Here is a 56379-nt window from a genome sequence, read left to right on the forward strand (position 1 = left end):
TCTAAGCGCATCGGCGCACCAAACGGCAATCACCGATTGATGTCGCTGTGATCGCGACACGCTGCGCGCGAATTTGCGGCAACGTGTCACGAAGGTTTTACATTTCACGCGATGGCAGGAGCAATCAGCTCGTCAATCTTTCGCTTGAGCGCCGCACCATCGGACGAGGCACGGAACGGCGGGCGCACGCGCAGCCAGCCCGCGTCGCCCGTCTGTGCGGCGAGGATCGCCTTCAGCGTCGCGAGGAACGACGGCGTGTTCAGCACGACGTCGGTCGCGGCTTGCATGCGCGCCTCGACGTCCTTGCCGTCAACCATGCCCTTGACCAGCTCGGGCACGACGTTGGCCATGCCGCAGATGGTGCCGGCGCCGCCAATTGCGATCGCGCGGGTGATGTCGGCTTCGTTGCCGACGGTGATGGCGAGCTCCGGCGCGGCAGCACGGAATGCCTTGAACTGCTTGAAGTCGCCGCTGGAGTCCTTCAGGCCCGCAACCACCTTGCCGTAACGCTTGCGCAAGTTTGCCGCGACACTGGTCGGGATCGCGACACCCGAGACCTGCGGGATGTGATAGAGCGAGGCGCGCAGGCGATGATCAGCGACGCCGTCGATGATCGCGGCAAACGCGTCCTCGATCCCCTCGGGCGAGACGCCACGATCGAAATAAGGCGGCAGATACAGCACGTGGCGCAGGCCGAGGCCGAGCACGGCGCGCGTCAGCGCGATGCTGTCGGTGATGGCGGGAAAGCCGCCGCCGATGCCGATACGCTCGGGCGCGACGCCGGCCTTGAGCACGGCCTCGATGGTCGCGACACGCTCAGCGACATTGAAGGAGGTGCCCTCGCCGGTGGTGCCGAACAGCACGATGCCGTCGACGCCCTTGCCGAACAGCTGCCTGGCGTGAGCGACGAGCTTGGCGGCGTCCACGCTGCCATCAATCGCCAGCGGCGTCGCCGACGCCACCCAGAACCCGCGAATTGCCTCCGTCATCTCACCACCCATTGCTGCGGTCCCGGACTAAGCCCCTGATCTCGAACGATCTTGGGAGGCCTTCCGAGCCTTGTTTTTGCTTTACTTTTTATGTTGTACCTTACATACAAGACGAACGCAAATCCTTTCCACCCTCACGGCGCGCATGAGACGCAGCCAGATTCCGAGGAGGTCTCGCATGAACATGGTGAGCCCCATTGAGCGGCCCGATCAGTTGCTTGGCGCATTGCGCGACAAGCTCGGCGCGGCCGCCGTGCTTGTTGGCACCGAGGTGCCCGCGCGCAATTGCAACGACTGGAGCGCGAGCCTGCCGCAAACGCCGCTTGCGGTGATCCGACCGGTCGATGCGCAAGGCGTTGCCGATGCGATTGCGACCTGCCGGCAGGCGCGGCTGCCCTTCGTGCCGCAGGGCGGATTGACCGGGCTGTGCCGCGGCGCATCGCCCGAAGCGGGCTGGGTCGCGATCTCGCTCGAGCGCATGACCGGCATCGAGGAGATCGATCGAGCGTCAATGACGATGACGGTGAAATCCGGCACGCCGCTGGAGACGATCCAGAAGGCCGCGGACGAAGCCGGCTTCTTCTTTCCGCTCGATCTCGGCTCGCGCGGCTCCTGCGCGATCGGCGGCAATCTCTCCACCAATGCCGGCGGCAACCGTGTGATCCGCTACGGCATGACGCGCGAACTGGTGCTCGGCCTGGAGGTGGTGCTGCCCGACGGCACCATCATCACCAGCCTCAACAAGCTGATGAAGAACAACGCGGGCTATGACCTCAAGCATCTCTTCATCGGCTCCGAAGGCACGCTCGGCATCATCACCCGCGTGGTGTTGCGGCTGTTCCCGAAACCGCGCTCGACCATGGCGGCGCTGTGCGCGCTGGAGGACTATGCCGCGGTGATCGCGCTGCTCGATGCCGCGCGAAGCGGGCTCGGGCCGCTGCTGTCGGCATTCGAGGTGATGTGGCCGGACTATTGGGACGTGATCACGACGCGCGCCGGGGTCAAGCCGCCGGTCGCCGCAGGCCACGGTCTCTACGTGCTCGTCGAGGCCCAAGGCACCGACGAGAGCCTGGATGCACCGCGTTTCCAGAACTGGCTCGAAGAGCTGATGGAGCGCGGGCTGCTCGCAGATGCCGCCGTGGCGCAATCGCTGGCGCAGACGCAGGCGTTCTGGCGCGTGCGCGACATCTGCGCCGAGTTCGGCCAGGTGCTGGGCCCGCACATCTCCTACGACATCGGGCTTGCGGTGGCGCGGATGGACAAGTTCGTCACGCGCTGCAAGGCCGCGTTGGCCTCCGGCATCAAGGGGTGCGAGAGCGTCTATTACGGCCATATCGGCGACGGCAATCTGCATCTCGTGTCCTGGGTCACCGGTCTTTCCGTCGAGCAGCAGCCGAAGGAAGAGATGGACGCGATCATCTACGGCCTGGTGCGTGAACTCGGCGGCAGCGTCTCCGCCGAGCACGGCATCGGCACGCTGAAGAAGAAGTGGCTGGGCCATGCCAGGAGCGAAGCCGAGATCGCGTTGATGCGGACGTTGAAGGCCGCGCTCGATCCCGATCACCTGCTCAATCCCGGCAAGGTGATCTGAGACAGCAGATGCGATCGCTCAAGCTCGATACGCCGAAATCGCTGTCGCAGCGGGTGGTGCTGCGGCTGCGCCAGGCCATCATCGACGGCGAGTTCGCACTCGGCGCCGCCATCTCCGAGGAGATGGTGGCGAACTCCTTCGGCGTCAGCCGCACGCCGGTGCGCGAGGCGATGGGCCAGTTGCAGGCGCAGGGCCTGGTCGTGATCCGGCCGCAGGTCGGCAGCTTCGTGTTCACGCCGAGCGCGGAGGACATCACTGCGCTCTGCACCTTCCGGATCGCGCTCGAGCCCAAGGCTGCCGAGCTCGCGTTTCGTCACGATCGCGACGGCGCAATTGCGACGATGAGCAAAGCAATCGCGGCGATGGAGCCGGCGATCGCGGCGAAGGACAACATCGCCTATGGCCGCGCCGATGCGAGCTTTCACGAAGGGTTGTTCGCGCATTGCGGCAACCGCTATCTCATCGAATCCTACCAGCTCGTCTCGGGCCGCGTCGCCGCGCTCCGCACCAATCTGACGTCGCCGATCGACGTGCGCACCCGCTCGTCCTTCGACGAGCATCGCAAGCTGCTCGATTTGTTCGCGCGCGGCGAGTTCGCGGCGTTCGAAGCGCTGATGACGACGCACATCACCAATTCCGGCCTGGTCTACGCCAAGGCCTTGAAAGTCGAGGCCTTGAAAGTCGAGGCGCTGAAGGTGGACTGAGCGCTCCTACCGCGCGTCTCTCGATCCCGGCCTGTCCAGAAAATCCAGCGCGGTGTTGATCTGTTCGAGCTGGTGCTCGATCTTGTCGCGATCGTCGACCGACTGCGCCTTCTCGAGCTGTTCCACAAGCTTCTGCTTCCGCAACAACAAGTTCTCTATGACCGTACTCACAAGTCCCCCATCGCCCCGAAACGAAGCGTCGAGGCAAAATCCGGTTACGGCACTGGCGCCGGGATGGTCGGGCGCGCGCGAGCATGGCTCGCACCGGTCCCTTGATCAGAATGTTCGCGGAGGCGGTTGGTTCCTGCGAATGAACCACAACTCCGATCGATGGAACTATTTGCGCAGGCTCGCCCAGACCCCGCCGAGGATCAGCCCACCGCCGAACAGATGGATCAGTTTTGGCGGCTCACCGAGAATTGCGAACGACAGCAGGGCGCTCGCGATCGGTCCGAGATAAAGCACGAGCGAGGTTCGGACCGAACCGAATTTGCCGCCGAGCCAGGCAAAGCCGGCATAGGCGAGCAGCCCGGGAACGATCCCGGCAAAGACGTAAGCCGACGCCGCTTTCGTGCTGAAGACCTGCGCCGGCGTGGTCCACATCTCGATCAGCGCCTGCGGCAGCGAGAACAGCGCGCCGGCGCCTGCGAACAGGCTCATGCGCGCCAGCAGCGACGCCTTGGGCGCCGCGCGCGATTGCAGCAGCGTGTAGCCGGACCAGCCGAGCATCGCGATCACGACCAGGCCGTCGCCCGCTGCCGTCTCCAGTGCGAACAAGGTCTCCGGATGGCCGCCGGAGATGATGAGCAAGGCGCCGGCGAGCGCAAGCGCTGTGCCGAGCCATTGCAACGGGCCAACCTGCTCGATGCCGAGCACCGCAGAAATCATCAGCACAGTGACCGGCGACAGCGCCATGATCAACGCGATGTGGATCGCCGTCGTCGAGATGCCCGCGGCATAGACCGGGCCGCCGCAGAGAAACATGCCCATGAAGCCGGCGGCGAGGATCGGCCAGATGTTCTTGCCAAGTGGCACGCGGCCGGCGCGGATTTCGGCGAATGCGATCGGCGCGAGCCCGATGGCAACGATGCTCCAGCGGAAGAAGGCGAGCGCGAAGGGCGGGACCGAGCCCGCAAGCCCGCGCGCCAGAATCTGATTTGAGGCCTGCGCGGTCGCCACCAGGATGAAGCCGATCAGCGCAACCGCACCGAGCCAGGCCTCGGTGGACGGCGCCGCGCCGGCGTCATCACCGCCGTCAGAAATTTCCTTGCCCATGGCGCAATCGGATATCCGATGTCGGCCGCGGTGAGAACCCGGAAGAGGGATCGCTCATATGCATATGCGGCACGCGCACCGTTCGGGGCGGCGAGGCGATGCTCGCCATGCGCAAGGCCTGGATCGAGGCGGCCCTGCCGGGCTCGACGGTGACCAATCTCCGCCTCGTCGAGAACGCCGCGCGGATGATCCGCCAGCATGGTGGCGAGCCGGCGGGGGTTCGCGAACGGTTAACGCGCTCCCGCAAGCCGGTTGCCTGGCGGAACCGCAAATCTTCACGCGTCCGTCGGTTGTATTCGTACGCCCGGAGTCCTATGCGTAGGCGCCATGGACACCCAGATCATCACCGCCGAAAAGCCCCTGATGGCGCAGGCGCGCCCGCGCAAGCCGGCGCCGTTCCTCCCGATGAGCCGCGCCGAGATGGATGCGCTCGGCTGGGACGCCTGTGACATCGTGCTGGTGACGGGCGATGCCTATGTCGACCATCCGAGCTTTGGCATGGCCATCATCGGCCGGCTGCTCGAGGCACAGGGCTTTCGGGTCGGTATCATCTCGCAGCCCGACTGGCATTCGGCCGAACCGTTCAAGGCGCTGGGCAAGCCAAAGGTGTTCTTTGGCGTCACCGGCGGCAACATGGATTCGATGGTGAACCGCTACACCGCGGACCGCCGCCTGCGCCATGACGACGCCTATACGGCGGGCGGCGAAGGCGGCAGGCGGCCGGACCGCTGCACCGTCGTCTACGCGCAGCGCTGCCGCGAGGCATTCAAGGACGTACCGATCGTGCTCGGCGGCATCGAGGCGTCGCTGCGCCGGATCGCGCATTACGACTACTGGTCCGACAAGGTACGCCGCTCGGTGCTGGCCGACGCCAAGGCCGACCTGCTGCTCTATGGCAATGCCGAGCGCGCGGTCGTCGAGGTGGCCAACCGTCTTGCCGCCGGCGAAGCGCCGCGCGAGCTCAGCGACATCAGGGGCGTCGCGCTGTTCCGCCGCGTGCCCGAAGGCTATTCCGAGTTGCACGCCGACGATCTCGACTCCGCGGATGAGGGCGCATCGCGGACGAAAGGCGCCACCGTGATCCGGCTGCCGGCGCTGGAGCAGGTCGAGCAGGACAAGGACGCCTATGCCCGCGCGTCACGTGTGCTGCATCGGGAGAGCAATCCCGGCAATGCACGGCCGCTGGTGCAGCGCCACGGCGATCGCGATCTCTGGCTCAACCCGCCGCCGATCCCGCTGACCAGCGACGAGATGGACGCGGTCTACGACCTGCCCTACGCGCGCGCGCCGCATCCGTCCTACGGCGAAGCAAAAATCCCCGCCTGGGACATGATCAAGTTCTCGGTGACGATCATGCGCGGCTGCTTTGGCGGCTGCACCTTCTGCTCGATCACCGAGCACGAAGGCCGCATCATCCAGAACCGCTCCGAAGGCTCGATCCTGCGCGAGATCGAGAAGATCCGCGACAAGACGCCGGGCTTCACCGGCGTGATCTCCGACATCGGCGGCCCCACCGCCAACATGTACCGGATGGCGTGCAAGGATCCGAAGGTCGAGGCGGCGTGCCGGCGGCCGTCCTGCGTCTTCCCGGAGATCTGCCCGAACCTCAACACCTCGCATGACGATCTGATCCGGCTCTACCGCAAGGTGCGCGAGACCAAGGGCATCAAGAAGGTGATGGTCGCCTCCGGCGTGCGCTACGATCTCGCGGTCGAGAGCCCTGAATACATCAAGGAGCTCGTCACCCATCACGTCGGCGGCTATCTGAAGATCGCGCCCGAACATACCGAGCGCGGGCCGCTCGACAAGATGATGAAGCCGGGCATCGGCGCCTACAACCAGTTCAAACGGATGTTCGATGCCGCGGCCGAGCAGGCCGGCAAGAAATACTACCTGATCCCCTATTTCATCGCGGCGCATCCGGGCACGACCGACGAGGACATGATGAACCTCGCGCTCTGGCTCAAGAAGAACCGCTATCGCGCCGACCAAGTGCAGACCTTCCTGCCCTCGCCGATGGCGACTGCGACCGCGATGTACCACACCGGCGTCAATCCGCTGCGCGGCGTGCGCCGCGGCGGCAGCGACAAGGTCGAGACGATCAAGGGCCTGCGTCAACGAAGGCTGCACAAGGCGTTCCTGCGCTACCACGACCCCGACAATTGGCCGGTGCTGCGCGAGGCCTTGATCAAGATGGGCCGCCGTGACCTGATCGGCTCCCGCCCCGACCAGCTCGTCCCCGCACACCAGCCGCCCGGCACCGGCAAGGCCGCGGGCACGAAGCGACCCTTACGCCCCGGCGGCAAGACGCAGAAGTTCACGACCAAGGGTCTGCGGGTGATGAAGTAGCGGCGCGAGCCGGACGCTTTCGGCCCTCCAAAACAAAAGAGTCGAAAACAACCCCATGCACAGTAGACGGCATGAGCGGGATCAATGGCTTAGGCGTTTTGCGAAGACGTTGACCCGTCGGGCAAGAAGCCGTTGCACCGTCGGGCAACACAGGCGCATGATGACATCATCGGACACACATGGCGAAGACGAGCCGCAGTGACAGCGCGCGATTATGGAACGTGCGGTTTTGTGTCTCCTTCAGCTTTTCGACGCGATTTCGCACAGGCACCCCGGCAAGGTCCTTCGCTGAACCTCGAAGCGTGAGATCAAAAAGGCACGCACCGAAACCGGTTGACCTTTGCGCCATCATGTAACATACAAAGTTACATGAAGCGAGACAGTCGATTATCAGGGGTTCTCCACGTCCTGCTGCACATGGCGCAGCAGCCTGGCCCGTTCACGTCCGAAACGCTGGCGAAGGCCATGGACACCAACCCGGTGGTGATCCGCCGCATCATGGCCGGCCTGCGCGACCTCAATTATGTCCGCTCCGAGAAGGGGCACGGCGGCGGCTGGACGCTGGCTTGCGATCTTTCGAAGGTGACGCTGCGCGATGTCTACACCGCGCTCGGCAGCCCCTCGATTCTGGCCATGGGCAACCGGACCGAGGCGCCTGGCTGCCTGGTCGAGCAGGCCGTCAATGCCGCGCTCGATCAGGCGTTTGACGATGCAGAGGCGTTGCTGCTGTCGCGCTTTGGCGAAGTGACGCTGGCGATGCTGAGCGACGATCTGCGCAAGCGCCTGGGTGCGCGAAAGCTTCACGGCATGAGCGCGCATCACGCGTGACCGACTCCCCTCAGCAGGACAACATCGTGACCGACATTCAAAACGCGTTCTCCGATCCGCAGATGGTGGCGAAATACACCGAAGGGCCGCCACGGTTCGTTCCCGGCTACAATTCGATGCTGTCCATGGCGGCGATCCTTTTGGGCGAGCGTGCGCGTGAAGATGCTCGAATACTCGTTCTCGGCGCCGGCGGCGGCCTGGAGCTGAATGCCTTTGCGCAAGCGCAGCCGCGCTGGACCTTCGATGGCGTGGACCCGTCGGCCGCGATGCTGAATCTCGCGAAGCAGACGCTGGGTCCGTTCGCCTCGCGCGCGCATCTGCATCAAGGCTATATCGACGACGCACCGGCGGGACCGTTCGACGGCGCGACATGCCTGCTGACTTTGCACTTCGTCGATATCGAGGAACGGCGTCGCATCGCCTCGGAAATCCACCGCCGCCTCAAGCCTGGTGCGGCATTCGTGGCAGCTCATTTCAGCATTCCTGACGGCGATGATGAGCGGCCGCGCTGGCTCTCGCGCTATTCCGCGTTCCTGGCTGCATCCGGAGTCGGCCCCGACAAGGCGGCGGCCGCACGTCAAGCGGTCGACGGGCAATTGAGCATTCTGTCGCCCGCACGAGATGAAGCGATTTTGCGCGACGCCGGTTTTACCGACCCAACCCTATTCTACGCCGGCTTTACGTTCCGCGGTTGGGTGGCGTACGCCTGAGGCAAATCAGCTGCACCGCTTTGCCGGGAGCTGGCGGTCCGCGCGGCGATTGTCAGCCTGCCGTTTCGCTCTCTGCACAAAGCGGCGCCTCGGCCAAACGGCTCGCTTGCGAAGCAAAGTCCTCGAACGCTGCGACTGCATCACGCATGTTGTGGCAGCCGCAACTGTCGAGCGACGAATGAACGCTGAGGTCGAACAGTTCCATCCAGAAGAGCGGGCTCTCGGGCAAGCCGGCCCCAAGCACTTCGAACATGCTGATCTCGCAATCCCCGACCCGCTCGAGCGCAACCGTCCGGGAGCCATGGGCGATATGAGGAATTCCGAGCAACGTTCCGTAACCTCGTAAAATCTTCACGTTTATGGGCGGCGCGACGCCGTCACTGCTGGACATCAAGGCCATCGCAGCTTTCGGGGAAAGGGGCTGCCCCGACAACGCAAGACCAGTCTGAGGGCAGACAAGCGATTTAAGTCACAAGACCCCCGGTTTCTTGTTATCATGAGCCAATAAGTTGATTTTTCATGCCGTGGTCACGATCGGCGAGCCCAAAGAGCGAGGCCCGCAGCGGCAACGACGAAAGGGTTCGGTGTGCCGGCTGCCCATTCGCCCCATCCTGAAACAATGCCCAGTGCGACCGGCGGAATCGCCCGCCTGGTTTGGGCACGCCTGCAGGACGCCGGCATCGAGGCGGACGGTCTGCTGTCCAGGGTCGGATTGACTCTCAAGCAGATCGAGGATCGCAAGGCGCGCCTGAGCGCCGAGAGCCAGATCAGGTTTCTGGAACTTGGGGCCGAGGCGTTGCAGGACGACAGCCTCGGCTTCCACCTGGCACGAGACTTCGACCTTCGTGAAATTGGCCTGCTCTATTACGTGGCAGCATCCTCTGGGACGATTGCCGAAGCCTTCGCAAAGGCCGAGCGCTATTGCCGTCTCGCCAACGAGGGGATTTCGCTGCGATTCGCCGCGAAAGAGATGACGATCACGCTGAAATATATCGGCGTGGAACGGCGCTCGGATCGGCACCAGATCGAATTCTGGCTGACCTCAATCATTCGCATGAACCGCGCCCTGACCAACCGCCGCCTGATCCCGAGCCAACTCAAAATGGTACATCGCCGTCGAACGACGCCCACAGAGGTCAGGTCGTTCCTGGGGTGCGAGATCGAGTACGGGTCCGATGTCGACGAGATCGCTTTCCCGGTATCCGTGGGGCCGATGCCAATCGAAAGCGCTGACCACTATCTGAACGATCTGCTGGTGACGTATTGCGAGCAGGCGCTCGCACACCGGAAATCCGGCGAAGTCTCGCTCAGATCGAGCGTCGAGAATGCAATCGCCCCATTGCTCCCGCATCGTGAGGCACGGGTCGAAGAGATCGCCCGTCGACTGGGGATGAGTCATCGCACGCTGGTGCGACGCCTCGCTTTGGAGGGACTGACATTCAGTGGCATCCTCGACGAGATGAAGATCGACCTTGCCAAGAGCTATTTGAAGAAAGATGAACTGTCGATTTCACAAACCGCGTGGCTCCTCGGCTACGGGGAAGTGAGCGCATTCACGCACGCCTTCAGGCGGTGGACCGGGGTGACGCCGAGACAATGGCGCGCCGCCGGCGATCCCAAGCACGCCGGTGGCCTCGACGATACGCCGCTTCGTGCAAAGCCCGCACGCGCGAACTCCTCCCGGAGCTGACAGAATACGGAAATGTTCGTCGCTTGTACCCCGCACCCCTCACCGATCCACCGGCACACCCGGCCCGAGATGATACCGGCTTGAGAAGAACACCAGCGGCGTGGTGTCGTGGTAGTCGCAGTTCGAGACTTCGGCGATGATCAGCGTGTGGTCGCCGACGTCGACGTGGCGTGTGACCTCGCAGGCGAACCAGGCCATGCAGCCGGACAGGCGCGGCAGGCCGTCGACGATGTCGTAATGCGGCGTCGCGCCGGTGTTCGGCTGGCTCGCGAAGTGCCGCGACAGGTCCCGGCCGTGCTCGGGCAGGACGTTGACGCAGTAACGTCCGGTCGCCGAGATCGCCCGGTGCATGCGTCCTGGCATGACCGACACAAGCACGGTCGGTGGGGACAGGCTGACGGTGACAAAGCTGTTCGCGGTCATACCGCAGACGCGGCCGTGCTCGTCCAGCGCGGTCAGCACCGCGACGCCGGTCGTGAAGCGCGATGCGGCCTCGCGGAACGAGGCCGGATTGGCGCGCGGCATGTCAGTCCCCACTCGCATCGGTCCTCACGCAATCGCCCTGACCGGCTCAGGCGGCGCCGACATGCGCTCGATCCAGGCCTGGATGCGCTGCGGCGTGCAGATGCGATCCCACTGCCGGTCCGGGTAGTTGAAATTCTCGGTGAACTCGTTGGCCAGCGCCGGGTTCTGGCTCATCGCGCCGATCAGCATGCCCAGCGCTTCCGTCGGTGGCTGCAGCATCACGTTGGTCCAGCGCGAGGCCGCCAGCACGCGATCCTGTCGTTTCAGCTCGACCTTCTCGCACAGGCGCACGTCGAGCGCGTCCGCATTGACGATCTCCTCGCCGAGCACGAAGGCCGCATAGGAGGCGACATTGGCGCCCTGGCCCATCATGGGATCGACGATCGCGTGGACGTCGCCAAGCGCAATCGCGCATTTGCCGTCGTCGAACTCGACCACAGTGTTGCGCACCGTCGGGACCACGCCGCCTTGCAGCAGATCCTGCGGCTGCGCGAGATCGAAGTGCGCGGTGTCGATGCGGTCGTAGGTCGTCGGGTGATGCTTCTCGAGCTTGCCCAGCAGCACCTTCAAGAAATGCTTCGGGTTGTCGTCGTAGCTGAGCGTGGCCAGTTCCTCCATGTCGCCGCCGGGCACGTTTTCCATCAGCAGCGCGTTGGCGATGCCGTTGAACGTAATGGTCGGGATCACGATCATCTCGCCATGGCCGGGAGACACCGAGAGCGTGACGTTCATGGGATCGGGCTGCCGCACGCCGGTGTAAAGCCCGACGCACAGCCGCCGTTGCGGCTGCGAATAGGGCGTATGCTCCGGCCGGTAAGTGAAGAGCTGGCCCAGCGGACCCTTGCCGGTCGAGACGACCAGGAGATCGAAACGGGCGACCAGCGGACGGATGTCGCGCTCCTCGATGCGGCGATATTCGATTCTACCGCCGCGCTTCATGAAGTCCTGCATCAGGGCAGGAAGATAGATCCGGTAGTCGACGGCGCGGCTCGGCTTCGAGAAATCGCCGCGAAAGCTCAGCGGCTGCGGAAAATTGAAGACGTGATCGTGGTAGTAATAATGGTCCTTCGGATCGCTCCAGTGATTGACGCCGAGATAGTCCTCGCGCGCGATCGTCACGTGATGATGCGCGACGGTGTTGAACAGGCGGATGTCGCGATAGTCCTCGGGCGGCCGGTCGGTGATGACAGTGGCGTCCACGCCATGTTTCTGCAGGTAGAGCGCGAGATGCAGGCCGGCGATGCCGGCGCCGACGATTCCGATGTTGCGTGCCACGTGGACTCCTCCCTGTGATCGCTTGTTTTGAGGGAGCCTAGCGACCCGTCGTGTTGCGCACTACGGAATAAGTAGGATATAATTTATTCCAGATCGGAATGAATTATGGACCGGATCGATTGCCTGCGCGCTTTCGTTCGCGCCCTCGAGGGTGGCAGCTTCTCGGCTGCGGCCAAGGAGCTCGGGATCGGCCAGCCCGCGATCAGCAAGCGCATCGCGATGCTGGAAAGCGAATTCGGCACGCAGCTGTTTTCGCGCACGACGCGCACACTGAAGCCGACGGCCGAAGCGCACCGGATCTACGATCTCGCGCGGCAGATCCTCGACAGCTTCGACATGGCGCGGTCGAGTGTCGAGCAGGCCGCACCCCGCCCCACCGGCACGCTCCGGATCGGCGTGCCGTCGTCGTTCGGACGGCGCTACATGATGCCCGTCATCGCCGAGTACGTTCGGAATTATCCGGAAGTGCGGGTCGACATCCGCTTCAGCGAGCGGTTCGTCAATCTGGTGGAAGAAGGCATCGAGCTGGCGCTGCGCATTGGAAACCTGGAGGCGAGCACGCTGGTAGCCCGCCGGCTCGGCACCGTGCAGCGCCATCTTGTTGCGACCCCCACCTACCTGCACGGCCGCCCGATGCCGCGGACGCCTGACGATCTCGGCTCGCACCAGTGCATCGTCTATTCGCGGATGTCGCCGGCGCACCAATGGGCCTTCGAATCCGAGCATGGCCGTCACGTCGCATCGATCAACGGCCCCATTCACGTCGACGACGCCGATGCGATGCAGGAGGCGACGATGCAGCATCTCGGCATCGCGATCCTGCCCGAATGGAACGCCGCGGAGGGCCTTCGCAGCGGCGAGCTCGAACATGTGCTTCCGGACTACACCATCGCCGCGCTGCCCCTGCACGCGGTCTATCCGGAGACGCAGTGGATGTCGCTGCGCGCGCGAAGCTTTCTGGATCTCCTGGTCGACCGCGCCGAGCATTTCACGCCAGCCCCGTCGCATACCCGCACCGCCAGAGCAGGCGGTTGACGCCGCCCCTGCCATCATTAAATGACGCCCATGAAAAAGATCGGATTTCTGTCCTTCGGACACTGGACGCCCTCGCCGCAATCGCAGACCCGCTCGGCGGCGGACACGCTGCTGCAATCCATCGAGCTGGCCGTCGCGGCCGAACAACTCGGCGCGGACGGCGCCTATTTCCGCGTGCATCACTTCGCGCGCCAGCTAGCCTCGCCCTTCCCGCTGCTCGCCGCCGTCGGCGCGAAGACCAGCACAATCGAAATCGGCACGGCCGTGATCGACATGCGCTACGAGAACCCGCTTTACATGATCGAGGATGCAGGCAGCGCCGATCTCATCGCCGGCGGGAGGCTCCAGCTCGGCATCAGCCGCGGCTCGCCGGAGCAGGTGATCGACGGCTGGCGCTACTTTGGTTATCGCCCGGCCGACGGCCAGAGCGATGCCGATATGGGCCGGCGCCACGCGGAGGTCTTTCTGGACCTGTTGCGCGGCGAAGGTTTTGCCGAGCCCAATCCGCAGCCGATGTTTCCCAATCCGCCGGGACTGCTGCGCCTCGAACCGCATGCGCAAGGCCTGCGCGAACGGATCTGGTGGGGCGCCGGCTCGAACGCGACCGCGGTGTGGGCGGCGAAGCTCGGCATGAATTTGCAGAGCTCGACGCTGAAGAACGACGAGACCGGCGAAGCTTTCCACGTGCAGCAGGCGGCGCAGATCCGTAGCTATCGCGCCGCGTGGAAGGAGGCCGGCCACACCCGCGAGCCCCGCGTGTCCGTCAGCCGCAGCATCTTCGCCCTGATGAATGATCGCGACCGCGCCTATTTCGGCGGGGAGCGCGGCGGCGAAGACCAGATCGGCTTCATCGATCCGCAAACGCGCGCGATCTTCGGCCGCTCCTATGCCGCTGAGCCGGAAGCGTTGATCGAGCAGCTCAAGCAGGACGAGGCAATCGCCGAGGCCGACACGCTGCTGCTGACGATTCCGAACCAGCTCGGCGTCGAGTATTGCGCGCATGCGATCGAGGCGATCCTCACGCAGGTGGCGCCGGCGCTCGGCTGGCGTTGAGGCCTTCACGCGGGGCCCGTTCTCGGTTGCGCCTCTCCTAGTTGGCTGGCACTCTAACGCTCGCTCGCCGTGCAACCGGCGTACCCGCAAGCATGGCTGAATCATCAGAGAGTGTTGGGATGCCGCGGTCCGACAGGCTGCTCGAGCTGATCCAGTTCCTTCGAACCCATCGTTACCCGGTGAAGGGAACGCAGCTCGCTGAGGAATTCGGTGTCTCGTTGCGAACGATTTATCGCGACATCGACAGGCTGATCGCAAAGGGGGCGCCGATCGACGGCCAGGCCGGGGTTGGATATGTGCTCCGCCCGGGGTTTACGATCCCGCCGCTGATGTTTTCCAGCGACGAGATCGAGGCGATGGTGCTCGGCTCGCAAATGGTCGCGCGCAGCGCCGATACCACGCTGGCGAAGGCCGCGCGCAACGCGCTGGCGAAGATTACCGCCGTGTTGCCGGCGGACAAAAGCAGGGAGGCCGACGCGTCAGGCCTTCTCGCGGGTGCTCTCAAGCCGGCCGTGGCAGACCGCGTCGATTTGGCACCCATTCGGAGCGCGATCCGAATGGAACGCAAGATCTGGATCGCGTATGGCGACGAGACCGGCGCGAAGACCGAACGACGGATCTGGCCCATTTCGCTGACCTTCTGCGCGACGGTGCGATTGCTTGCCGCATGGTGCGAGCTACGCAAGGATTACCGGCACTTTCGAACTGACCGCATTGTTGCGTTCGCCGAGACCGCTGAGGGATATCCGCGACGCCGTCGAGCCATGCTCAGGGAATGGCGCGAAATCGAGGGGCTGCCCGAGCCTCGCTACTGACAGAACCTGTCACTCTGATCAGCTAGTTTTGCTTTCGATGCGGCTGAGCCGGCTGCGACACCGGGAGCTAACATGCTGACAGAACCGAAAACCAACGATCTCAGCTTTCGTGATGCCGAGGCGGTGCTCGAGCTTGCCCAGATGCTGATGAGCGCGGGCGACATTTCCGAGGTCATGAAGACCTTTGCCACCGACGTCGTAGTGCGATTTGCCGATTTCCCTGAAATGCATGGCAGGCCGCCGCTGGAGAAATTCCTGATGGCGCGTTTTGCGCGCCAGAAGAATTACCGACTGCAGAAGCAGTTGCGCGCGGTGTCGGGCCGCGTCATTGCCTGTTATTGGGAGGGCGAGTGGGACGACGGACAAGACGGACGGCAGATGCAGGGCCGCGGGATAGAACTTCTGACCATGCGCGGCGGCGAGATCGCAACGTGGGAAGCGACCTTCAACGTCTGGGAGAAAGGCAGCCTGCCGTCATTGCCAATCGTCTAGCCGACAAACGCCTGACATTTTCATGGAGCAGTTCCGGCAAGGCCGAGACCGACACGTTGCTGCTGACGCTCCCGAACCAGATCGGCGTCACCTGCTGCGCACATGCGATCGAGGCAATCCCGGCTCACGTCGCGCCTGCGCTCGGGTGGCAGTGAGGCAGACCGCAATCTGCTCCCACCGCGCGCGTTCACCCTGTCTTCGTCCCCGTGATGACGGCGAGCGCCTCGACGAAACGATCGAGATCGGCCTCGTCGGTAAAGAGCGCCGGCGTCACCCGGATGCACTGACCCTTGGCGACGCCTGCCCGGCGCACCGTCAGGATCTTGTGGCCGTCCCTGAGCTTCGCCACGGTTGCGTCGTTGTCGGCCTTGCTGGTCTTGCCGGCAAGGCGGAAGGATGTGAGCGCCCCATACAGGCCGGGCTCGTCCGGCGTCAGGATCTCGATGTCTTTGAACCCGCGCACGCGGCTGACCCAGTAGTCGCGCAAATATCGCAGGCGGGCCTGTTTCGCCGCCGCGCCGATCTGCTGATGGAGCGCCACGGCCGCGGGCACCGTCAGCACCCTCGCGAAATTGATGGTGCCGGTGTGCACCCGCGAGCGGATATCGTCTTGCGCAAAATCTTCGTCGCCCATATCGCGGTCGATGTCGGCGAGACGGTCCTTCCTGATGTAGAGGAAGCCCACACCGAGCGGCGCGCCGATCCATTTGTGCAGATTGAAGCCGACGAAATCGGCCTCGAGCTCGCCCACCCTGAAGTCGATCTGCCCCCAGGAATGCGCGGCGTCGACGATGGTGTCGATGCCCTTGGCCCTGGCCATGCGGGCGATCTCGGCGACCGGCATTACGAGGCCGGTGCGATGGCTGACATGGGTGAGGAGGAGGAGCCTGGTCCTGGGATTCGCCTCGAGGGCGCGGGCATAGGCGTCGAGCACGGCCTGGCGGGTGGCCGGCTCCGGCACATCGAACCTGACCACGTCGACACCGCGGCGCGCATGAAGTGCGTTCATCGCGTACTGCATCGAATCGTAATCGAGGTCGGCGTAGAGCACGCTGTCGCCGGGCTTCAGCTTGTTGTAGCCGCCGATCAGGAGCTGCAGCGCTTCGGTCGCGCCGCGGGTGAGCGCGATCTCCTCGGGCGCCGCGCCGACGGCCTGGGCCACCTTGATGCGTACGGCCTCGAAATCCGCACCCGCGCGCTGCCGCGCGTAATATGTGTTCTGATAGTTGACCATGTCGGTCTGGCGAATGAACTCGCGCCTCACCGGCTCGGCCATGATGCCCCAAAAGCCGTTCTCCAGATTGACGACATCCGGCGTCACGGCATAGAGCCCCTTCACCGCCGTCCAATAGGCATTGTCGGTGGCAATGGCGGTCGCCGCTCCGATCGGCTGCGCCGGCAGGCCGTCGGCTGCCATGGCCGGTGCCGCCAGGGACGTGACGGCTGCGGCCGCGAGGCCCTTCAGGATCGACCGGCGGTCGGACGACATTGTCTCAGTCAGATGCATATCAGCCCCCACGATGCGCGGCGAAGGGAGCAGCGATCCATAGAGCGAGAATGACGAAGCGATGACGGTTCGATGATGTCCGGCGCCCGGTTACATCTCGGTCATTGCCCCGTCGATCATCCCTGCGCCGACGTCACCGGCCATTGCGAGACGTCCGCCATCGAAAGAAATTCCAGCTTCGCGGACGATTTTTCCAGCAACCCGGCTTGCACAAGGCGCCGGGGATCATTGCGATAGTCTTGGAAGTCCGCATCGGATGCGAAGCTGACGATGTGCACCTCGATCGTGCCATCCGGATTTCGAAGACGACGCTCCACACGCCCGTTGAACGCAGGGAGTAGCGGCAGGACGGCATCCTCGTAGGCGCGGAAGGCCTCGATACCCTCAGGCGGTATTCGGGCAATGAGCACCAGCGTTACGGAGTGAGCTTGACAGGTCATCGCCGCAATCCCGAGCCGAGATAGTCGTGCATTGGAGACGTTGCATCCTGCGGTCGCCGCCTTACGGCGTCAATGACGGCTCGAATGCAAGGCGGATGCCATCGAGATGCCCGCTTTGGGCGGGCTCCTGGGGATGAGGGACCTGCTTCGGGTCGAAAGGGAGCCAACTCGCGCGATCTCAGAACAATGCGGCGTTGAGGGCCTGTCCGTAGGTCATCGCGGCCACGAGAGAGAGCAGCAAGCCCGCGCCCGAGAAGATCACGAGCACCTTTACGGTCTCGACATCAACGTTGGTTCTCGTCGCGCGGGAGATCGCCTTTGCCAGTGCAGCCATCATCGCCAGCTCCGAACCGGGCCGCGCGGAGGCGGGCCCTGGTTCATCTAGCGTCATTGGGGCGCGTTTGCATGTGAAGCAGATTACAGGTGCGCTTGCGTACTGCGCCTCTAGGCATGAGCCGCAGCTTTGCCAGCGGCCGGCATCGTCAAACCGCCCTGCTCAACGCGCTGCCCTCAGGCGCCACTGAACCCGCGGGCGCGTGATTGACGACGAGACCGGTCGGCACGGCGTTGTACCTCGACAGCGCAGCGGTGACCCGCCGCATCGCCGCCGAACCGAGTTCGCCGGCGCGCACCACCGGGATGATCAGATCCGCGTACGCGGCCAGCGCGATGGCGTCGGGCTGCAAGGCGAGATTGCTCGCATGGACGACGATCAGATCGAACTCCGAACGAATATCGTCTTCTAGCCGGGCATCGGCTCTTCTGCCGGCGCTCAGCAGCTCGTCGATCGACTGCAGCCCTGCCGTGGTGGAGCCGTCCTGCCATTCGGTCACCGGAGGCTGGTGACCTGCGAATTCCGGCTGGAGCCGGATCAGCACGCTCATCATGCCCCGATTCACCGCCGCGCGATTGAGGGAGCGCGCAACGGTGTTGCCGCCGGCACCTTTGCCGACCGACAATACGAGGGCGACCTTGCAGCCACGCACCGGCGCGCGATCGATCCGCTCGAGAAGCGGACGCAGATATGCGCCGAGATCGAGCTCGGCCGTCGCGGCGATCGGCCTTTGCCACACAGTGTTGGCCACGGCGCCAGGCGCCAGATCGGGAATGCGGGACCAGACAGGCAGGTTCGGCATCGCCTCAGGCTGGCGCGCGGCCGGAGCCGGACGCTGGACTTGCGCGTCCGCCGCTTCCGCACGCGCAAGAGTTTGAGAAGGAGTTTGAGCAAGAGTTTGAGCAGGAGCCTCGGCAGGCGCGGGCCCGTCGGACACGCTTCCCATCGCCGCAACGGCCGCCGTCGAGGTCAGGATCGAGCCGATCGCGAGCGCCGCGAGCAGCAAGGCGAGGGGCGGACGCGTCGAGCGCATCGGCGGAATGGCGAGCGAGGCGATCTTGGTCTGGGAGCTCTGCAGCTGGCGCTGCTCGCTGGTCGTCTTGAACCGCGACAGGAACTGCTCGTAGATGTTCTTGTTGGCATCGGCGTCGCGCTGCAGCTCCTGCAGCTTCACCAGCGCCTGGCCGTCGACCAGCATCTGCGTCTCGACCGTCTTGAGCTGCTTTTCCAGCGCGTTCTGCTGCTCCAGCTGAGCCTCATATTCGGACTTCGCCGTGTCGATGTTCTTCTTCCGCTCGACCTCGATCTGCCTGTTCAGATCAGCCAACTGGCTGTAGGAGATCGCGAGGTCGGGATGGCGGTCGCCGTACACCGCTTTCTTCTGCGCGATCTGATCGTTCAGGGTCGAGCGCTGCGCGCGCAGCATGCTCAGGAGGTCCTGCTTCACCGGACCTTCGACGTTGGCCTTGAGATCGCGCTGCACCTGCTCGTAACGCGCCTTGGCTTCCTCGGTGCGCGCGCGAGCGGCGGAGACCTGCTGATTCAGGTCAGTCACCCGCAATTGCTGGGTCGTGGAATCCTTGCCGGCATTGAGGATCTTGTGCTCGAACCTGAAGGCGGCAACGGCATCTTCCGACGCGCGCAGGCGCTCATTCAATGCCTTCAGCCGGTCCTTGAGCCAGTCGGCCGCCTCATCCGTCGCCTCGGTGCGGACACGGCCCTGGCTGGCAACGAACGCCTCGGCGATGGCATTGGCGTAATGCGCCGCCCGTTCCGCATTGTTCGAGGTGAATGAAATCGCAATGACGTAGGTCAGTCCGCGGCGCGAGATATCGAGACGGCCACGGAATTTTTCGAGCAGGCGCGTCATGTCGGTATAACCGCCCGCGATGTCCTGGTCGTCGGCGATCTTGAGCTGCTCGATCAGGGGCCGGAGAAAGCCGTCGGATTTCGCGATCTCGATCTGGCTCTGAAGTGCCGCGGCATCCTGGCCGATGCCCGGCAGCACGTCCTGCTCCGAGGTCACGCGCAGCTCGCGGGGATCGAGGACGACCAGGGCCGTCGCGGCATAGCGGACCGGCAAGACCACCAGAACAATGACGCCCAGGGCGAACAGCGCCAGCGCAAGCGTCAGGATGCGCCGGCCATTCTCGCGCAGGAAAGAGAGCGCACCGGTGACGGTCAGCGATCCCTTGACCATCGCAGGAGCGGCGCTGTCAGGCTTCGCCGTCGCAGCCCGCGGCGCTTCCCACGAAGCCGCAGGCTCCGTCGGGGCGATGCTTCGCCGAGATGCGCCTCTACCGAACGCCATAAGGTTGGACTCGAAATCAACTGACAGCCCCGGTTCAGAGGCTTGCTACACCGTAAATATCCATGGTTAACCGGCGGTTACGGCTGGCGCGCCGTGACTGGTTAGCAATTGGTGAATGAGATGGCTCTCGTGGCTATAGCAGCGGCTCACCAATTGATGCGGACGCCGGCCTTGCCGGCATAGGCAAAGCCGCCGCCGTCGAACCGGCTCTGGTAGGACGCATTCGCGTAGAGCGTCGTGGCCGCGTTCACCTGACCGCTCACGCCAGTGTTGATCTCGCCCCACAGGCCCCCCAGGCTGGCGTGAAACGGAACGGGTCCGGCTTCCGAAGAAAACAACGTCGTCGGGTTGCCCAGAAATTCGTTCCACAGATTGGGACGAACCCATGCTGTGATCGTCCGCGGGCCGTTGTCGATCGACCAGGTCCTGCCGAACCTGGCACCGATCCGGGCCGCCAGCGAGTCCGCGTCAGTGAAACGGATTTGCGCAGCCGTATCGCTGGCACCGTTGATGTGGATGTTCTGATAGACGAGTTGCGCCTGCGGTTCGATGAAATAGCCGCCGCCGAGCCTGAAGGGATAGCCACCCTCGATCGACACGGCGGCGCCCTGGGCGCCGGTCTTCAGCGCCGGAAGGTCCTGGTTGGCCGTGCTGCGAATGTCATAGAACGTGCCCTGGGTGATCGCATCGATGTACCAGCCGGCTGGACCAAAATGGGTCCAGTAGCCCCCGAGCGTGTAGGCGGCGAAAGTGCTGTCACCGATCTGGCCGTCGTAGTGAGCAACTCGTCCCTGTGCACCGCCGATCGCGAAGTAGGCACCGGCCTGATCGCGCGAGCCGTCGGGATTGTCGTGCCGATAGACATCCATGCCGCCCTGGAGCGCCTGGAAATTGTAGGAGAAATGAGGGCCAGCCGAGCCGCCAAGAACACCGAGGCTGTCGCCCTGTTGCGTTCCATTGACGCCTATCATGCGGGCCCAACCGACCTTCGCATTCTCGGGATTGGCTCGGGAGCGTTCGTCTTCCTCCTCGCCCACGCGCTCATGCAGCGTGTCGAGCAGATTACGTCCATACAAAAGCGCCATCGCCGGGATAGCCGCATAGAGCGAGGTCTCCGGCCTGAAGTCGGGGGTATCGTCGCCGCCACCGCCTCCACCGCCACCTCCTCCGCCACAGATCGACAGGTCGGGATGATTGGCACAAAAGTCGCCGCCTCCGCCCCCGCCACAGCCGGGCAAGTCTGGGTGGCGCAAGCAGTCCAGGTTTGAGCGCAGATACCAGGCTTCCGGATTGCTGGCATCAACGCTCGAGCGAAACAACGTGTATCGGTAGGGACCGGCCAGGACCGACCGGGACAGACTGAAAGCGCCGGACGCCGTCGTCGCGCCGTTGACCGCGTCGACGACGAGGATTCCATTGCCGGTCGTGAGCGCGCCGGCGCCAACGGTATTGGCGATCCTCAGGAACGAATTGCCGGTCGCCGTGCCGCCGTTGATCACGAGCCTGTCCGACGGCGAGCCGTCGGTTCCGAGAAACGTGTTGAGTCCGAAGGTGCCGCTTCCGCCCACATAGTTCACCGCCGTCAAGGTCTTGTAGCTCGACAACTGAGTCGGATCGCCGGCAGGCGGTGTGAACTGGATGAAGCTCGAAGTGTTGGTGAGATTGGTGACGTTGGAGCTGCCGGTCATGGTCCATTGCGTGCCGCCCCTCAGCGTTACATTCGACGTGCTGCCAGGATCGGTGAGCGCGGCGCCCTGCAGGGTCGAACCGTCCGAAACGAGATTGAGCGTGGAGCCGCCGCCGACGGTCAGCCATTGGCCATTGTTCACGACCGCCTCGACGCCGAACAGGTTCACATTGCTCGTCCCGCCGGTCGCGGCGATCGAGGCTCCGTTTGGACTCGTCAGGATGGATACAGTCAGCGAGGCATTGCCGCCGCTGACCTTCAGTGCGTTCGAACCGGCGCCATTTGCGGTCAGATCCGCGGTGGTGGTGAGCGAAGCGCCACCGGTCACCGCAGCCGCCGCAGCGTTCGCACCCGTTGTCGTGACAGTGCCCCCAATCACGCTGACGGACGAGTTGGCTCCGGTCGCCAGCAGGCCGCTCGCCGCCGCGCCTGATGTCGTGACGGTGGCGTTCTGAAGCGCAACGTTGCCGGCGTTATCGGCCTGGACGCCTACTGCATTGTCACCGCTGGTGCTGACGGCAGTCCCGTCGCCGGTCACGGAGCTGCCGGCTCCAGTTGCCTGGACCGCGATGGCGGCGTTGCCGCCGGTGGTGACGCTGCTTTGATTCAGCACGATGGCGCTAGATGAAGTCGCCTGCGCGCCCGTACCGTTGCTGCTATTCGGAACTGTGACTGACAGGTTTGTCGTGGCGATCGTACTGCCGGCGCCGCTTGCTTGTAGACCGATTTCACCGCCGCCGCCGCCGGGAGCCAACACGCTGCCTCCGCTCAGCGTGATCGTCGCGCCGCCCAAGGCCTTCGCCCCGACGTCTCCACCGCTGCCGGACAGAGTGACCGCCGTGTCGTCGCCCTGATTGAGCTTCCGGTCGATTGCGCCAGCAGGCCGGTCTCGCCGCCGCCATTGCCCTGAACGGTGATCGTATTGTCGACGAGCGTGACGGTTCCGGTGGCGTCCGCGCGAACGCCGACGTCACCGCCGCCGCCACCGGGCATCGAGAGCGTTGTGCCCGTCGACGAGATCTGGCTGCCGGCGCCATTGGCCCAAAGGCCCGTATTGCCACCGCCGCCTGCGGCGTGGGCGATCGAGCTATTCAACAGATCGATCCTGGCGCCATTCGTAGCCTTCGCCGCGACGTTGTTGCCGGCGCTATTGAGGTTGACGGCGAGCCCCGTCGCGTTGATCAGGCTGCTCGTTCCATCAGACTGCAGCGCGATTCCCCCACCTCCGAAAGCCGGATTGATGGCCGAGCCGGTCTGGAAGACAATCTGACCGCCGCTTTGCGCCGACGCGGCGATGCTCCAATTGCCGTTGATGTTCGATCCTGAACTGAAGATGATGACGCCGAACGTATCCGCCAGACCACCAATGCTACCACCGTTGAAGGGATTAATGGTGACGTTGTTGGTGATGATCTCTGCGTTGGAGCTGACGTGAACGGCCGGCGTGCCGGTCAGTGTGGTGTTCGGGGCGATCGAGCAACTCGTGCTGCTTGTGGCGAATGTAACGGTCGAGTTGGGCGCCACCGTGCAGGATTGGGCAACGGCGTCATCGGCGAAACAACCAGCCAAGAGCCCAGCGTACATCGCAAGACGGATTCGTCCTGGATTGATTGGAAGCATCGCACCACTCCGTGAACGTGCCTGCCGTCAATTCTGACAAAACGAAGGGCAGATACGCCGTTCTGGCGCGAAGAAAATGCGTAGAATGAATTCTATCTGAGATCGCAAATCATATTTACAACGATCATCTCCGAGATTGCCGCGATTATGGCGAGCGCGGGCCCTGTGTCCGTTTTTTGCGCCTTGTTACCCAGTCGCAACGCGAAAGAGACAGCAGCACTGACGCTCCACGTTTGGCAACGGGCTTCCATTCTGCCGGTTCCACTGGGTGAAGAACTCTATTATCGTCGGGTCTGCGCCATGCGCAGTCGATTTACTCTTGCGGACGGGGGAGCCGCGTGGAGTTTTTTTCGCACCTTCCAATTCTCACATCGTTCGCTCTGACCTTGATGCTCACGCTGGTGTTTCCGAGCCTGATGGAGCGCCTGCATCTTCCCCGTCCGGTCGGATACATCCTGGCGGGCATCATCCTTGGTCCGAGCGTCCTTTCCGTCCTCAATCCCGAAGGCAAGGTCGTCACCTTCTTCGCAGAGCTCGGCAAGCTGCTGCTGATGTTCTTCGCCGGCTTCGAGGTCAACATCGCGAAGTTCAACGAAGCCAGACACAGGGCAGCGACGTTCGGCCTACTCACTTTCGCATGGCCCTTTGCGCTTGCGATCGCGGTTGCGGCCACGATCGGTTACTCCGCGAATTCGTGTGCAGTGATTGGCGCCATCCTCGCGTCGCATACCTTGCTCGGGCTGCCCATCGTCAAAGAAAAAGGTCTCATCGATCACGAAGTCGCCGTCGTCACGGTCGGAGCGACGCTGTTTACCGACATGCTCTCGATCCTCGTGCTCGCGCTTTGCGTGCCAATCCATGTTCGCGGGTTCGATCCAGCCGGGGTTCTGGTCACGCTGCTCTGGCTGGCGATCTACGTGCCGGGCGTGCTGATCGGATTGAGCTGGCTCGTCAAGCGCCTCCTGACCGTGTTCGGGATAAGCCGGGTCTCGAGTGCGCTGATCATGCTGCTGGTGATGGCCTTTGCCGCGCAGGTCGCGGAATGGATCGGCATGGAAGGCATCATCGGGGCCTTTCTGGCCGGAGTGAGCCTGAAGCGCGCTTTCGGCGAGATCAAAGGCGATGACTCGCTCGAGATCATGAGCCAGGCCCTGTTCATTCCCGTCTTCTTCATCGCCGCCGGCTTTCTGGTCGACTTCAAGATCTTCCTTGCGACGTTGCGCGACCAGCCGTGGCTCGTGCTGGGCGTGCTCGCAGCCCTGTTCGGCGGCAAGTGGCTAGCCGCAGCCATTACCGCGCGGCTGTTCGCCTACGGAAAGTTCGAACGCGATCTGATGTTTGCGCTGACCGTGCCGCAGGTCGCGGCAACGCTGGCTGTGGCGCTCGTTGCGTACGGGACCCGAAATGCGGCCGGTGAACGGCTGATCGACCAACCGATGCTGAACGCTACCGTGGTCCTCGTCATCGTGACGTCGCTGGTCGGACTGGTCCTCACCGAACGTGCGGCCAGACAGATGGAGCAGGCGGCTCCCGCGCCGGGACCCGCAGGCACAGCAGACGGCTTGCCGGAAGCCGCGCCGGGACTTCAATCGGAGTCCTGACTGGCGTCATCCCCGCGACGGCTCCAGCGCAATCGGAACGGAGTTCCGGCGCGCCATTCAGAATAAAACTGCGAGCTCATACACATCTGAAATTGCTCGCGATTTTTCTCGCCTCAATGAATCGGCGGCCGTCGACCTCGGCCTCGCCCGCTGCCGTAGGGAATTCCGCCTTTCGCTCCGGGATCGTAGTATTGTCGTCGGAAGTCGCCGACCCACGAGACCGAGGATTTTTCGTATCCACGCGATCGCGGCGCTCGACGGGATGCACTCCAGAATTAGGCTGATGATCGCGGCCGCGGTCGGGCGGCGCGGCAGATGGAGGACATGATGGCGTGGCGTGACGACAAGGCCCGGGCGACCCTGATCCGCGATGCAGCAGGCAGCGTGCCGCCGGGCAAGAGCCCGCGGGCCTTTGCCGAGCCCTTGTTCGGCTACAGCAATATCGAGGATCTCGACAATTACGATGCCGCCTCGCTTGCCGTCCTGGCGGAGCAAGCCTGGGAGCATGTGCAGCGGCGCACGTCGGGCAGTGCCGATATCCGCGTGGTCAATCCGACATTGCCGAACGGGCGCGAGATTTCCGTGCTCGAGATTCTCAACGACAACATGCCTTTCCTGTACGACTCCACGATGGCGGAGCTCGCCGAGCAGGGCATCGAAGTCAGCCTCGTCGCCCACCCGATCATCGCCGTGGAGCGCGATGCCGAGGGCAAGCTGCTGCGGTTCTACGGCGAAGCACTGCCGGAGGGAGCAAGGGGCACTCGCGAAAGCCTGATTCACCTCCACATCACCCGCCTGGACGCCGACGCCGATCGCCAGAAGCTGATCGACGGGCTCACCAGGGCGTTGAACGACGTCCGCGCCTGCGTCACCGACTGGCGCGCCATGCGTGACCGCGTCGAGGAGGCGATCAAGACGTTCGCTTCCAATCCGCCGCCGCTGCCGATCGACGAGGTCGCCGAAGCCAATCAGTTCCTGCAATGGCTCTGCGCGGACAATTTCACCTTCCTCGGCGTGCGCGAATATCGCTTCTCGCCCGACAGCGATGCGTCCGACGACATCACCACCGGCGAAGGCCTCGGCATCCTGCGCGATCCCGACGTGAAGGTCCTGCGCCGCGGCACCGAAATGGTGGTGATGACATCGGAAATCCGCGAGTTCATGCACGAGCCGACCCTGCTGATCGTCATCAAGGCCAATGTCTCAAGCCTCGTCCATCGGCGCATCCGGATGGATTATGTGGGTATCAAGCTCTATGCACCCGACGGCCGGCTCGAGGGCGAATTGCGCGTCGTCGGCCTGTTCACGTCCGGCGCCTATACCCGCTCGGTGCGGCAGATCCCTTATGTGCGCCACAAGGTTTCACGGGTGCTGCAGCGCGCCGGCTTCGACCCGAACGGCCATTCGGGCAAGGCGCTCATGCATATCCTCGAAGATTATCCGCGTGACGAGCTGTTCCAGATCGACGTCGACACGCTCTACAATTTCGTCATCGAGGTCCTGATCCTCTACGAGCGCCCGCGCGTCCGGGCGCTGGCGCGGGTCGACAAGTTCGATCGCTTCGTCTCCATTCTCACCTTCATTCCGCGCGACAAATACGACACCGACGTCCGCACGCGCGTCGGAGCCTTCCTGTCGCAGGTCTACAAGGGGACTCTGTCGGCTTCCTACGTATCGTTCCCTGAAGGCGCGCTGGCGCGCGTCCATTTCATCATCGGGCGCTATGAAGGCAAAACGCCCGTCGTCGAGCGCACCGCGCTCGAAGCCGGCATCAGCGCCATTGCCGCGACCTGGATCGACAAGCTGAAGGCCGCGCTCACGGCGTCGACCGACGGCATGCGGGCGCGCATGATCGCCAATCGTTATGCCCAGGCCTTTAGCGGCGGCTATACCGAGGTTTTCACGGCGGAGCAGGCCATCGCCGACATCGCCACCATCGAAAAGCTGACGCCGGCCCGCCCGGTGACGATTTCGGTGCACCGCGACAAGGGCGAGGACGATCCCAAGCGCTTCGGCCTGAAGGTGTTCTCCGACGCCGCACCGCTATCGCTGTCCTATCGCGTGCCGGTGATCGAAAATCACGGCCTGCGCGTGGTCAACGAACGCACCTATCAGATCGTGCCCGGCAACAGGCCGGAGCCGGTCTGGCTGCACGACATGACGATCGAGACCAGTGACGGCCAGCCGATCGAGACCAACCGGGAATTCAGCCATCGGCTGGAAGCCTCGATCATGGCGGTGGTCACAGATCGTGCCGAATCCGACGGATATAACGCCCTGATCCTGCGCACGGCGCTGGGCTGGCGCGAGGTCTCGACGATCCGGGCGCTGTCGCGCTACCTGCACCAGATCCGCGCTCCGTTCACCCAGGATTACATGTGGGAGACCTTGCGCAAGAACGCCGCGATCACGGCCACCCTCGTCGCACTGTTCCAGACCCGCCTCGATCCGCGCCTCGTGCTGACCGATCGCGAGCGTTCGGCGCGCGAGACGGCCCTGCTTACCGAGATCGAGGAACAGCTCCAATCCGTCGCCTCGCTCGATGAAGACCGCATCCTGCGCCGCTTCACCAATCTGGTTCAGGCAACCATCCGCGCCAATCTGTGGCAGATCGGCGAGGACGGACATCCGCGTCCGGTGATCTCCTTCAAGTTCGACGCGCGGCGGATCGACGATTTGCCGGCTCCGCGGCCTCTCTATGAGATCTTCGTCTATTCGCCGCGGGTCGAAGGCATTCACCTGCGCTTCGGCAAGGTCGCGCGCGGCGGCTTGCGCTGGTCCGACCGGCCGCAGGATTTCCGCACCGAGATCCTGGGTCTCGTAAAGGCGCAGCAGGTCAAGAACGCCGTGATCGTGCCGGTCGGCGCCAAGGGTGGCTTTGTCCCCAAGCGGCTGCCGCCGCCGTCCAATCGCGACGCCTGGCTTGCGGAAGGCACCGAGGCCTATCGCATCTTCGTGCGCTCGCTGCTCGAGCTCACCGACAATCTCGACGGCGACGTCGTCGTGCCGCCCGACTCAACCATGCGCCACGACGGCGACGACCCCTACCTCGTGGTCGCCGCCGACAAGGGCACCGCCACCTTCTCCGATGTCGCCAACGCGATCTCGGCCGAGAAGAACCATTGGCTCGGCGACGCCTTCGCATCCGGCGGCAGCCAGGGCTACGACCACAAGAAGATGGGGATCACGGCGCGCGGCGCCTGGGAGGCGGTCAAGCGCCACTTCCGCGAGCTCGGCACCGACATTCAGACCATGCCGTTCACGGCTGCCGGCGTCGGCGACATGTCCGGCGACGTCTTCGGCAACGGCATGCTGCTCTCGCCGGCGACAAGGCTCGTGGCCGCGTTCGATCACCGAGACATCTTCATCGATCCTTCGCCCGACCCTTCGACCAGCTTCGCCGAGCGCAAGCGTCTGTTCGACCTGCCGCGATCGAGCTGGCAGGACTACAACAAGGCGCTGATCTCGCAGGGCGGCGGCGTGTTCTCGCGCACGCTCAAGGCAATCCCGCTCGCACCGGAAGTCCGCAGCCTGCTCGATCTCGACAAGGAGCAGGCCACGCCGTTCGAGGTTATGACGGCGATCCTGAAAGCGCGCACGGACCTGCTGTGGTTTGGCGGCATCGGCACCTATATCCGCGCATCGGCGGAGAGCGACGATCAGGCCGGCGACCGCGCCAACGATCCGATCCGCATCGCAGGCACTGACGTTCGCGCCCGGGTGATCGGCGAAGGCGCCAATCTCGGCGTCACCCAGCGCGGCCGTATCGAAGCGGCGCAGAAGGGCGTCAAGCTCAACACCGACGCGATCGACAATTCGGCCGGCGTCAACACCTCCGACGTCGAGGTCAATATCAAGGTCGCGCTGGCGCGCCCCGAACGCGAGGGACGCCTCAGCTTCGCCGACCGCAACAGCCTGCTTGCCGCGATGACCGACGAGGTCGGCACGCTGGTGCTGCGCAACAACTATCTGCAGACGCTGGCGCTCTCGCTCGCCGAACGCAAGGGCGTGGCCGAGACCGGCTTCCTCACCCGCCTGATGCAGTCGCTCGAGCAGCGCGGCCTGCTCAGCCGCGCCGTGGAGTTCCTGCCCGACGACGCAGCCCTCACCGAACGCACACGGCGTGGCCAGGCGCTGACACGGCCCGAGCTTGCCGTGCTGCTCGCCTACGCCAAGCTGACGCTCTACGAGGACCTGCTCGCCACCAGCGTGCCGGACGATCCTTATCTCGCTCGCAGACTGTCCCTGTATTTTCCGCGCGAGGTTCCCGATAAATTCCCGACCGCGGTCGAGCTCCATCGCCTGCGACGCGAGATCATCGCGACCAGCCTCGTCAATGCCGTGATCAACCGCGGCGGCCCGGCGTGTGTCGTCCGCCTGACCGACGAGACCGACGCCGATATCCCCACCATCGTCATGGCGCAGGTGGCGGTGGACGCGATCTACGAGCTCAGGCGGCTCAATGACGCGATCGACGCGCTCGACACCCGTATCGACGGGCAGTTGCAGCTCGGCCTCTACGCGACGGTCCAGGACCTCCTGATTTCCCGCATGGTCTGGTACGTGCGCAATGTCGATTTCAAGGACGGCCTCGAGGCGGTGATCGGACGTTTTGGCCCGGGTATCCGCGAGATCGCGGCCTCCCTCGACACCACCCTGCCGCCGGACCTGCAGGCCGCGCGCGGCAAGCGGCGCCAGGAACTCACCGATGCCGGCGTCCCGGCCGGCCTCGCCGGCGAGCTCGCCGATCTCGACCCTCTGACTGCGGCACCCGATATCGTGACGGTCGCCGAGCGCACCTCCCGCGCCATCGGCGATGCCGCCGCGACCTTCTTCGCCGCCGAGGCGAATTTCCGTCTCGACCGCATCATCGCCGCCGCGCGCAGCGTGCCGGCAAACGATTATTTCGAACGCATGGCGATCGATCGCGCCGTCGAGCAGATCGCCGGCGCCGAACGAAGACTGGCCGCGGATATGCTGGCAACCGGCCAGTCCGGCCAGCAGGCTGTCGAGACCTGGCTTGCGGCTCACCCCGAAGCGGCGCGTATCCGCCGCTCGGTCGAGGAGATTGCTGCCAGCGGCCTGACGCTCGCCAAGCTGACGGTGGCGGCGAACCTGCTGGGGGACCTGGTCAAAGTCTGAGAGCGTGCGAGGCAGCGATGTGAAACTTAGCCGGCGAACGGAGGAACCTCATGATCCACGCCACTTGCCACACCGCCGATAATGTCCGCTGCATCGAGTTCGATGCCACACCGTGGTTCAGCGAGGCCGACGCTCCGAGCATTGTCGATCTGGCCCGACGAGGCTGGACCAGTACGGCGATTGCAGAGTCCCTCGAGCACCGACGAGGATATGAAGGCCTGCACGACCTCGTTGAGTATGCGGCGAAGCGATTGCAATCGGAGTCCCTGGAGGACCCGACCTGGGAAACCTTCGCGTGCGTCGTCGATGGCCCCGAGGCCGTCGCCTGGCTCAGGAAGAACCGGCCCAACGTTGTGGCAGGGATCCCGTAAGACACAGGAAGCGCAGCAAAGGCCACAATCGATCGGCCGCAAACGAAGCAGAAAGGCGCGCCCGGAACGATCCGAACCCCCGATCCGATTGCGGCTCTCGAGCGCGAGGCCTATGTTGGCATCCGGCAATCACGCGGCCGCCCATCGTGCGGCGGGGCAGCCTCACGGTGGATGGCTCGCATATCCATCCGAAAGGCTATGCCATGACCATTGCCCCCACGCTCCACCGATACCTGGCTGCCGAGAAGATCCAGTATGTCGAGATCCCGCACGTTTTCACCATGTCGTCCGCGCGCACGGCGCAGGCCTGCCACGTCTCGGGCGATCGTTTCGCCAAGGCCGTCGTGCTGCGCCATGACGGCGGCTACATGCTCGCGATCGTTCCGGCATCGCACCGTCTCAACTTGCCGGACTTGAAGGAGAGGCTCGGCGCGGATCTCGTGATGGCGAACGAAACCGAGATCAACAGGCTGTTCGCGGACTGCGCGCATGGCGCCGTTCCGGCGGTCGGCCGGTGCTACGGGCTCGATCTCATCGTCGATGACAGCATCCGGGCGCAACCCGAGATCTATATCGAAGCCGGCGACCATGAGACGCTGCTTCACCTGACGCATGCTCAGTTCGAACGGCTGACGGGCAATGCGCCGCATGGACGCTTCAGCACGCACGGTTGACGCAGCATGGCGGCGGGATGATTTCCCCTGCGCCTTCGTCGCGGCGCGCGTGCGGTCGCGCCCGGTTCGTAGTATAATCGCGTCACGGGGGCTGCGTTCGCAACGGAGGTCCTCATGAAGGTCAAGGACGTGATGCACAAGGGTGTCGATTGGGTCAGCCCGGACACCCCGATCACCGAGATCGCGAAGTTGATGCAAGGGCACGACATCGGCTGCATTCCGATCGGCGATGACGACCATCTGATCGGGATGGTGACCGATCGCGACATCGTCTGCAAAGGCCTCGCGAGCAAGAACTTCAACGCCGCGCGCATGACGGCGCGGGACGTGATGACCGAAGGCATCCATTGCTGCCGGGAAGACGACGATCTGGCGAAAGCCGTGCATCACATGGAGACGCTGAAAATCCGCAGGCTGCCCGTGATCAACAAGAGCAGGCGGATGGTCGGCATGATCAGCCTGGGCGATGTCAGCCAATTCGCCAGCGTTGATCTGTTGACCCAATGCGTCAAGGGCGTGTCGGCCCATCATTGATGGCGACCGCCACCCGGCGCCCGGAACTTCGTCGCATCGCTCGCAGGACCCCGCTGCCGGCGAACGCGCACGCCATGATACGCGACCTGCCAAGAAGCTGCTCCGCCGTCTTCTCGTCCCCATTGTCCTTCAGGGAGCTAGGCGGGGCGGCGGTATGGTGGGCAAAGCTCCCAAAGGTTCCGCGTGATCGTCCGACATCCCCTGCAACGCTATTCTCATCATTCTCTTTCGCAGCGCGCGCTACGACGCATCGTCGCTCTCCCTTGACCCCACATTGCTCGTCATCAGATCTGTTTCTATCGAACGCGGAAGTGCAGCGGGTGATCTGCCGCTCGATCGACGGCACGAGCGCGTAAGCGCGCTCACCTGCGCAGCTAATTCTTCAATTCGTTCTGCAGCTCATTCTTGGCGTTCCGCATCTTGCTCGCTCCCCTGAGCGGGGGCTTCGGCGGCGGAGTCGGATTCGCCCAGCCTGCCATCTGCAGGCAGGTGAGCAGATCGACATAGCTTTCTATTCCCCCTGCCGCAGCCTCGCCTTCGCAACTATCGCGCGCGGGGCCCGGAACAGTCAGCCAGGTCGAGCTCAGCTGTTGCTGCGCAATTGTCTCGTCACGCACGCACTCGCCGGCGTCCTGCGCCAGGGTGAGCCCTGAGGCCTTGTCGTCGGCGGAAACGTCCCGGCAAAGGGCTTCCACATTGAAGATGGGCACACGGTCTGAAATCGGAATCGTGGGCTGGCCAAGAAGCGACAGGACCAAGAGCGCTGCTTTCATAAAATCCTCCCTTGAATCGGGTTGGACGGGAAAGCTCCGGGGAGGTTAGGCCCGGTTTGTTTCCGGCCGGCTTCGCCCGGCCGGCAAAGGGTTTCGTCCTTGCCCGGCAGCGCATTGTGGCTTTCCGACGGACGCCGGTCGCGGCGCGTCACGGCCGATGACGAAGCTTATCCGGGTCTTCGCACGTAGAGCGAGATAAACCGGTCGATCATCGGGTTGATTTGCTCCGGCACCTCCAGCGACAGGAAATGTCCGGAGCCGACTGCCTTGGCCGCGACCAGTTGCGGGCACAGCTCCGCAAAACGATCCAGATCCGCGATCCGATGGGCCGCTTCGATGTAGAGCACCGGGACCCGGCACGCCTGGGCGCATTCACGCGCCCGATGCACATCCCAGGGAAACAGACTTGTAAACGTGGACACCAGCACGTGCTGTGGCGTCGCCAGAAAGGTCTGTTCAACGTGGGCGCGGCATCTGTCGGTCGGCAGACAGGAGTCCGCCACGATTTTCCGGACCTCGTCCGCAAAATTCGCGCCCCTTAAGCCCTCCAGATACCCGGCGAACACCGTCCCTGCCGAGGCAGGGAAGAGCACCCCTGAGTCGAGCAGCACCAGGCCTGCAGGAAAGTCCGGATAGCGGGCGGCGATTTCGAGCGCCATGTTGCCACCCATGCTTTGACCCACGATGATCGGCTTTGTGATCTGCTGTCGGTTGCACAGAAAGACGAGATCATCGGCGAAGCTTTCGATCGAATACGCCTGTTGCGGCTTGTCGCTCTCGCCATGCCCCCGCAGCTCGGCATTCAACGCCCGACCTTGACGCGCGAAATACTCCATCTGCGGCGCAAAATGCGTGCGATCCCCGCCGAGGCCATGGACGAACAGGAATTGAAGCGGTCCCGCGCCGGCAATGTCGAAGGACAGCTGGACTCCGTCATGCGCGAGCTTCATGGGTCATCTCCGTATTCACCGAAATGTCCAGGCGTCTCTGGCGAGACCTTCATCTAGCTCGCGCACCACGGCCGATGAAGATGGGCACGACTGCTTCGCCGTGGTGTCATGACGCTGCGGCCGACCAAGCGCACCGGCCGCACATTCGGCGATGCTACGCGATTTTTCGCTCCGCCGAGGCCGGCCGGAAAGGCCGTCACCAGCTCCAGGCTTACGCGGTGACGAACAGTGAGCAGCGGTGCGACGATCTCGCCCGGCGCAGAAATGGGAGGTTTTGGAGTGCCCAGTTTTGTAGCGGAATGGCGCGCCCGGAACGATTCGAACGTCCGACCCTCAGATTCGTAGTCTGATGCTCTATCCAGCTGAGCTACGGGCGCGTTTTTCGCGAACAGTGCGGGCTGGGCCCGCAGGCAGCCTCCGGACAGCGCCGGAGGGGTGCGAAAGAGCGCTCTGACTAACCGCTCTTGTCCCGATTGGCAAGGTCCGGGTTGGGGAGATTTTGCAGGGAGATGACGGTTTCGATGTCATTCCGGAATGACCCAAAGGGGCCAGGCCCGGAATCCATAACCCCGGCTTGTGGTTATGGATTCCGGGCTCGCGCTATGCGCGCCCCGGAATGACGGGAGATAGTGGGTGCGGAGCCCCCGGAAATGACGTTCACAGCTCGGCCTCTGGCCGACTACGCCCTCTGCCGCTCGTTGCGGATGGAGAGGAGTTCCACGGGGCGGTCGGGGATGACGATCCGGAAGGTGGCGCCGATAGTGCCCTCGACCAGATGGATCTCGCCGCCATGGGCGCGGACCAGCTCGGCGGCGATCGCCAGGCCAAGCCCGCTGCCGCCGGGGCGGCCGGAGGTCTGGAACGCCTCGAACAGATGGTCCCGGGTCTTCTGGGGGACGCCGGGGCCGGTGTCGGAGACCTCCAGGATGGCGACAGCACCCTCGCGCTTTCCGGTGATCCGGATCTGCTGGGCGCCGCCGTCGCCCGACGAATGGCTTTCCAGCGCCTGGGCGGCGTTGCGGACGAGGTTGAGCAGCACGCGGAAGAGCTGATCGGGATCGGCATCGACCGCGAGCCCGCGCTCGATCGCGGCGACCCAGGCGATCGAGGCGTCGCTGGCGAGGCCCGCGGTCTCGCGCACCTCCAGCACCACGGGCTCGATCATGATCATGCGGCGGTCGGGCGCCGCTTCCTGGGCGCGGCCGTAGGACAGCGTCGACTGGCAGAAGGCGATGGCGCGCTCGAGCGAGCGCACCAGCTTCGGCGCAAAACGCTGCACCCGCGGATCCGGCACGCTGGCGAGCTGGTCGGACAGAAGCTGGGCCGACGCGAGCAGATTGCGCAGATCGTGGTTGATCTTGGAGACGGCGAGGCCGAGGGCGGCGAGCCGGCTTTTCTGATGCAGCATCGACATCAGATCGCGCTGCATGTCCGACAATTCGCGCTCGGCGACGCCTATTTCATCGCTGCGCTGGCTCGGCACGATGATCCGCGCCGAGCTTTCGGGGTTTTCGTGGAAGCCGACTAGGCTCGCGGTCAGCCGCCGCATCGGGCGCACGAAGAGATAATGCAGCACGAGATAGACGAGACCCGCAGTCAGCACCGCGATGATCAGCGCGACCACCACGACGTTGCGGGAGAAGCGATACATCTGCTGCCGCAGCGGCAGCTCGTCGGTCACGATCTCGATGAACTGGGCGTTGCCGACGCCGGGCCCGACGATGCGGATGGCCTGGTTGCCGGTCTCCAGCATCATCCGGAACGAGCCGGTGATCGCCTCCCACACCGTCATGTCGCGCAGGTCGATGTCATGCTCGATGGCGGTGGGAAGGTTGTCGCTGGCGAGCAGCCGTCGCTGCTGCCCCATCTTGATGGCGACGGCACGCGCATTGATGCTTTTCAGAATCTCGCGCGACAGCGACTCGGGGACCATGCCGAGCGGGGCGGCGTCGAGCACCAGCGCGGCGGTGTTGGCCGCCGCGACGCGGTCATTGAGCCGGTTGACCCAGAAGTTGGCGATGGCGGGCACGTAGAGCAGGACGGCGGCGATCATCACCAGGGGGACGGTGAGCAGCAGCAGCTTGCCGGACAGGCCGAGCCCGCTGGGCCCACGCGGCCGCATCGCCGGCTGGCCCGGCTGATCCGTATCATGGACCGGCTGGAGGTCTGTCGCTGCCACGAAGTTCGCCCTTGTTGGCTTTGTAATAGAGCCTGGCTGATGAAGGATGCGACCCGGCCGGGGGCCGGTCAAATTACGGATCGCTAATCTCTCAAGGTGGGATGTAAGCTCTGATATCGCGAGTCGCCACCTCTAGGGTTAAAAACCCCGCACAAACAGCGATATTCACCGGAATAGCGCGCTCTTGCGACGTTGACGAAAAGAAGACGCTCCCTTATAAGCCGCGCAAATTGTCCGCGATGACCCGGTGCGCACGCCGGGAGCGGCTCTCTTGGGGCCGAAAAGGGCCCGTTTTGGGCCGCATCTTCCGGGCATTATCATCAATTCTACAGGCAAATTGCCCGGTCAGCGGAGAAAAACCCGTGAAGCGGACTTATCAACCCAGCAAACTGGTGCGCAAGCGCCGTCACGGCTTCCGTGCCCGTCTCGCCACTGCCGGCGGCCGCAAGGTTCTCGCCGCCCGCCGCGCCCGCGGCCGCAAGCGTCTGAGCGCCTGAGCCGGACCCCCATTTTTGGGATTTCATCATGGATCGGCTGAGGCAGCGGGCGGATTTCCTCGCCGTTGCCAATGGCGCGCGGGCGAATAGTCCCGCGTTCGTCCTGCAAAGCCGCCGCCGCGACGACAGCGGCCCGATCCGGATCGGCTTCACCGTTACCAAAAAGAACGGCAACGCCCCCCAGCGCAATCGCATCCGGCGCCGGCTTCGCGAATTGGTGAAGCGGCTCGATCCGGTGTCGATGCAGCCCCATCATGATTATGTACTGGTCGGCCGAAGGGACGCGCTCTCGCGCGACTTCGCCACCATGCTCGACGATCTGCGCATAGCGTTCACGAAGCCTGCGCGGCATACGCACAAGGGACGCGGCCCAAGAACTGACGGCTCAAGAACCGACGGCTCAAGGCCCGCCCCCGCTCCTGCGACCAGCCGCAAACCGAATTGATGACGAGACAATAGTGATGACCGACAATCGCAATACCATCCTCGCCGTCATTCTGTCGGGCCTCGTCCTGATCGCCTGGCAATATTTCTACAATGTGCCGGCGATGGAGAAGCAGCGCGCCCAGCAGCAGGCGCAGGCCGAGCTCCAGAAGAACACGCCGCAGCCGACGGCCTCCGCAACGCCGGGCGCCGCGCCGCAGCCCGGCAGCGCGGCTCAGCCGTCAACACCGTCCGCGAACCAGGCCCAGCCGGTCGTTGCGCGCGAGACCGCGATTGCCGCCAGCCCGCGCGTGAAGATCGACACGCCGCGAATTGCCGGCAGCATCTCGCTGAAGGGCGGCCGCATCGACGACATTGCGCTGGTGCAATACCGCGAAACGGTCGACCCGAAGTCGCCGCCGATCGTGCTCTATTCGCCATCGGGCACGGCTGAACCCTACTACGCCGAGTTCGGCTGGGTGCCGGCGACGGGCGTGACGGCCAAGCTGCCGGACGCCCAGACCCTGTGGCAGCAGGACGGCAGCGGCAGCCTGACGCCGACGACGCCGGTGGTGCTGAAGTGGGACAATGGCGAGGGCCTCACCTTCCGCCGCACCATCGCGGTCGACGACCATTATCTCTTCACGCTCAAGGACGAGGTGAGCAATGTCGGCAACGCGCCCGTCACGCTCTATCCGTTCGCGCTGATCTCGCGCCACGGCACGCCGCAGGTCTCCGGCTATTACATCCTGCATGAAGGCCTGATCGGCTATCTCGATGGCTTGCAGGAATACGCCTACAAGAAGATCGATGAAGCCAAGGCGGTGAACTTCAAGGCCACCAATGGCTGGCTCGGCATCACCGACAAGTACTGGGCCTCGGCGCTGCTGCCGGACACCAGTGCGCAGCTCCAGGCGCGTTTCTCGTCGAACCCGGTCGGCAACGTCCACACCTACCAGACCGATTATCTGCTCGACCCCGTCACCGTCGCGATCGGCGGCACCGCGACCGCGAACGCGCGGCTGTTCGCCGGCGCCAAGGAAGCCGGCGTCGTCGGCGTGTTCCCGTTCGCCGGCCTCGGCGGCTACAACAAGGAGCTCGGCCTCAACCATTTCGATCTGTTGATCGACTGGGGTTGGTTCTACTTCATCACCAAGCCGATGTTCCTCGGCCTCGACTTCTTCTACCGTTTCTTCGGCAATTTCGGCATCTCGATCCTGCTCGTCACCGTGATCGTCAAGCTGCTGTTCTTCCCGCTGGCCAACAAGTCCTACGCCTCGATGGCGAAGATGAAGTCGGTCCAGCCGCAGCTTCAGGCGCTGAAGGAGCGCTTTCCCGACGACAAGGTGAAGCAGCAGCAGGAGATGATGGAGATCTACCGCAAGGAGAAGATCAATCCGGTCGCCGGCTGTCTTCCCGTGGTGATCCAGATCCCGGTGTTCTTCTCGCTGTACAAAGTGCTGTTCGTCACCATCGAGATGCGGCACGCGCCGTTCTTCGGCTGGATCAAGGATCTCTCCGCGCCCGATCCGACCAACCTCTTCACCCTGTTCGGCCTGATCCCGTTCGATCCGACGACGATCCCGGTGTTCGGCCACTACCTCGCGCTCGGCATCTGGCCGATCATCATGGGCATCACGATGTGGTTCCAGATGAAGCTGAACCCGACGCCGCCGGATCCGACCCAGCAGCTGATCTTCAACTGGATGCCGCTGATCTTCACCTTCATGCTGGCGGGCTTCCCGGCGGGTCTCGTGATCTACTGGGCCTGGAACAACACGCTCTCGGTGCTCCAGCAGAGCTTCATCATGCGCCGCAACGGCGTGAAGGTGGAGCTGTTCGACAATCTCAAGGCGACGTTCGCGAAGAAGGCGACGTAGCCGTCCGACACCGCCAGGCAAACTGCCTCCACATCGTCATGCCCGGGCTTGTCCCGGGCATCCACGTTTAGGAGGGTGCCCGGCGGACAGACGTGGATGGCCGGGACAAGCCCGGCCATGACGAGAGGATGGACCGCTCGCATGAACGACAAGACCGACGAGCGACTGATCGAGACCGGGCGAAAGCTGTTCACCCGCGACTGGCAGTTCATCTGGGCCTCGCCCTCGATTGCGACGCTGCCGCCGATGGATGGGCTGGAGATCGCCTTTGCCGGCCGCTCCAATGTCGGCAAGTCCAGCCTGATCAACGCGCTGACCGGCCGCAACGCACTTGCGCGCACCTCGCATACGCCGGGTCGCACCCAGGAACTGATCTTCTTCGAGGTCCCCGGCAAGAAGGACCTGCGCCTCGTCGACATGCCCGGCTATGGCTACGCCAAGGCGCCGAAGACGCAAGTCGCGTCCTGGACCGAATTGATCCACAAATTCCTGCTGGGGCGCGCCTCACTCGCACGCGTCTACGTGCTGATCGACGCGCGGCATGGCCTCAAGGACGTCGATCTCGAAATCCTGGGGACGCTCGACCGTTCCGCGGTGAGCTACCAGATCGTGCTGACCAAGGCCGACCAGGTGAAGGCGTCCGAGCTTCAGTCCCGCATCGCCGAGACCGAGGCCGCGCTGGCAAAACATCCGGCGGCGTTTCCGAACGTGCTCGCGACCTCGTCACGGAGCTCGACCGGCATGGCTGAACTGCGCGCCGCGATGGCGAAGCTGCTGGAAGAGCGAACCTCGTGACACTTGCATTCCGCCTGCTGATCGGGCTTGCCGGTTTGATGGGCGCCGCCGGCGTCGGACTGGCCGCCGCCTCCGCCCACGGCGCCGACGCCAGCCGGCTCGCCTCCGCCAGCGCCATGCTGTTGTTTCATGCAACTGCCATACTCGCGGGCGTCGCCCTGCTCGCGCGCGGCCTTCTGCACGGCGGAATTGGCCTCATCGCGGCGTTCGGCTTCGTGATCGGCGCCGCGCTGTTCGCGGGCGATCTCACGTTGCGGCAATATGCGGGGCACTCGCTGTTTCCGTATGCCGCGCCGACGGGTGGGACGGTGATGATCCTGAGCTGGCTGGCGGTGACGCTCGCGGCGGCGGCGGCGCGGAAGTGACGCTCCATCTTACCCTCCCCTGGAGGGGGAGGGTCGGCTCATATTGAGCGCAGCGAAATGTGAGCCGGGGTGGGGTGATTTCACCACTCGGGCACTGCTCATCGCGGAGAGACCGTCACCCCACCCAGCTCGCGCTTCGCACGATCGACCCTCCCCCTCCAGGGGAGGGTAAGAGGCAACACCCACTTTGCGCCGCGCCCGCCAATCGGATAGAACGCGCACCGACAGTCCCGCCAGCGAGATCCGCCTCATGACCGACATCTCCCCGCTCGACCAGGCCCGCATCCTGTCCGAAGCGCTGCCGCACATGCAGCAGTATGACGAGGAAACCATCGTCATCAAATATGGCGGCCATGCCATGGGCGACGAGGAGACCGCGAAGAACTTTGCCCGCGACATCGTGCTGCTCGAGCAGACCGCGATCAACCCGGTGGTGGTGCATGGCGGCGGACCGCAGATCGCCACCATGCTCAAGCGCCTCGGCATCCAGTCGGAGTTCGCGGCAGGCCTGCGCATCACCGATGCCGCGACCATCGAGATCGTCGAGATGGTGCTGGCCGGCTCCGTCAACAAGCAGATCGTCGGCTACATCAACGAAGCCGGCGGCAAGGCCGTGGGACTGTCGGGCAAGGACGCCAACATGGTGAAGGCGTCGAAGACGACGCGCACCATCGTCGATCCGGGTTCGAACATCGAGAAGGCGATCGATCTCGGCTTCGTCGGCGACCCCGAGAAGGTCGACCTCACGCTGCTCAACCAGCTGATCGGCTACGAGCTGATCCCGGTGCTGGCGCCGCTCGCGACCTCCAAGGAAGGCCAGACGCTCAACGTCAACGCCGACACCTTTGCCGGTGCGGTCGCCGGCGCACTGAAGGCGAAGCGCCTGCTGTTGCTCACCGACGTGCCGGGCGTGCTCGACAAGTCGAAGAAGCTGATTCCGCAGCTTTCGGTGAAGGACGCGCGAAAGCTGATCGCCGACGGCACCATTTCCGGCGGCATGATTCCGAAGGTCGAGACCTGCATCTACGCGCTCGAACAGGGCGTGGAGGGCGTCGTCATCATCGACGGCAAGATGCAGCACGCCGTGCTGCTCGAGCTATTCACCAACCAGGGCACGGGAACGCTGATCCACAAGTGAGGAAGAGCGGGCCAAGGAAAGCCGTCATGGCCGGGCTTGTCCCGGCCATCTACGACCTTTCGTCTCGCGCCAAGAACGTGGATGCCCGGCACGAGGCCGGGCATGACGAGCGGAGAGCTCGGCGACCGCGCCGCTCAGCTCTCACACGCTTCCTGATGACGCTGCCCGCGGCAGCCGCCTCGTTCTTCTTCTCCTCCGCGCCCGCCTTGGCCGACCTGAAAATCTGCAACCGCATGTCCTATGTCGTCGAGGCCGCGATCGGCATCGACGACAAGGCGGCGACCGCGACGCGCGGCTGGTTCAGGATCGATCCCGCCACCTGCCGCGTCGTGGTGCAGGGCACGCTGACCGCCGACCGCATCCTGCTCAACGCCCGCGCGCTCGGCGTCTACGGCGCCTCGCCGATCCCGCAGAACGGCAGCGACATGCTGTGCGTGGCGCAGGACAATTTCGTCATCGCGGCTGCGCGGCAATGCCGCAGCGGCCAGACCCAGGCCGCGTTCACCCAGATCACGCCGACGCAAGCCGCGGACGGCAATTTCACGGCCTATCTTGCCGAGGATTCCGAATATGACGACGAGCAGGCCCGCCTCGCCGGCATCCAGCGGCTGCTGGTGATCGCGGGCTACGACGCAGCGCCGATCGACGGCGTCGACGGGCCGAAGACGCAAGCAGCACTTGCCGCCTTCCTGAAGAGCCGCGGACTGGCGGCGGACATCATGTCGTCGCCGAACTTCTTCAAGACCATGGTCGATGCGGTGCAGACCCCGTCTGCCACAGGCCTCACCTGGTGCAACGACACGCCGCACAAGGTGATGGCGGCGGTCGCCACCGACGACGGCAAGTCCGTGACGAGCCGCGGCTGGTATCGCATCGATCCCAAGACGTGCCTGCACCCCGATGTGACCGGGCAGCCCAAGCAGATCTTCAGCTTCGCGGAAGCCATCGACGTCGACAACCGCGTCATCAAGCTGAAGGACAAGCCGCTGAACTGGGGCGGCGACAAGCAGCTCTGCACGCGCGAAACCAAGTTCGAGACCAACGAGCAGGCCGATTGCGGCGCGCGCGGATTCGCGGCGACGGGTTTTGGCGTGGTGGACATGTCGAGCGGCGGCAAGACGCTGCGCTTTGCGATGCCGTGATTGAGAGATTTTTGATGAATCAACCCCGCACCTTTGCCCATGTCGACACCTGGGTGTTCGACCTCGACAACACGCTCTACCCGCACCACGTCAATCTGTGGCAGCAGGTCGACGCGCGGATCGGCGAGTTCGTCTGCAGCTGGCTGAACGTCGGGCCGGAGGAAGCGCGCAAGATCCAGAAGGATTATTATCAGCGCTTCGGCACCACCATGCGCGGCATGATGACCCTGCACGGCGTGCGCGCCGACGACTATCTCGCCTACGTCCACAAGATCGACCACTCGCCGCTAGAGCCGAACCCGGCGCTCGGCGAAGCCATCGCAAAACTGTCGGGACGAAAGCTGATCCTGACCAACGGCTCGGTGGACCATGTCGATGCCGTGCTGGCGCGGCTCGGCCTGGCAACGCATTTCGACGGCGTGTTCGACATCATCGCCGCCGGGTTCGAGCCGAAGCCGTCGCCGCAGACCTATCAAAAATTCCTCGCCGACCATGCGGTCGATCCGACCAAAGCCGCGATGTTCGAGGACCTCGCCCGCAACCTCACCGTCCCGCACGCGCTCGGCATGACCACCGTGCTGGTGGTGCCTGACGGCACCAAGGAAGTAGTGCGGGAGGACTGGGAGCTGGAGGGCCGGGACGCCGCCCATGTCGACCACGTCACGGATGATCTGGCGGGGTTTTTGGGCAAGCTGTCGCCCAAATAACCGCCGTCGTCCCGGGGCGCGAAGCGAGCCCGGGACGACGGCGGAGTATGCCTTGACTCCTCCCCGCCAAATCCCGAAAAAGCCTCCCAATCCACCAAAATTCCGTTCCCTAGAGGAAATCCCGATGTCCCTGTCCGCCCTCGAATCCACCATCAACAGCGCCTTCGACGCGCGTGACGGCATCTCGACCTCGACCAAGGGCGAGGTGCGCGAGGCCGTGGACCAGGCGCTGGATATCCTGGACAAGGGCGAGGCGCGCGTCGCCGAGCGCGGGGCCGATGGCAAGTGGAAGGTCAATCAGTGGCTGAAGAAGGCCGTGCTGCTGTCCTTCCGCCTCAACGACATGGGCGTCATTCCCGGCGGTTCCGGCAAGGCGACCTGGTGGGACAAGGTGCCCTCGAAGTTCGAAGGCTGGGGCGAGAACCGTTTTCGCGACGCCGGTTTTCGCGCGGTGCCCGGCTCGGTCGTCCGCCGCTCGGCCTTCATCGCCAAGAACGTCGTGCTGATGCCGTCCTTCGTCAATCTCGGCGCCTATGTCGATGAGAGCACCATGGTCGACACCTGGGCCACCGTCGGCTCCTGCGCGCAGATCGGCAAGCGCGTGCACATCTCCGGCGGCGCCGGCATCGGCGGCGTGCTCGAGCCGCTCCAGGCCGAGCCCGTGATCATCGAGGACGACTGCTTCATCGGCGCGCGCAGCGAGGTCGCCGAAGGCGTGATCGTGCGCAAGGGCGCGGTGCTGGCGATGGGCGTGTTCCTGGGCGCTTCGACCAAGATCGTCGACCGCGAGACCGGCGAGATCTTCATGGGCGAAGTGCCGGAATATTCGGTGGTGGTGCCCGGCGCCCTGCCCGGCAAGCCGATGAAGAACGGCCACATCGGCCCGAGCACGGCCTGCGCCGTGATCGTCAAGCGCGTCGACGAGCGTACGCGCTCGAAGACCAGCATCAACGAGCTGCTGCGGGACTGATTGGATTCTCTCTTCACCTCCCCCCGCAAGCGGGGCGAGGTGAAAGAGCCCCTTGCGGCGCCAATCGAACCCACCCTCCCTCCATCGCGACCAATCACCGGACGGCCTCCGCTGCCCGGAACCTTCGCCATGGACTGGACCTGGTACCTCTTTCGCTTCGACGGCCGCATCAACCGCGCTTTGCTGTGGCAGGCGTTGCTGATCATCGCGCTGCTGGCGGCGTTGCTGGGGATCGTCGACCAGGCCATCAGCATCCCTGACGGGACCAAATCCGTCGCGTTCAAATTCAAAGTCGACTTCGATTTCGACTTTGGCCTCGACGGCCTCCTTGGGATCATCGGCCCGCGAAGCCATCGCCCGCTGTCATCCACCGAGCGCGTGAGTCTGATCCTGAGAATTCTCGGCGCGTTGCTGTTCCTGTGGATCTCCCTTGCGACCGCGATCAAGCGGCTGCATGACCGCGACCGACGCGGCTGGTGGATCATCCCCTTCGCCTTCATCCCCAACCTGCTGTTTCATTTCTCGGATCTGCTGCCCGACGCTGGCTGGTTCGTGCCGTTCGACTGGGCAATCCACGCGCTGTGGCTGTGGGGCCTCGTCGAAATGTTCATTGTGCCCGGCACGTCGGGCGACAACCGCTTCGGTCCCGATCCACTTGCCCAGGACGACGACGAGAGCCTCGCAGCCGCTTCGCCTGCGAAAGGCTGGGACCAGCAGAGCGAGATCGAAATTGTCCCGCCCAGCGCTAGCCCACCCGGCGGCATGCATGTTAAGCGGGGCGCATGACCGATGCTCTCTCGATTGCCCGCGATCTCATCCGCTGCCCCTCGGTAACTCCGGCCGACGCCGGTGCGTTGGGGGTGCTTGAGAAAGCCCTCAACGCCGCCGGCTTCACCTGCCACCGCGTGACCTTCAGCGAAGCAGGCACAGCCGACGTCGACAATCTCTATGCGCGGATCGGCAGCGAAGGGCCGCACATCACCTTCGCCGGCCACACCGACGTGGTGCCGCCCGGCGACGAGAGCGCATGGAGCGTCGGCGCGTTCTCGGGCGAGGTCCGGGGCGGCTTTCTGCACGGCCGCGGCGCGGTCGACATGAAGGGCGGCATCGCCTGCTCGGTGGCAGCCGTGCTCGAGCATCTCGCCGCGAATGGCGGCACGCCGCGGGCCGATGGAAAGGGCTCGATCTCGTTCCTGATCACGGGCGACGAGGAAGACGTTTCCATCAACGGCACCATCAAGTTGCTGAAATGGGCCGCGGAGCGCCGCGAAAAGTTCGACCATTGCGTGCTCGGTGAGCCCTCCAACGTCGAGACGCTCGGCGACACCATCAAGGTCGGCCGCCGCGGCTCGCAATCCGGCACGCTGTATGTCGACGGCGTGCAGGGCCATGTCGCCTATCCGCATCGCGCGGCCAATCCGGTGCCTGATATTTCGCGGCTGATCGTGGCGATCAGTGACGAGCCGCTCGATCATGGCAGCGCGCAATTCCAGGCCTCCAATCTCGAATTCACCTCGGTGGACGTCGGCAACAAGGCCAACAATGTCATCCCCGGCGAGGCCCGCGCAAAATTCAACATCCGCTACAATGACAACCACACCCAGGCGAGCCTGCGCGAGCTGGTCGAGACGCGCCTGACGAAAGCCTGCGGCAACCGCATCAAGGCTCGCATCGTCTGGGAGCCGTCGAACTCGAATGTGTTCGTGACCAAGCCCGGCCCGTTCACCGACCTCGCGGTGTCGGCGATCGAAGAGGTGACGGGGCGCAAGCCGGAGCTGTCGACCTCGGGCGGCACCTCGGATGCGCGCTTCATCTCGAGCTACTGCCCGGTGATCGAATTCGGCCTGGTCGGCCAGACCATGCACCAGGTCGACGAGCGTGTGCCGGTGGCGGATTTGGAGAGATTGACGAAGGTGTATCGGGGGATACTGACGCGGTATTTTGGGTAGGGCGTTGCCGCCTTACACTCCGTCGTCGCCTCCTACTCCGCTGTCATCGCCCGGCTTGACCGGGCGATCCAGTATTCCAGAGACGGCAGTGATTGAGCCGAGAGGCCGCGGCGTACTGGATGCCCCGGTCAAGCCGGGGCATGACACCGATGATGGAGTGGGAGCGTTCGTGTCTCCCTCCTCAATAATCCACCTTCATCAGATACAGCCCGTCAGGCGGCGCGACGATGCCGCAGGCCGCGCGGTTGCGGGCTGCGAGCGCTGCGGTGAGATCGTCTGCGGTCCAGCGGCCCTCGCCGACCCAGACCAGCGATCCCACCATCGAGCGCACCTGGCTGTGCAGGAACGAGCGCGCCGAGGTGAGAATCGTGATCTCGCGGCCGTCGCGGTGCACGTCGAGCTGGTCGAGCGTCTTCTCCGGCGACTTGGCCTGGCACTCGGTGTCGCGAAACGTCGTGAAGTCGTGCTTGCCGAGCATGCGTTGTGCCGCCGCATGCATCGCATCGGCATCGAGCCGGCGCGGCACGCGCCAGGCGTGGCCGACATCGAGCGCGAGATTGGCGCGGGTGTTGACCACGCGGTAGCGGTAGTGCCGCTTCACGGCCGAGAAGCGTGCCTCGAAGGTGTCAGGGACGATCTCGGCCTCTAACACCGCCACCGGATGCGGGCGCAGATGCGCGTTCAGCCCGTCGCGAAAACGGCCCGGCGGAAACTGCTTGTCGATGTCGACATGCGCGACCTGGCCCCGCGCATGCACGCCGGCATCGGTCCGGCCCGCACCGTGCACGCGTAGATCCGCGCCGGTCATCGCCTTCACCGCCGCCTCTAACGCGCCCTGCACGGAAGGCAGCGTGTCCTGCACCTGCCAGCCGAAGAACGGCGCGCCGTCATATTCGATGGTGAGCTTGTAGCGGGGCATCTCAATCCGGGTCATGTCATCGCCCGGCTTGACCGGGCGATCCAGTACTCCGAGACATCTCTGTTCAGCCGAGAAGCCTCGGCGTACTGGATACCCCGCCTTCGCGGGGTATGACAGTGCTACGTGAATTTGGCTCCCGGCTTCAATGGCACACCACGCAAAAAGTCCGTGGCCTGCATCCGCGCCTTGCCTTCGCGCTGGAGCTCGAGGATGCGGATCGCGCCCTCGCTGCAGGCAATCGTGAGCTGGTCGTCGAGCACCTCGCCGGGTGCGCCGGAGCCCTTCGCCAGCTCGCAGCGCAGGATTTTTACGCGTGCATTTTCGCTGACGCCGTCAAGCTCGGCCCAGGCGCCGGGAAACGGCGACAGGCCATGGATGTGGCGCAGCACGGCGCGCGCCGGCCTGGTCCAGTCGATCCGGGCTTCGGCCTTGTCGATCTTGGCGGCGTAGGTGACGCCATCCTCGCTCTGCTTCTTGAGCTGGAGCCCGCCGCGGGCGAGTGCGGCCATCGCGCGCACCATCAGATCGGCACCGAGCCGGGAGAGACGGTCATGCAGATCGACCGCGGTCATGTTGTCCGTGATCGCGAGACGCTCGGCCATGGCGACGTCGCCGGTGTCGAGGCCGACATCCATCTTCATCACCATGACGCCGCTCTCGGCATCGCCTTCCATGATCGCGCGGTTGATCGGCGCGGCGCCGCGCCAGCGCGGCAGCAGCGAGGCGTGCAGATTGTAGCAGCCGAGCTTCGGCGCATCGAGGATCGTCTGCGGCAGGATCATGCCGTAGGCGACGACGACAGCGGCATCCGCGTCAAAGGCGCGAAACTCGTCGAGCGCTTCGGGCGTCTTCAGCGACTTCGGCGTCAGCACGGGCACGCCGAGCTTTCGCGCGGCCTCTTCGACCGGGGTCTGCTGCAATTGCAGGCCGCGCCGCCCGCCGGGCTTTGGCGCGCGGGTATAGACCGCCGCGATCTCGTGGCCGTGCGAGACCAGCTCGAGCAGCGTCGGCACGGAGAAATCGGGCGTGCCCATGAAGATGAGGCGGAGGGGCATGTGGCGAGACAATCCTCGGAAACGAGCAAGGTACTCGTCATGGCCGGGCTTGTCCCGGCCATCCACGTTCTTCCTGCTCACGGCGGCAAAGAACGTGGATGCCCGACACGTTAGCTTGAAGACGCGCTCCGCGCTTTCGGCCGGGCATGACAGCGAAGTTGGGAGCTTACTCCGCGCGCTTGGCGGCTTTCTCGAACTTCTTCATCACGCGGTCGCGCTTGAGTTTTGACAGATAGTCGACGAACAGCACGCCGTTAAGATGGTCGATCTCGTGCTGGATGCAGGTGGCGTAGAGGCCTTCGGCATCCTCTTCGTGCAGCTTGCCGTCGAGGTCGGTGAAGCGCACGCGCACCTTGGCGGGACGTTCGACCTCCTCGTAATATTCGGGAATCGACAGGCAGCCTTCCTCGTAGACCGACAGGTCCTCGGAGGACGCGATGATTTCAGGATTGATGAAGACACGCGGCTCCGGCTTGGTCTCGCCGTCCGGGTCAGGTTTGGCGAGATCCATGGTGATCAGCCGCAAGGGCTGCGCGATCTGGATCGCGGCGAGCCCGATGCCGGGCGCGTCGTACATGGTCTCGAACATGTCGTCGGCAAGCTTGCGGATCTCAGCCGTGACCTTCTCGATCGGCTTCGAGACCAGACGCAGCTGCTTGTCGGGCAGGATGATGATTTCTCTGAGGGCCATGGCCGCGATTTAAGCTGCATGCCGGATGCGGTCAATGCGGCGAGGAACTCCGTTAACCCTCCGCTAACCATAAAACTTCAGGTTTCGTTAACCATAAAAATTAGGGGGCTGTTAACCATAAGTGTTCGCTATTCGTTCGCGGAGAGTGTCGAATCGGCTACAAGGACCGCCATGAACGAGATCATTTTCCTGGCTGGCGACTGGCCGGTCCGCACCATCGATGCGCTGATCGGCTTCGGCGCCCTCGTCGTCATCCTGCTGGTGGTGATTGCGGTGGTGATCGCGCGCTCGGGACGGCGCGGCGCGGAACTCGCCATGGCCAATGCCATCCGCGCGGACGAGCTCGAGGAGCGCCTCAGCCAGGTGCTGCACGCCCAGAGTGAAGCTGCCGGCCGAGCCGACGCGATGACCCAGGCGCTGGCCGGCCGCCAGGCCGACATGGCGCGCGCGGTCAACGAGCGGCTGGATTCGGTGACCCATCGGGTCGGCCAGTCCATGGAACACTCGACCCGCAACACCATGGAGAGCCTGCGCGCCCTGCACGAGCGGCTCGGCATCATCGACAACGCGCACAAGAACCTCACCGACCTCACCACGCAGGTGACGACCCTGCGCGACGTGCTCGCCAACAAGCAGTCGCGCGGCGCCTTCGGCCAGGCGCGGATGGAGGCGATCGTCCAGGACGGGCTTCCAAAAGGCGCCTACGAGTTCCAGTTCACGCTCTCGACGGGGAAGCGGCCGGACTGCGTGGTGTTCCTGCCCGACCAGCGGCCGCTCTGCATCGACGCAAAATTTCCGCTGGAGGCGATGACCGCGCTGCACGACGCCCGCACCGACGAGGAGAAGCGCATCGCCACGCAGCGGCTGCGCGGCGACGTGATGAAGCATGTCAGCGACATCGCCGACAAATATCTCGTCGCCGGCGAGACCCAGGAGATGGCGCTGATGTTCGTGCCGTCGGAATCGGTCTATGCCGAGATCCATGACGGTTTCGACGACGTGATCCAGAAGGCCTATCGCGCCCGCGTCGTGCTGGTGTCGCCGTCGCTGCTGATGCTCGCGATCCAGGTGATGCAGCAGATCATGAAGGACGCGCGCATGCGCGACGCCGCCGACCAGATCCGCACCGAGGTGATCAAGCTCGGCGACGATTTGGGACGCTTGCGCGACCGCGTGCTGAAATTGCAGAAGCATTTTGCCGACGCGAACGAGGACGTGCGGCAGGTGCTGATCTCCGCCGACAAGATCGAGAAGCGCGCCGGGAGAATCGAGGAGCTCGATTTCAGCAAGACCGATGCGCCGGAGGGGCCGCATCTGGTGGCAACCGGTGCCGCGGAGCTGTTCCCGAGGAAGCTCCAGGCGGGGGAGTGAGTTTTGAGGCACACTGTCGTCGCCCGGCTTGACCGGGCGACCCAGTATCCCAGAGACGGCAGATGGGCGCACGTTGCTACTACGTGTACATCCTAGCCAGCAAGATTGGTGGCACGCTCTACATTGGCGTGACAAATGACCTCATCCGCCGCGTAGCCGAACACAAATTGCAGTTGGTCGAGAGCTTCACGAAGGACTACGGCGTCGTGAAGCTAGTTTATTTCGAGCAGTTCGATGACCCCGAGAATGCGATAAAACGGGAGAAACGACTTAAGAAGTGGAAGCGCGACTGGAAGATCGCGCTGATCGAGAAAGACAATCCGGATTGGAACGATCTCTATTCGGGGATCGCGGGTCCTCCCTGACTCCGGCCTCTGGAATACTGGGTCGCCCGGTCAAGCCGGGCGACGACACCTCCTTTGTGGCCGGCAGGAACGACACCTCACTTGTGGCAGCCAGAATCTGCTAACACCTCCCCATGACCGCACCCGACGCGACCTCCCCTGCCAGCCCCGACACGGCCCCTACCTCCTGGCGCGACGGCCTGGCCGTGTACCTGCAACCGCGGGTGCTGATCGTGCTGTTCCTCGGCTTCTCGTCCGGGCTGCCGCTGGCGCTGTCGGGCTCGACGCTCCTGGTGTGGATGCGCGAGGCCGGGGTCGACCTCAAGACCATCGGGCTGTTTGCGCTGGTCGGCACGCCCTACACGCTGAAATTCCTGTGGGCGCCGCTGGTGGATGCGCTGCATGTGCCGCTGTTCACGCGCGCGTTCGGACGGCGGCGCGGCTGGCTGCTGTTCTCGCAGCTATTGCTGATCATCGCGATCCTGCTGCTGGCGCTGACCGATCCCGCGCGCTCGCCGTTCTACGTCGCGCTCGGCGCGCTGCTGGTCGCGACCACCTCCTCGACGCAGGACATCGTGGTCGACGCCTTCCGCGTCGAGAGCCTGCCGGAAAGCGAGCAGGCCGCCGGAATGGCTTCCTACGTCGCGGCCTATCGCATCGGCATGCTGGTCTCGACCGCGGGCGCGCTGTTCATCGTATCCGGCTTCGAGGGCGCCGGCATTCCGCGCGCGTCGGCCTGGATGTGGGGCTATGTGGTGATGGCGGCGATGGTGCTGATCGGCACGATCACCGCGCTGGCCGCGACCGAGCCCGAGCAATCGGTGCGGGCGGAAGCCGCGACACAAACCGAGACGGCGTTCGCGCGCGTGCTGCACGCGGCGATCGGGGCCTTCTCGGAATTCCTGTCGCGCAAGGACGCGCTCGCCGCGCTCGCCTTCGTCGTGCTGTTCAAGTTCACCGATGCCTTCTCCGGCACGATGACCGCGCCGTTCGTGATCGACCTCGGCTTTTCCCGCAACGACTATGCGGCGATCGTGAAGGGCGTCGGCCTCGCGGCAACGCTGATCGGCGGCTTTGCCGGCGGCTTCCTCGCGCGGCGCTATTCGCTGGCGACCAGCCTGTGGATCGGCGGTGTGGTGCAGGCGCTCGCCAACCTCTCCTTCTCCTGGCTGGCCTTCGTCGGCACCAGCCAATGGGCGCTGGCCTTTGCCATCACGTGCGAGAACTTCACCAGCGCCATCGGCACCGTGATCTTCGTCGCCTATCTTTCCGCGCTGTGCCAGAATCCGCTGCACACGGCGACGCAGTATGCACTGCTCACCGCGCTCGCCGCGGTCGGGCGCACATATCTGTCAGCGAGTGCGGGCTTCGTGGCGGACACGACCGGCTGGCCGCTGTTCTTCGTGATCTGCGTGCTGGTGGCGATCCCGAGCCTTGTGCTGCTGGCCTGGCTGCAGAAGCGCGGGCATTTCGAGACGCTCGGGCCGGTGAGGGTGTAAACTCGGCACGCGCCAAGCCCGCGATGCCGTAGGGTGGGCAAAGCGAAGCGTGCCCACCACCTGAATCGTCGCTGGGAGAATGGTGGGCACGGCGCTTTGCGCCTTTGCCCACCCTACGGTAGCTCGGCTGGAGCCGCGCCCCCCTACTGCTTCCTGATCAAGCTCCACTTCGTGATCACGGCTTCGCTCATCTGGCCAGGATCGCTGGCGCAGGCGACTTCATCGACCTTGACCGAGATCTCCTTGCCGACGAACGATTTCAGCTGCGTGGTCTGTGCGTCGCTGGAGGTGACGAGCTGGAACGTCTCAGGGCCGGTCTCGAGATTGCACAGCCCGTTCGGCGCCGGCAGGCGGCGCGGCTCCGAGGTGATCTGGTACATCGCAATCCGCTTGCCGGCGTTCTTGACGTCGCGCACCTTCATTGCGTTCAATTCGCCCGAGAGCACCTCGCCGGCATTGATCGGCTTGCCGGGCTTGGGCGGCGGCGGCGCCCCGTCGTCCTGCTGCGCTGAGATGGCCGGGGTCGCCAGCAGCATCATCGTCGCGACCAAAGCCGATCGTGTGGCGAAAAGTTTCGTCATGTCGTCCGTTCCGTAAGTCTGGATGGCTAGAACAGGGTCCGCTGCCGCATCGCGGCCGATAGCGTACCTTCGTCGAGATAATCAAGCTCGCCACCGACCGGCACACCATGGGCCAGCCGGGTTACTTTTACGTTGGCGTCCTGAAGCAGGTCGGTGATGTAGTGCGCCGTGGTCTGGCCGTCGACCGTCGCGTTCAGCGCCAGAATGATTTCGTGCACCTCGGCAGCATGCGCGCGCGCCACCAGCGTGTCGATGGTGAGATCCTGCGGGCCGACACCGTCGAGCGGCGACAATGTCGCGCCCAGCACGTGATAGCGCCCCTGGGTGGCATTGGCCCGCTCAAGCGCCCAGAGGTCGGCGACATCGGCGACGACGACGATGATGGCGCCATCGCGCTTCGGATCGGTGCAGACCGTGCAGGGATTTTGCGTGTCGATGTTGCCGCAGGTCTTGCAGACCTGGACCTTGTCGAGCGCGACCTGCAGGGCCGAAGACAGCGGCATCATCAGCGCTTCGCGCTTCTTGATCAGATGCAGCGCCGCACGCCGCGCGGAGCGCGGACCGAGGCCCGGCAGCCGTGCGAGGAGCTGGACCAGCCGCTCGATTTCGGGACCTGCAACCGAACCCATCTTATTGGCCGAACATACCCGGCGGCAGGCTGAGCCCGCCCGTGAGCGCCTGCATCTTCTCCTGCACGGCCGTCTCGGCCTTGCGGCGGGCATCGCCGAGGGCGGTGACGAGCAGGTCCTCGAGCACCTCGCGCTCTTCCGGCTTCATCAGCGAGGGATCGATCTTGATGCCCTTCACGTCCATCTTCGCGGTCATGCGCACGGCGACGAGACCGCCGCCGGAGATGCCTTCGACCTCGACGTTGGAGAGCTGATCCTGCATCTCCTGCATCTTGGATTGCAGCTGCTGCGCCTGCTTCATCATGCCGAAAATATCGACCATCGGTGCTGTCCTTGGTTGGCGCGATGACTCGTCATCGCGCCTTAACTTTTGGTTTGAGCATGATCTAATCGGAAAACCGCTTCACGCTTTGCGCTACGCGGCCCTTCGGGTCCGGATCATGCTCTAGAGATCGTCGCCGTCGGAACCATCGGGCGGATCGTCACTACCATAGTCCGCATTCATATTGGTTTCCGGCGCCTCAGGGGCAAGCCTGCGGACCTCGACGACCTTCGCACCGGGAAAACGCGACAGCACCTCCTGCACGCGCGGATCGGCTTCGGCGGAGCGCGCATGTTCCTGCTTCGCCGCGTGGTTCACCGAACGCAGCGTCGGCTGGCCCTGCTCGTTGGAGACGATCACGGTCCAGCGCCGGCCGGTCCAGAGCTCGAATTTTCGCGCGAGCTCGGAGATCATGGTCTTGGAGGCGTTGGGCTCGAGCGCGACTTCCAGCCGGCCCTCCTCGAAACGGACGAGGCGCATGTCGCCTTCGAGCGCGGCCTTGGTCATGAGATCGCGCTTCTGCCCGGCGACCGCGACGAGCTGGGTGAAGCTCGTGATGCGCAGCTGGGGCGCGGCTCCTTGCGGATCCGGCGCGGGCGCCGCCATCTGCGGCCGGGCGGCGCCGCCGCCGAACGCGGACGGTGACGACGTCGGCGCGCGCATCGGCGCAGCCGAGGCCACCGGCGCACCCGGCGCGCCGCTGCGCGCGGCACTTCCGCCGCCCACGACCGGCGAGCCGCCGCCGTTCTGCTCCAGCATCTTGATCGCTTCGTCCGGCGTCGGCAGGTCGGCGACATAGGCGATGCGCACCAGCACCATCTCGGCAGCCGCTGCGGGGCGCGTCGCGGCCTGCACCTCGGTGATGCCCTTGAGCAGCATCTGCCACATCCGCGACAGCACGCGCATCGAGATCTTCGAGGCGAAGTCCCGCGCGCGCACGCGCTCGGTCTCGCCATAGGCGACGTTGTCGGCGGTCGCCGGCACGATCTTCACGCGGGTGACGAAATTGACGAACTCGGCGAGGTCCGACAGTACGACGATCGGATCGGCGCCGACATCATACTGGTCGCGGAACTCCTTGAAAGCGGCAGCGATGTCGCCGCGCGCCAGCGAATCGAACAGGTCGATGACGCGGGTGCGGTCGGCGAGCCCCAGCATCTGCCTGACCGCATCCGCCTTGACCGTGCCTGCCGCGTGCGCGATCGCCTGGTCGAGCAGCGACAGAGAGTCGCGCACCGAGCCTTCCGCGGCGCGCGCGATGATGCCGAGCGCCTCGGGCTCGATCTCGACGTTCTCCTTCGCCGCGATATTGGCGAGGTGCTTCATCAGCACGTCGGCCTCGACCCGGCGCAGGTCGAAGCGCTGGCAGCGCGACAGCACGGTGACCGGAACCTTGCGGATCTCGGTGGTCGCGAACACGAACTTGGCGTGCTCCGGCGGTTCCTCCAGCGTCTTCAGGAAGGCGTTGAACGCCGCCGTCGACAGCATGTGGACTTCGTCGATGATGTAGACCTTGTAGCGGGCGCTGGCCGGCGCGTAGCGCACGCTGTCATTGATCTGGCGGACGTCGTCGACGCCGGTATGCGAGGCCGCGTCCATCTCCAGCACGTCCATGTGCCGGCTTTCCATGATCGCCTGGCAATGCACGCCCAGCGTCGGCATGTGGATGGTCGGGCCCTTCACCGATCCATCCGGCATCTCGTAGTTGAGCGCACGGGCCAGAATACGCGCGGTGGTGGTCTTGCCGACGCCGCGGACGCCGGTGAGGATCCAAGCCTGCGGAATGCGCCCGGTCTCGAACGCGTTCGAGACGGTGCGGACCACGGCCTCCTGGCCGATCAGGTCGTCAAAGCTGGAGGGCCGGTATTTGCGCGCCAGCACCCGGTAGGGCGTGCTGGCCTGGCCGGCGCTGTCGGGGTTGGGAGGGGCGCCAGCGTCGGTCATCGGTCGATCCGCAATGGAATGTCTTTCGCCCGGCTTTTGCGGAAAGGAGCGCGCTGGCGGGAGGCCCGCCGGCGCAATTCGCTCGGAAAAACAGGTAGGAGACTGACGAGCGACCCGATCCGGACCTCGTTAGGGCTGCTTCCTTCCGGACCTGACCCGGTTGGCGAGTGGCTCGTCCACCGCCAATCTCCCGGTCCCTATTTGGGGCCAAAAGGTCGGGAAAGCAAGCGGGTATCCGTGGGTCCCGCACACCCCGCTGGACGGCCCCCTCCGACCCTTTTGGACGCGGAAGCCGGCTCAGTGTTGGCGAGCTGGAACCTCCGTGATTCGCGCAAACCGCTTGCGATACTCGGCGGGCGTCACGCCGACGTGACGATTGAACGCGCGACGCAGCGTATCGGCATCGGCGAATCCACAATGGAGCGCGACCTGCTTCGGGGCTTCATTGACAAACTCGAGCAGCCGCCTCGCCGCATTGACGCGGGCTTCCTCGACCCAGGTCGCAGGCGTGACTCCGACTTCGGCGCGGAACAGCCGTGCAAAGTGCCTCGGGCTGAGCTCCATGCGCGTCGCCAGGCTGGCAACGCTGTGGTCGAGCGAGGGGTTGGCGGCGACCCAGCGCTGCAGCTCCTGCAGCGCGGCGCGGCCGGCGGGAACAGCCTCGCCCTTGCGGGTGAACTGCATCTGCCCACCCGGACGCTTGAAGAACATCACGAGCTGGCTTGCGACCCTCATGGCCGTATCGCGGCCGAGATCTTCCTCGACCAGTGCCAGCGCGAGGTCGAGCCCTGCGGTCACGCCGGCAGCCGTGCGGAGCTTTCCGTCGGTGACGTAGATGGCATCCTTGTCCACGGTGACCGACGGGAATTTGCTCGCCAGCATGTCCGCGACCGCCCAATGCGTCGTGACCCGCCTGCCATCGAGGAGACCGGCGGCGGCAAGGAAGAAGGCCCCGCTGCACACCGAGCCGAATCTGCGGGTCCGCGAAGCCCGCCGCCGCAGCCAGTCGATCACGCCCCCGTCCGCCGGGACTTCGACCGCGTTCGGGCATCCCGCCACCAGCAAGGTGTCGATCGGCTCCTGGAAGTCGCGGTCGACGATTCGGTCGGGCATCAGCCGGACGCCTGAGGAACTGCAGATCGGCCCCGGCTCCGCGCCCGCCACGAACAGCGCATAGGCCGGATAGCCGGCCTGGACGTTTGCTTCGGCGAACACGTCGAGCGGCCCGGCGACATCGAGCAGCTGCACCCCTGGCAGCGCCACGATCACAACCGTCCTTGGTTTCGGCTTTGCGCCCATGTCCGCCTCGATCCGAATTTGTCCGTTTTAGACGTATTACGTCGATTTAAGACAACGTAGCCCGGATTTACAGTGGGAGCGACCTAAATTTCAGGAGCTGCCCATGTCAGAAATCACCGAAGCCGCCGTCATCCCCGACAGCAAGCTGGCGCGTGCCATCACCGAATACATCCGCGACACCGAAACGGGCCTGCTCTTCAACCATTCCAGCCGCGTCTACCAGTTCGGTGCGATGGCCGGCATCCGCCGCGGACTGACATTCGACCGCGAGCTGCTCTACGCCGGCGCCATGTTTCACGACATCGGCCTGATGCCGGGCCATGGCAGCAAGCACGAGCGGTTCGAGGTCGATGGCGCGCATGCCGCGCGCGACTTCCTGCGCAGTCACGGCATTTCGGAAGCCGA

Annotated in this window: 53 protein-coding genes, 1 tRNA gene, 1 other RNA gene and 2 pseudogenes (1 of these 57 running past the window's edge); 32 read left to right on the top strand and 25 right to left on the bottom strand. The window is 64.6% G+C overall.

Annotated elements, in window-relative coordinates; genetic code table 11:
• Positions 1 to 104: 104 nt before the first annotated feature.
• Complete coding sequence (locus ACKWRH_RS43265; protein WP_445218523.1) at positions 105 to 989, bottom strand: dihydrodipicolinate synthase family protein; 885 nt, start codon at positions 987 to 989, stop codon at positions 105 to 107.
• Between the two features lie 178 nt (positions 990 to 1167).
• Between ACKWRH_RS43265 and ACKWRH_RS43270 the strand changes: the two genes are divergently transcribed.
• Complete coding sequence (locus tag ACKWRH_RS43270; protein WP_445218524.1) at positions 1168 to 2580, top strand: FAD-binding oxidoreductase; 1413 nt, start codon at positions 1168 to 1170, stop codon at positions 2578 to 2580.
• Between the two features lie 8 nt (positions 2581 to 2588).
• Positions 2589 to 3284 (top strand): GntR family transcriptional regulator, encoded by a 696-nt coding sequence (locus ACKWRH_RS43275; protein WP_445218525.1) that lies wholly within the window; start codon positions 2589 to 2591, stop codon positions 3282 to 3284.
• Between the two features lie 6 nt (positions 3285 to 3290).
• Here ACKWRH_RS43275 and ACKWRH_RS43280 read toward each other — a convergent pair whose 3' ends face one another.
• The gene (locus ACKWRH_RS43280; protein ID WP_445218526.1) at positions 3291 to 3431 is read right to left on the bottom strand and encodes a hypothetical protein; all 141 of its coding nucleotides are present in this window, start codon (positions 3429 to 3431) and stop codon (positions 3291 to 3293) included.
• 189 nt (positions 3432 to 3620) lie between these two features.
• Entirely contained in the window at positions 3621 to 4559 is a 939-nt protein-coding gene (locus ACKWRH_RS43285) for a DMT family transporter (protein WP_445218527.1), read from the bottom strand.
• Positions 4560 to 4886: 327 nt separating this feature from the next.
• Here ACKWRH_RS43285 and ACKWRH_RS43290 point away from each other — a divergent pair, with 327 nt between their 5' ends.
• From ACKWRH_RS43290 to ACKWRH_RS43300, 3 genes are all read left to right on the top strand, one after another.
• Positions 4887 to 6908 carry a YgiQ family radical SAM protein gene (locus tag ACKWRH_RS43290; RefSeq protein WP_445218528.1) on the top strand — a complete coding sequence of 674 codons (2022 nt, stop codon included), beginning with the start codon at positions 4887 to 4889 and terminating at the stop codon, positions 6906 to 6908.
• Between the two features lie 369 nt (positions 6909 to 7277).
• Positions 7278 to 7736, top strand: a complete 459-nt coding sequence (locus ACKWRH_RS43295; protein ID WP_445218529.1) for an Rrf2 family transcriptional regulator — start codon at positions 7278 to 7280, stop codon at positions 7734 to 7736.
• Positions 7733 to 8446 carry a class I SAM-dependent methyltransferase gene (locus ACKWRH_RS43300; RefSeq protein ID WP_445218530.1) on the top strand — a complete coding sequence of 238 codons (714 nt, stop codon included), beginning with the start codon at positions 7733 to 7735 and terminating at the stop codon, positions 8444 to 8446. The genes ACKWRH_RS43295 and ACKWRH_RS43300 overlap by 4 nt, the downstream gene beginning before the upstream one ends.
• Positions 8447 to 8498: 52 nt before the next feature.
• Here ACKWRH_RS43300 and ACKWRH_RS43305 read toward each other — a convergent pair whose 3' ends face one another.
• Positions 8499 to 8837, bottom strand: a complete 339-nt coding sequence (locus ACKWRH_RS43305) for a hypothetical protein (RefSeq protein ID WP_445218531.1) — start codon at positions 8835 to 8837, stop codon at positions 8499 to 8501.
• A 228-nt stretch (positions 8838 to 9065) separates the two neighbouring features.
• On the opposite strand from ACKWRH_RS43305, the gene ACKWRH_RS43310 reads away from it, so the two are divergent.
• Positions 9066 to 10136, top strand: a complete 1071-nt coding sequence (locus ACKWRH_RS43310; RefSeq protein ID WP_445218532.1) for an AraC family transcriptional regulator ligand-binding domain-containing protein — start codon at positions 9066 to 9068, stop codon at positions 10134 to 10136.
• A gap of 39 nt (positions 10137 to 10175) precedes the next feature.
• Here ACKWRH_RS43310 and styB read toward each other — a convergent pair whose 3' ends face one another.
• A complete protein-coding gene (gene styB, locus ACKWRH_RS43315) occupies positions 10176 to 10661 on the bottom strand; it encodes a styrene monooxygenase NADH-dependent flavin reductase subunit StyB (protein ID WP_445218533.1) in 486 nt (161 codons plus the stop codon).
• Positions 10662 to 10685: 24 nt separating this feature from the next.
• A complete protein-coding gene (gene styA, locus ACKWRH_RS43320; RefSeq protein WP_445218534.1) occupies positions 10686 to 11936 on the bottom strand; it encodes a styrene monooxygenase subunit StyA in 1251 nt (416 codons plus the stop codon).
• A 105-nt stretch (positions 11937 to 12041) separates the two neighbouring features.
• Between styA and ACKWRH_RS43325 the strand changes: the two genes are divergently transcribed.
• The 6 genes and pseudogenes from ACKWRH_RS43325 to ACKWRH_RS43350 form a co-directional block, all read left to right on the top strand.
• Positions 12042 to 12971, top strand: a complete 930-nt coding sequence (locus ACKWRH_RS43325; RefSeq protein WP_445218535.1) for a LysR substrate-binding domain-containing protein — start codon at positions 12042 to 12044, stop codon at positions 12969 to 12971.
• A 30-nt stretch (positions 12972 to 13001) separates the two neighbouring features.
• Entirely contained in the window at positions 13002 to 14024 is a 1023-nt protein-coding gene (locus ACKWRH_RS43330) for an LLM class flavin-dependent oxidoreductase (protein ID WP_445218536.1), read from the top strand.
• A gap of 119 nt (positions 14025 to 14143) precedes the next feature.
• Positions 14144 to 14260 (top strand): annotated as a pseudogene (locus tag ACKWRH_RS43335) (HTH domain-containing protein); the annotation flags it as partial.
• A 93-nt stretch (positions 14261 to 14353) separates the two neighbouring features.
• Positions 14354 to 14839 carry a helix-turn-helix transcriptional regulator gene (locus ACKWRH_RS43340; protein WP_445222580.1) on the top strand — a complete coding sequence of 162 codons (486 nt, stop codon included), beginning with the start codon at positions 14354 to 14356 and terminating at the stop codon, positions 14837 to 14839.
• Between the two features lie 72 nt (positions 14840 to 14911).
• Positions 14912 to 15331: a nuclear transport factor 2 family protein gene (locus tag ACKWRH_RS43345; RefSeq protein WP_445218537.1), complete on the top strand. Its 420-nt coding sequence runs from the start codon at positions 14912 to 14914 to the stop codon at positions 15329 to 15331.
• Between the two features lie 41 nt (positions 15332 to 15372).
• Positions 15373 to 15486: pseudogene (locus ACKWRH_RS43350) on the top strand (LLM class flavin-dependent oxidoreductase); the annotation flags it as partial.
• A gap of 32 nt (positions 15487 to 15518) precedes the next feature.
• Here ACKWRH_RS43350 and ACKWRH_RS43355 read toward each other — a convergent pair.
• The 6 genes from ACKWRH_RS43355 to ACKWRH_RS43380 all read right to left on the bottom strand — a co-directional run bounded on the left by ACKWRH_RS43355 (position 15519) and on the right by ACKWRH_RS43380 (position 23230).
• On the bottom strand, positions 15519 to 16838 hold the full coding sequence (locus ACKWRH_RS43355; RefSeq protein WP_445218538.1) for an aminotransferase class V-fold PLP-dependent enzyme: 1320 nt from the start codon (positions 16836 to 16838) through the stop codon (positions 15519 to 15521).
• Positions 16839 to 16954: 116 nt separating this feature from the next.
• Positions 16955 to 17278 (bottom strand): hypothetical protein, encoded by a 324-nt coding sequence (locus ACKWRH_RS43360; RefSeq protein WP_445218539.1) that lies wholly within the window; start codon positions 17276 to 17278, stop codon positions 16955 to 16957.
• Positions 17279 to 17456: 178 nt separating this feature from the next.
• Positions 17457 to 17615: a hypothetical protein gene (locus tag ACKWRH_RS43365; protein WP_445218540.1), complete on the bottom strand. Its 159-nt coding sequence runs from the start codon at positions 17613 to 17615 to the stop codon at positions 17457 to 17459.
• A 145-nt stretch (positions 17616 to 17760) separates the two neighbouring features.
• A complete protein-coding gene (locus ACKWRH_RS43370; RefSeq protein WP_445218541.1) occupies positions 17761 to 19923 on the bottom strand; it encodes a GumC family protein in 2163 nt (720 codons plus the stop codon).
• Positions 19924 to 20069: 146 nt separating this feature from the next.
• A complete protein-coding gene (locus tag ACKWRH_RS43375; RefSeq protein ID WP_445218542.1) occupies positions 20070 to 22223 on the bottom strand; it encodes an autotransporter family protein in 2154 nt (717 codons plus the stop codon).
• A 155-nt stretch (positions 22224 to 22378) separates the two neighbouring features.
• On the bottom strand, positions 22379 to 23230 hold the full coding sequence (locus ACKWRH_RS43380) for a hypothetical protein (protein WP_445218543.1): 852 nt from the start codon (positions 23228 to 23230) through the stop codon (positions 22379 to 22381).
• Positions 23231 to 23568: 338 nt separating this feature from the next.
• Between ACKWRH_RS43380 and ACKWRH_RS43385 the strand changes: the two genes are divergently transcribed.
• The 5 genes from ACKWRH_RS43385 to ACKWRH_RS43405 all read left to right on the top strand — a co-directional run bounded on the left by ACKWRH_RS43385 (position 23569) and on the right by ACKWRH_RS43405 (position 31552).
• Positions 23569 to 24831 (top strand): cation:proton antiporter, encoded by a 1263-nt coding sequence (locus tag ACKWRH_RS43385; RefSeq protein ID WP_445218544.1) that lies wholly within the window; start codon positions 23569 to 23571, stop codon positions 24829 to 24831.
• 315 nt (positions 24832 to 25146) lie between these two features.
• Positions 25147 to 29973: an NAD-glutamate dehydrogenase gene (locus tag ACKWRH_RS43390; protein ID WP_445218545.1), complete on the top strand. Its 4827-nt coding sequence runs from the start codon at positions 25147 to 25149 to the stop codon at positions 29971 to 29973.
• A gap of 50 nt (positions 29974 to 30023) precedes the next feature.
• Positions 30024 to 30344 carry a hypothetical protein gene (locus ACKWRH_RS43395; RefSeq protein ID WP_445218546.1) on the top strand — a complete coding sequence of 107 codons (321 nt, stop codon included), beginning with the start codon at positions 30024 to 30026 and terminating at the stop codon, positions 30342 to 30344.
• Between the two features lie 203 nt (positions 30345 to 30547).
• Positions 30548 to 31018, top strand: a complete 471-nt coding sequence (locus ACKWRH_RS43400; protein ID WP_445218547.1) for an aminoacyl-tRNA deacylase — start codon at positions 30548 to 30550, stop codon at positions 31016 to 31018.
• 114 nt (positions 31019 to 31132) lie between these two features.
• Positions 31133 to 31552 (top strand): CBS domain-containing protein, encoded by a 420-nt coding sequence (locus ACKWRH_RS43405; protein ID WP_063979803.1) that lies wholly within the window; start codon positions 31133 to 31135, stop codon positions 31550 to 31552.
• Between the two features lie 374 nt (positions 31553 to 31926).
• Here ACKWRH_RS43405 and ACKWRH_RS43410 read toward each other — a convergent pair whose 3' ends face one another.
• The 4 genes from ACKWRH_RS43410 to ACKWRH_RS43425 form a co-directional block, all read right to left on the bottom strand.
• Entirely contained in the window at positions 31927 to 32325 is a 399-nt protein-coding gene (locus ACKWRH_RS43410; RefSeq protein WP_445218548.1) for a hypothetical protein, read from the bottom strand.
• 167 nt (positions 32326 to 32492) lie between these two features.
• The gene (locus ACKWRH_RS43415; protein WP_445218549.1) at positions 32493 to 33275 is read right to left on the bottom strand and encodes an alpha/beta fold hydrolase; all 783 of its coding nucleotides are present in this window, start codon (positions 33273 to 33275) and stop codon (positions 32493 to 32495) included.
• Positions 33276 to 33575: 300 nt separating this feature from the next.
• Positions 33576 to 33652, bottom strand: a tRNA-Arg gene (locus ACKWRH_RS43420).
• A gap of 302 nt (positions 33653 to 33954) precedes the next feature.
• Entirely contained in the window at positions 33955 to 35454 is a 1500-nt protein-coding gene (locus ACKWRH_RS43425) for an ATP-binding protein (RefSeq protein WP_094183985.1), read from the bottom strand.
• A 362-nt stretch (positions 35455 to 35816) separates the two neighbouring features.
• On the opposite strand from ACKWRH_RS43425, the gene rpmH reads away from it, so the two are divergent.
• From rpmH to dapE, 11 genes are all read left to right on the top strand, one after another.
• Entirely contained in the window at positions 35817 to 35951 is a 135-nt protein-coding gene (rpmH, locus tag ACKWRH_RS43430; RefSeq protein ID WP_008542748.1) for a 50S ribosomal protein L34, read from the top strand.
• 28 nt (positions 35952 to 35979) lie between these two features.
• A complete protein-coding gene (rnpA, locus tag ACKWRH_RS43435) occupies positions 35980 to 36396 on the top strand; it encodes a ribonuclease P protein component (protein WP_445218550.1) in 417 nt (138 codons plus the stop codon).
• 16 nt (positions 36397 to 36412) lie between these two features.
• Positions 36413 to 38254: a membrane protein insertase YidC gene (yidC, locus tag ACKWRH_RS43440; RefSeq protein WP_445218551.1), complete on the top strand. Its 1842-nt coding sequence runs from the start codon at positions 36413 to 36415 to the stop codon at positions 38252 to 38254.
• 141 nt (positions 38255 to 38395) lie between these two features.
• The gene (gene yihA / locus ACKWRH_RS43445; protein ID WP_445218552.1) at positions 38396 to 39049 is read left to right on the top strand and encodes a ribosome biogenesis GTP-binding protein YihA/YsxC; all 654 of its coding nucleotides are present in this window, start codon (positions 38396 to 38398) and stop codon (positions 39047 to 39049) included.
• Positions 39046 to 39414: a DUF423 domain-containing protein gene (locus tag ACKWRH_RS43450; protein WP_445218553.1), complete on the top strand. Its 369-nt coding sequence runs from the start codon at positions 39046 to 39048 to the stop codon at positions 39412 to 39414. Before yihA ends, ACKWRH_RS43450 begins: the two co-directional genes overlap by 4 nt.
• A gap of 250 nt (positions 39415 to 39664) precedes the next feature.
• Positions 39665 to 40552 carry an acetylglutamate kinase gene (gene argB / locus ACKWRH_RS43455; protein WP_011090823.1) on the top strand — a complete coding sequence of 296 codons (888 nt, stop codon included), beginning with the start codon at positions 39665 to 39667 and terminating at the stop codon, positions 40550 to 40552.
• A gap of 155 nt (positions 40553 to 40707) precedes the next feature.
• Entirely contained in the window at positions 40708 to 41694 is a 987-nt protein-coding gene (locus tag ACKWRH_RS43460) for a DUF1036 domain-containing protein (RefSeq protein WP_445222581.1), read from the top strand.
• A gap of 14 nt (positions 41695 to 41708) precedes the next feature.
• A complete protein-coding gene (locus tag ACKWRH_RS43465; RefSeq protein WP_445218554.1) occupies positions 41709 to 42401 on the top strand; it encodes a pyrimidine 5'-nucleotidase in 693 nt (230 codons plus the stop codon).
• A 124-nt stretch (positions 42402 to 42525) separates the two neighbouring features.
• On the top strand, positions 42526 to 43371 hold the full coding sequence (gene dapD, locus ACKWRH_RS43470) for a 2,3,4,5-tetrahydropyridine-2,6-dicarboxylate N-succinyltransferase (RefSeq protein ID WP_445218555.1): 846 nt from the start codon (positions 42526 to 42528) through the stop codon (positions 43369 to 43371).
• A 129-nt stretch (positions 43372 to 43500) separates the two neighbouring features.
• Positions 43501 to 44157, top strand: a complete 657-nt coding sequence (locus ACKWRH_RS43475) for a DUF805 domain-containing protein (protein ID WP_445218556.1) — start codon at positions 43501 to 43503, stop codon at positions 44155 to 44157.
• Complete coding sequence (gene dapE, locus ACKWRH_RS43480; RefSeq protein ID WP_445218557.1) at positions 44154 to 45320, top strand: succinyl-diaminopimelate desuccinylase; 1167 nt, start codon at positions 44154 to 44156, stop codon at positions 45318 to 45320. The genes ACKWRH_RS43475 and dapE overlap by 4 nt, the downstream gene beginning before the upstream one ends.
• Positions 45321 to 45501: 181 nt before the next feature.
• Here dapE and truA read toward each other — a convergent pair whose 3' ends face one another.
• The 3 genes from truA to def form a co-directional block, all read right to left on the bottom strand.
• Positions 45502 to 46239 (bottom strand): tRNA pseudouridine(38-40) synthase TruA, encoded by a 738-nt coding sequence (truA, locus tag ACKWRH_RS43485; protein ID WP_445222582.1) that lies wholly within the window; start codon positions 46237 to 46239, stop codon positions 45502 to 45504.
• Positions 46240 to 46358: 119 nt separating this feature from the next.
• Positions 46359 to 47294 (bottom strand): methionyl-tRNA formyltransferase, encoded by a 936-nt coding sequence (gene fmt, locus ACKWRH_RS43490; protein WP_445218558.1) that lies wholly within the window; start codon positions 47292 to 47294, stop codon positions 46359 to 46361.
• 166 nt (positions 47295 to 47460) lie between these two features.
• On the bottom strand, positions 47461 to 47985 hold the full coding sequence (gene def, locus ACKWRH_RS43495; RefSeq protein ID WP_445218559.1) for a peptide deformylase: 525 nt from the start codon (positions 47983 to 47985) through the stop codon (positions 47461 to 47463).
• Between the two features lie 171 nt (positions 47986 to 48156).
• On the opposite strand from def, the gene ACKWRH_RS43500 reads away from it, so the two are divergent.
• The 3 genes from ACKWRH_RS43500 (at position 48157) to ACKWRH_RS43510 (ending at position 51199) form a co-directional block, all read left to right on the top strand.
• A complete protein-coding gene (locus ACKWRH_RS43500) occupies positions 48157 to 49356 on the top strand; it encodes a DNA recombination protein RmuC (RefSeq protein WP_085398512.1) in 1200 nt (399 codons plus the stop codon).
• A gap of 62 nt (positions 49357 to 49418) precedes the next feature.
• Positions 49419 to 49721, top strand: coding sequence for a GIY-YIG nuclease family protein (locus tag ACKWRH_RS43505; protein WP_212100199.1), 303 nt, complete (start codon positions 49419 to 49421; stop codon positions 49719 to 49721).
• 113 nt (positions 49722 to 49834) lie between these two features.
• Positions 49835 to 51199: an AmpG family muropeptide MFS transporter gene (locus ACKWRH_RS43510; protein ID WP_445218560.1), complete on the top strand. Its 1365-nt coding sequence runs from the start codon at positions 49835 to 49837 to the stop codon at positions 51197 to 51199.
• Positions 51200 to 51342: 143 nt separating this feature from the next.
• Here ACKWRH_RS43510 and ACKWRH_RS43515 read toward each other — a convergent pair whose 3' ends face one another.
• The 6 genes from ACKWRH_RS43515 to ACKWRH_RS43540 form a co-directional block, all read right to left on the bottom strand.
• Positions 51343 to 51780 carry a hypothetical protein gene (locus ACKWRH_RS43515; protein ID WP_445218561.1) on the bottom strand — a complete coding sequence of 146 codons (438 nt, stop codon included), beginning with the start codon at positions 51778 to 51780 and terminating at the stop codon, positions 51343 to 51345.
• A gap of 26 nt (positions 51781 to 51806) precedes the next feature.
• Complete coding sequence (gene recR, locus ACKWRH_RS43520) at positions 51807 to 52409, bottom strand: recombination mediator RecR (protein WP_445218562.1); 603 nt, start codon at positions 52407 to 52409, stop codon at positions 51807 to 51809.
• 1 nt (position 52410) lies between these two features.
• Positions 52411 to 52731 (bottom strand): YbaB/EbfC family nucleoid-associated protein, encoded by a 321-nt coding sequence (locus ACKWRH_RS43525; protein ID WP_028148995.1) that lies wholly within the window; start codon positions 52729 to 52731, stop codon positions 52411 to 52413.
• Positions 52732 to 52854: 123 nt separating this feature from the next.
• Complete coding sequence (locus ACKWRH_RS43530) at positions 52855 to 54675, bottom strand: DNA polymerase III subunit gamma/tau (RefSeq protein ID WP_445218563.1); 1821 nt, start codon at positions 54673 to 54675, stop codon at positions 52855 to 52857.
• 94 nt (positions 54676 to 54769) lie between these two features.
• Positions 54770 to 54866, bottom strand: an RNA gene (gene ffs, locus ACKWRH_RS43535) — signal recognition particle sRNA small type.
• 106 nt (positions 54867 to 54972) lie between these two features.
• On the bottom strand, positions 54973 to 55974 hold the full coding sequence (locus ACKWRH_RS43540; RefSeq protein WP_445218564.1) for a GlxA family transcriptional regulator: 1002 nt from the start codon (positions 55972 to 55974) through the stop codon (positions 54973 to 54975).
• Between the two features lie 103 nt (positions 55975 to 56077).
• Here ACKWRH_RS43540 and ACKWRH_RS43545 point away from each other — a divergent pair, with 103 nt between their 5' ends.
• On the top strand, positions 56078 to 56379 hold the beginning of the coding sequence (locus ACKWRH_RS43545) for an HD domain-containing protein (protein ID WP_445218565.1). Its footprint extends 340 nt past the window's final position; only the first 302 of its 642 coding nucleotides appear in the window; the start codon lies at positions 56078 to 56080; the stop codon falls past the right edge of the window.

Source organism: Bradyrhizobium sp. Pa8, assembly GCF_052588265.1.

Excerpts from the sequence above, each read along its gene's own strand:
- ACKWRH_RS43265 (WP_445218523.1), bottom strand. The coding sequence starts at position 989 with ATGACGGAGGCAATTCGCGGGTTCTGGGTGGCGTCGGCGACGCCGCTG.
- ACKWRH_RS43270 (WP_445218524.1), top strand. The coding sequence starts at position 1,168 with ATGAACATGGTGAGCCCCATTGAGCGGCCCGATCAGTTGCTTGGCGCA.
- ACKWRH_RS43275 (WP_445218525.1), top strand. The coding sequence starts at position 2,589 with ATGCGATCGCTCAAGCTCGATACGCCGAAATCGCTGTCGCAGCGGGTG.
- ACKWRH_RS43285 (WP_445218527.1), bottom strand. The coding sequence starts at position 4,559 with ATGGGCAAGGAAATTTCTGACGGCGGTGATGACGCCGGCGCGGCGCCG.
- ACKWRH_RS43290 (WP_445218528.1), top strand. The coding sequence starts at position 4,887 with ATGGACACCCAGATCATCACCGCCGAAAAGCCCCTGATGGCGCAGGCG.
- ACKWRH_RS43295 (WP_445218529.1), top strand. The coding sequence starts at position 7,278 with ATGAAGCGAGACAGTCGATTATCAGGGGTTCTCCACGTCCTGCTGCAC.
- ACKWRH_RS43305 (WP_445218531.1), bottom strand. The coding sequence starts at position 8,837 with ATGTCCAGCAGTGACGGCGTCGCGCCGCCCATAAACGTGAAGATTTTA.
- ACKWRH_RS43310 (WP_445218532.1), top strand. The coding sequence starts at position 9,066 with ATGCCCAGTGCGACCGGCGGAATCGCCCGCCTGGTTTGGGCACGCCTG.
- styB (WP_445218533.1), bottom strand. The coding sequence starts at position 10,661 with ATGCCGCGCGCCAATCCGGCCTCGTTCCGCGAGGCCGCATCGCGCTTC.
- ACKWRH_RS43325 (WP_445218535.1), top strand. The coding sequence starts at position 12,042 with ATGGACCGGATCGATTGCCTGCGCGCTTTCGTTCGCGCCCTCGAGGGT.
- ACKWRH_RS43330 (WP_445218536.1), top strand. The coding sequence starts at position 13,002 with ATGAAAAAGATCGGATTTCTGTCCTTCGGACACTGGACGCCCTCGCCG.
- ACKWRH_RS43340 (WP_445222580.1), top strand. The coding sequence starts at position 14,354 with ATGTTTTCCAGCGACGAGATCGAGGCGATGGTGCTCGGCTCGCAAATG.
- ACKWRH_RS43345 (WP_445218537.1), top strand. The coding sequence starts at position 14,912 with ATGCTGACAGAACCGAAAACCAACGATCTCAGCTTTCGTGATGCCGAG.
- ACKWRH_RS43355 (WP_445218538.1), bottom strand. The coding sequence starts at position 16,838 with ATGCATCTGACTGAGACAATGTCGTCCGACCGCCGGTCGATCCTGAAG.
- ACKWRH_RS43360 (WP_445218539.1), bottom strand. The coding sequence starts at position 17,278 with ATGACCTGTCAAGCTCACTCCGTAACGCTGGTGCTCATTGCCCGAATA.
- ACKWRH_RS43365 (WP_445218540.1), bottom strand. The coding sequence starts at position 17,615 with ATGATGGCTGCACTGGCAAAGGCGATCTCCCGCGCGACGAGAACCAAC.
- ACKWRH_RS43370 (WP_445218541.1), bottom strand. The coding sequence starts at position 19,923 with ATGGCGTTCGGTAGAGGCGCATCTCGGCGAAGCATCGCCCCGACGGAG.
- ACKWRH_RS43380 (WP_445218543.1), bottom strand. The coding sequence starts at position 23,230 with ATGCTTCCAATCAATCCAGGACGAATCCGTCTTGCGATGTACGCTGGG.
- ACKWRH_RS43390 (WP_445218545.1), top strand. The coding sequence starts at position 25,147 with ATGGAGGACATGATGGCGTGGCGTGACGACAAGGCCCGGGCGACCCTG.
- ACKWRH_RS43395 (WP_445218546.1), top strand. The coding sequence starts at position 30,024 with ATGATCCACGCCACTTGCCACACCGCCGATAATGTCCGCTGCATCGAG.
- ACKWRH_RS43400 (WP_445218547.1), top strand. The coding sequence starts at position 30,548 with ATGACCATTGCCCCCACGCTCCACCGATACCTGGCTGCCGAGAAGATC.
- ACKWRH_RS43405 (WP_063979803.1), top strand. The coding sequence starts at position 31,133 with ATGAAGGTCAAGGACGTGATGCACAAGGGTGTCGATTGGGTCAGCCCG.
- ACKWRH_RS43410 (WP_445218548.1), bottom strand. The coding sequence starts at position 32,325 with ATGAAAGCAGCGCTCTTGGTCCTGTCGCTTCTTGGCCAGCCCACGATT.
- ACKWRH_RS43415 (WP_445218549.1), bottom strand. The coding sequence starts at position 33,275 with ATGAAGCTCGCGCATGACGGAGTCCAGCTGTCCTTCGACATTGCCGGC.
- rnpA (WP_445218550.1), top strand. The coding sequence starts at position 35,980 with ATGGATCGGCTGAGGCAGCGGGCGGATTTCCTCGCCGTTGCCAATGGC.
- yidC (WP_445218551.1), top strand. The coding sequence starts at position 36,413 with ATGACCGACAATCGCAATACCATCCTCGCCGTCATTCTGTCGGGCCTC.
- yihA (WP_445218552.1), top strand. The coding sequence starts at position 38,396 with ATGAACGACAAGACCGACGAGCGACTGATCGAGACCGGGCGAAAGCTG.
- argB (WP_011090823.1), top strand. The coding sequence starts at position 39,665 with ATGACCGACATCTCCCCGCTCGACCAGGCCCGCATCCTGTCCGAAGCG.
- ACKWRH_RS43460 (WP_445222581.1), top strand. The coding sequence starts at position 40,708 with ATGACGCTGCCCGCGGCAGCCGCCTCGTTCTTCTTCTCCTCCGCGCCC.
- ACKWRH_RS43465 (WP_445218554.1), top strand. The coding sequence starts at position 41,709 with ATGAATCAACCCCGCACCTTTGCCCATGTCGACACCTGGGTGTTCGAC.
- dapD (WP_445218555.1), top strand. The coding sequence starts at position 42,526 with ATGTCCCTGTCCGCCCTCGAATCCACCATCAACAGCGCCTTCGACGCG.
- ACKWRH_RS43475 (WP_445218556.1), top strand. The coding sequence starts at position 43,501 with ATGGACTGGACCTGGTACCTCTTTCGCTTCGACGGCCGCATCAACCGC.
- dapE (WP_445218557.1), top strand. The coding sequence starts at position 44,154 with ATGACCGATGCTCTCTCGATTGCCCGCGATCTCATCCGCTGCCCCTCG.
- truA (WP_445222582.1), bottom strand. The coding sequence starts at position 46,239 with ATGCCCCGCTACAAGCTCACCATCGAATATGACGGCGCGCCGTTCTTC.
- fmt (WP_445218558.1), bottom strand. The coding sequence starts at position 47,294 with ATGCCCCTCCGCCTCATCTTCATGGGCACGCCCGATTTCTCCGTGCCG.
- def (WP_445218559.1), bottom strand. The coding sequence starts at position 47,985 with ATGGCCCTCAGAGAAATCATCATCCTGCCCGACAAGCAGCTGCGTCTG.
- ACKWRH_RS43500 (WP_085398512.1), top strand. The coding sequence starts at position 48,157 with ATGAACGAGATCATTTTCCTGGCTGGCGACTGGCCGGTCCGCACCATC.
- ACKWRH_RS43505 (WP_212100199.1), top strand. The coding sequence starts at position 49,419 with ATGGGCGCACGTTGCTACTACGTGTACATCCTAGCCAGCAAGATTGGT.
- ACKWRH_RS43510 (WP_445218560.1), top strand. The coding sequence starts at position 49,835 with ATGACCGCACCCGACGCGACCTCCCCTGCCAGCCCCGACACGGCCCCT.
- ACKWRH_RS43515 (WP_445218561.1), bottom strand. The coding sequence starts at position 51,780 with ATGACGAAACTTTTCGCCACACGATCGGCTTTGGTCGCGACGATGATG.
- recR (WP_445218562.1), bottom strand. The coding sequence starts at position 52,409 with ATGGGTTCGGTTGCAGGTCCCGAAATCGAGCGGCTGGTCCAGCTCCTC.
- ACKWRH_RS43525 (WP_028148995.1), bottom strand. The coding sequence starts at position 52,731 with ATGGTCGATATTTTCGGCATGATGAAGCAGGCGCAGCAGCTGCAATCC.
- ACKWRH_RS43530 (WP_445218563.1), bottom strand. The coding sequence starts at position 54,675 with ATGACCGACGCTGGCGCCCCTCCCAACCCCGACAGCGCCGGCCAGGCC.
- ACKWRH_RS43540 (WP_445218564.1), bottom strand. The coding sequence starts at position 55,974 with ATGGGCGCAAAGCCGAAACCAAGGACGGTTGTGATCGTGGCGCTGCCA.